Consider the following 57,671-nt stretch of genomic DNA (forward strand, 5'->3'; position numbering starts at 1 on the left):
AGATTATGTTTAGTACACTTATGAAACGCGTTGCACTTAGCTCTTTATTAACTTGTTCAGCTATGGCAGTGGCTGATCAGAGTGACTACAAATTGATGGTAATTGACCAATCTATCACTGCTGATGTTGCACAGAATCGTCAATACGAACAAGCATTTAATGACTGTGCTTTGAGTGTTAAAGAGAAAAAATTCTCTGAAGCTGAAACGCTATGCTCAAAAGCAATTAGCTTACTAAGTACGAGTAAAGTACCTAGCTATAAACGTCGCGAACTAACGTCGTTTACGTTAAGCAACCGCGGTGTTGCACGCATCATGTCTGAAAACGACACTGCGGCATTGTCTGACTTTTACGAAGCAGTACAAATTTCAGGTAACGAGTTAGTTGAGCACAACTTAACTCGTGCGAAAAAGAACTTAGCGTTATAAGTTCTTACAGAATTGTGTTGTCTCAAAACCCAGCTTAGGCTGGGTTTTGTCGTTTAGGGGTTTCGTTTTTTAGTCTTCCGCTTTTATTAATAAATTAAGCTCTTTTAGTAATAAGCTCTCTACTGTCTGTTTATCCATTTTAGCCAATTGCTCTAAGCTGTAATTTTTGCCAATTTCTTTAGCTAAAATAAAACCTAGGTAATAACCTCTTCGGTATGGCAGCTTTGTCTCGTCCTTTGCGAAGTTGAAAAATGAAGAATATATTTCAGGTTTTTTCGAATAAAACTTTTTCTTGAGGTCAGCGAGAGAATCGAGCTGCCTTGAGCGAATCTTTTTTACCAGATTGCTAGGTATGTTTAGCATCAATTCATCATCACTGGCTGACGGAGTTAATTTATGTGAAACGTAAGTAGCTAATCCCTCAGTCCAAATAGAGCACCATAACTCATCCTTACATTGAAATAATTTTTCATGATAAACATGAAATAACTCGTGATGAAAGAATGGCGTATCGTTTTTCCAGGTATGATACTTGGCCATAAGATCTACACCAAACATTAAGTAAGACTTACCATTTAACTCTCGCGTTGCCCCATTGAACCTTCCTAACGAGTGAAGTATGTAAATGGGGGTTTCAGATTTGAAATCAGGGAAAGTAGCAATAAATGATTCCATACTGCTGTTTAAATCTTTAGATAAACGCCTATTTTTTGATAAATAGAGTTCTTCTATTTCACTGAAACCCTCAATAGCTTTAACAAAGCTTTTATCACTATAAAAAGGCGCAAATTGAGAGGTTAAATGTTGAGAAAACTGCTCTGCTCTATTTTCTGCAGTCAACGTCTTGCTTGACTGATATAAAGTATAAAAATCATCAGCCAGATTAATGACTTCGAAATCAGCTGACTGGTTGTTAGCATGCGTATTAAATGAAAGAACTCCAGATATGAGACTGGAGAATAAAAGTAATTTAGATAATTTTTGCATAATTATAGTTAGAATTATTTGTTAGGTGAGTAGTCTATTGTGACAATATCTCAATACTCGAGGAAATATAACCGTTAATAATCTCGATTTGAGAAGGCAGACCATAGATAGGCTCTGAAACAGCCTGAATTGGAAAGTTTAGTTTTGGTAAATCAATTGTATTGGGTGTTGATATGCCAAACCAAAAGCCAACTGGTTCATCATCAACAAACATACATGGTTGCGTATACTCAACCCCAACTAAGCCAATATTAATGTAACCCAAGAATTTATTGCCATAAGCATCAGTAAACTGTGATTTTACAAGTAACTGATTATGTGGGTTTAATGTATCAGCTTCAGATGCTGGTGTTACAATCGTTTCATCAACAGAATCGTCCTTACAGTACTTAAAAAGCCAAACAGCATGTTCATTAATATCTTGAACAGTAATCTCCCAAATAAATTTATCCATGCCTTTCCTTGAGTTGTTTCGCCAACTTAATTAGCTTTAACGGTAGGTTAAAATGAGTGTAAATGAACAGAATTCAAATTTTGTAATCTTATCGTTATGTTAGAGACAAAGTTTTTTATTTAACGTGAATCCAATTTGGTTTATCTCTTGCCATTAAACCAAATTTTTTAGCTATGAAAACAATATCACCTAAACAATTCGACAGAATATTACTTAAAAGACAATTTTTAACAAAGTTACTTACCTTTTGCTACTGTTCTAACAGTACGGCCGCGTCCCTTAAACCCAAATAACATTTGTACATGACGTGACGGCATTAAATTATCAGCACTCGGCTAAGCTAATTTCACTTTCCAATACAGGAATAATACAACTTCACCTCCTCTACACCGCAGTAAAACCCTGAACCCTGAGTAATTACTCTATAGATTAAATTTCTTCATCTATCAGTTTTAATTTAATCGTTTGTTTAGCTTATAGGAATATTTTAAAGTTCACTCGTTGGCAAGAAACTCCAACTTATTCAGAGGAAAACTATCATGTTAAAAACACTTGTAAAAACTATTGCACTTAGCTCTTTCTTAACTTGCTCAGCGATGGCAGTAGCCGATCAAGCTGATTATAAACTGATGGTTATTGAGCAAGCTCAATCTAACGACAATGCAACTAGCCAATACGAAACTGCCTTCAACCGCTGTGCATTAAGCGTTAAAGAAAAGAATTTTTCAGAAGCGGAAAGCCTGTGTACACAAGCAATTTCTCTTCTAAGCACAAGTAAAGTACCAGGTTACAAACGCCGTGAATTAACATCGTTTGCACTTAGTAACCGTGGTGTTGCACGCATCATGTCTGAAAACGATACTGCTGCTCTTTCTGACTTTTATGAAGCAGTGCAAATTTCTAAAAACGAACTTGTTAACCACAACTTAAGCCGCGCAAAACAAAACCTAGCGCTGTAAAAGTTACCCCAACCAAATTGTTGTCGAAAGCCCGGTTCTTGTGTGTTCTGACCGGGCTTTTTTTCGTCTAAAATATCTGCGTTATAGAATACTTTTCTTCACCTTATGGGTGCGATTATATCGTTTGTCAGTTTTCCACCCTGTTTTCTAACTTTATAGAGTAAGCACAACGCTTACGCTAACAAGGAGAAAACAATGTTTAAATTAAATCTAAAACCCTGCCTGTGGTTAATATTATTTGTTTGTTCGAATTTTGTATTCGCCAACAACAACGACTTTAAACTCATGGTTGTTGACGATAACGCAAGCTCAAAAGCAATTATGCAAGGCAACTTTGCTAATTCTTTAGAGACAATGAACGAAGCTAACAACTATATCGTGCCGTTTAACCGCTGTGTTGCGGGTGTAAAACTTAAACAGTTTGCTAAAGCTGAACAAGATTGCTCGCAAGCAATCGCGATGCTAAAAAAGGTCAATGCCCCGCACTATAAACGTAATGAACTGACATCTTATGCATTAAGTAATAGAGGGATTGCTCGACTTATGGCGAAAAATGATACAGCGGCCATTGCTGATTTTTATGAAGCTGTGCAGCTCAATAATAATGAGCTGGTGTCGTTTAACTTAAAAGTCGCGAAACAGGAATTAAAATTGTGGTAATAAGTCATCAGGCTAAAAGAAAACCAGCCATGTCGGCTGGTTTTCTTACATCAGTTACCTTTTAAGATTTATCTCTTGGCACAAAATCAAGCACTGTTGCATTAATGCAGTACCTGTCTTTACCTCTTGGCCCTTCACCAGGGAACAAATGCCCTAAATGAATACCCGAGCTTTTCGATTTAAGCTCAATACGCTGCATGCCATAACTGTTGTCTTCATGCATAGTTACACTGTCTTTCACAGGATGAGTAAAAGAAAGCCAGCCAGTACCTGAGTTAAATCTATCTCGGGTATCAAAAAGCGGCGCTCCACTTAGCTTATCAATAAAAATACCGTCGGGTGTATTTTTAAAGATATCGTACTGCTTACAAAATGGGCTGTCTGTTCTTGCATGAAACGCCACTCTAAAGGCTTCACTGTCACCTAGTTTAAATGCGCCTAAGGCTTTGTAAAACTCACCTTTGCTAACATAGCCTTGGCGACCATAAACCTCTTCGCCATTTTCTATAAATAATAACGTAGGTGTTGCCCAAGTCGGCGTTTTGATCGTTAAGCCATCAAGTTGATCAGCATGACGGAATGTCATAGGTATCGAGCCCATGTACTCATTAGCGACCTCTTTTTTAAACTTTTCACAGTATGGGCAATAACCTTTAGCATCTATCACTACAATTTGCTTACCGGCCAATAAGGCTGTGTTATCAACCTGCTGTTTTTCTACTGGTGTGAATACAACGCCCGTTGAATGATCAGGGCAATAGCCATTGGGGTTTTTCTTTAAATAATCTTGGTGATAATCCTCAGCAGCATAAAACGCATCAAGCGGCTTTATCACAGTCACAATCTTGCCGTAGCCTGCTGCGGTTAATTTGCTTTGGTATTCATCTTTAAGTTTATTCGCAACTTCAAGTTGTTCATTATTACTTACCAAAATCGTTGAGCGGTATTGAATACCAATATCATTACCTTGACGATTTAGCTGAGTTGGATCATGATTTTCAAAATAATGCTTTAACAGTGATTGTGTTGTTAACTCGTTACTGTTGTATGTCACTTTAACAACTTCTGCATAATTATTTTTATCAAATCGTCGTGAGCTACGTGTTATGTTCTTGTAGGTCGCTTTAAACCCATGCCCATCGGCATAGCCAGATACCGCATCCAATACACCATCCAATGCTTCGTATCGTTTTTCTGCTCCCCAAAAGCAACCTGAACCAAGCACAATGGTTTCAATATGCCCTGTCGCATTATCTGGCATTGTTTCAGCTTTAATTGGGCTGGTGGTAAAAATGGCACTGCAAGTGAATAGTGTCAGTAACATCGACTTAATTGTCATACTAATTTCCTCTTAAAAGCCTGTATTTAAGACAGACCGAGCATAGGTATTAATAATTTCAACTTAAACGCATGCAAACAGCGATTCACCGCTAACAATTTAACTCTTAACCTTATTTACGGTAAAACACAGCTTTTTAACATTGGGATATTAAAAAATGAAAATTGCACACAGCTTATCTGCTATTGCATTAGGATTAACACTTGCTACGCAAGTGAATGCCGCAGAGTTCACTTTTGCAAAATCAATCAAACCGAACGACAACACCCTAGTTTTATTTTTAGATACAGATAGCCAAGTTGCTAACTTTAATTATTTAAAGCCAGAAACCCAAACTCACCTAAATAAAGTCATTGAATTTAGTGACTTTAAAGCAGGCTATGGCAAAACGTTAGAAGTTATCGCACCAAATGGTAGCGACCATCAACGCATCTTACTAGTTGGCTTAGGAGAGCAGCCAAAACTAGATGCAGCAAAAATGGCAAAACTAGGTGGTAACGTTCACGCTAAATTACAGTCTGCTAAACAAGCAAATGTTAGCCTTGATTTTTCAGAGCTAAAAGACAGCGCAATCAATGCTAAATATGCAGCAGAATTTGCACACGGCGCAAATTTACGTGACCACCGTTTTGAGCAGTACAAAAAAGAACAAGACAGCCACGTTGTTAACTACACATTAGATGTTGAAAATTTAGACCAAGCGGTCAAAACCCATAAATTACTACAAAGCATCGAACAAGGTGTATTTTTAGCACGTGACTTAACGTCTGAAGTTGCAACAGAAATGACGCCGGTTGATTTTGCTAAAGCGGCAAAAGAGCTTAAAAAGTTAGGTGTTAAAATTACTATTTTAGAGCCTAAGCAACTTAAAAAGCTGGGCATGGGTGCTCTTGAGGCGGTTGGCCGTGGTAGCGAAGAAGGTGCACGTTTAGTTGTTGCTCATTACCAAGGTAATAAAAGCACCCCTATCGCGTTAGTGGGTAAAGGTATTACCTTTGATTCTGGTGGTTACAGCCTTAAAACAGGTGCTTCAATCGCCCGCATGAAATCAGATATGGCAGGTGCAGCAGCCGTACTGGGTACTGTTAAAGCAATGGCACTGGCTAAAGCCGACACAAATGTTGTTGCTGTCATGGGCATGGCAGCTAATATGGTATCGCAATTTGCTGTAGCGCCGGGTGACGTTGTAAGAACCGCAGAAGGTTTAAGCGTTGAGATTGTAAATACAGATGCTGAAGGCCGTTTAGTATTAAGTGATGCAATGTGGTATGCCCGCGACAATTACAAGCCAAGTATTATGGTTGATGTTGCGACCCTAACCGGGTCTAAAATTCGTGCTGTAGGTAATGACTATGCGGCTGTGTTCTCTGATGACGATACGCTTGTTGAGCAACTAACTGTTGCTGGTAAGCAAGTAAACGAAAACCTATGGCGTTTACCTCTAGGTTACGAAGATGCGTTAAAGTCAGACATTGCTGATCTTAAAAACATCGGTTCACATGGCCCAGGTGCTACTACAGCAGCGAGTTTCTTACAAAACTTTGCCGGTGACACACGTTGGGTTCACATTGATATTGCTGGTAACGCGCTAAATTCTAAAGCAAAAGATGAACTAGCTGAAGGCGGTACAGGCTATGGCGTGCGTTTACTGTCTAATTGGTTACTAAATAACGCACAGTAATTAGGCATTGCACTTTATCAAGTGGTTATAAGCCATTATAGCCACTTGATTGTCTTGAGTTTTTCTAATTAACACTAAAGACACATTTACATCATCAACAAACAGCCTATATGCTAATAAGCATTAAGGGATAATAATAAGATTGATACGCAATGACGACGACCAATAGTACACCTAAAATTATGGCGCTCACTACGCATAGCATCTTTTTTGATGCCTATGAAACAGCAAGCGACACACTCACTACGCAAAAGAAAATATGGGCATTAGCCCAATATTGCCAAAGCAGTGATGACTTTGTTGATGTAGTCCCTGCCAATAATAATTTAACGCTTTATCTAAAAGAGCCCGCTCAACTTGCTGGTTGGCTGCCACGATTACTAGAACAATGGCACGAACTTAAAGCTACTGACTTTAACTCACGTCATCATAAACTTGCGACTCGTTATGGTGGTGAATATGGGCCTGATATAGCGCATGTTGCTAAACATCATAATTTGTCTGTTGATGATGTTGCTCAAATGCACAGCAGTGCCAAATACCACGTGCTTTTTTTAGGCTTTAAGCCCGGTTTTGCTTATTTAGATGGTTTAAATCCACAACTTTACACACCTCGTCATGCCGAACCTAGGCTCTCTGTTCCAAAAGGCTCTGTTGCTATCGGCGGCGATCAAACCGGTATTTACCCTGAGAGCTCCCCGGGTGGCTGGCAAATTATTGGTCATACAGATTTTCGTCTATTTGATATCAATGCAGCCTCCCCTTGTGCTATTGAACCTGGTGATACTTTAGAGTTTGTTATTCAGGAGGTGTTAAAATGATCACTATCATCAAACCTGGCATGCAAATGTCTATACAAGATCAAGGCCGCACAGGCTCTCGGCATTTAGGCATTGGCCAATCTGGTTGCATTGACCCTTACGCTCAAGTTATTACAAACCGTTTAGTTGGCAACGCCGATAACAACCCCGTTATTGAGATCACTTTGGGTCTGGCCGAGATTCAGTTCGATAACGATTACTACATTGCTCTGCATGGCACAGATATGAAAGCCACAGTAAATGGCAACCCTGTTGATCCTGGCTGGAGCTTTTACATCAAAAAAGGCGATGTATTAAAGTTTAATGCAGCGCGTCATGGTTTTAGAAGCTACCTTGCTATTGGCGGCGAGTGGCATTTACCTGAGCCTATTTTAGATTCTTACTCAACAGATATATTAGCGGGTTTTGGTGGCTTAACCGGTCAAGCACTACAGGCTGGCGATAGTTTTGATATAACGCCAAGGTACAATACCAAAGTTGGCTTAGGCGCGATGCTACCACCTAAAAGTACACAAATTCGTATTCATGCTGCACCACATGCAGCACTTTTACCAAAAGAAACCATCGTTAACTTTATAAATCATTCTTGGCATGTATCGCCTAATAGTAACCGCATGGGCACAAGACTATTAAGTGATGAGTGTGATATCAGCCATGATGTTTCATTACCCTCTATGGCTGTTGCTCCTGGCTGTATTCAGCTTCCGCCAAACGGTGAACCCATAGTGCTATTAAACGATGCGCAAACAACGGGTGGTTATCCATTGCTCGGCACCGTGATCGAAGCCGATCTTCGTCACTTTGCACAATTAAAACCCGGCGATTTCCTTCACTTTAAGTTTGTTACACTCAACGAAGCCCACGAGGCACAAGAAAAGCTAACTGCGCACTTAAATCAACTTGCGATAGCGCTAAACTATATTAATAAATAGCGTTAATTTATTGGTATTTAAAAAGCGAGCAAAGAAAGTCTTTGCTCGCGTTGCCTTCATGGCTTGTCTATACATTTAAAAAGGTAAAAATCCTACACATTCCTTTGCACCAAGGTTGTGCAGAGAATTTAGTAACAAAAGCCTCTATTCCACACTCATTATCATCCAATTTGCACAAATCAAGCATTTAAACTGCTCACCCTTTAACCACTTACCCCATACTGGTGCAAAGAGGTAAGTGCGGGTGCATATTTTATTCTCAATTAATTAAAAAACCTGTGTGACTTAGGTAATTATTTCTGTTAAAACAAACATTCGCAGTTATATAAATTCTGTTAACTGCGCACATATTTGGAATGAGGAGTCACTATGTGTTCAATTTTTGGGGTATTAGATATTAAATCTGATCCCGCTCAATTGCGTAGCCAAGCAATTGAGATGTCAAAACTATTAAGGCACCGCGGACCAGATTGGTCTGGCGTGTATTCATCAGATAAAGCTATTTTAGTGCACGAGCGTCTAGCTATTGTTGGCGTATCAAGTGGTGCACAGCCTTTGTACAACCCTGAGCGTACAAATATTCTTGCTGTTAACGGTGAAATTTATAACCACAAAGAGCTCGCTGCTAGCTTAGAAACTGATTTTACTTTTCAAACTCAGTCAGACTGTGAAGTTATTTTGGCTTTATATAAACAAAAAGGCCCTGAGTTTTTAGACGATTTAAATGGTATTTTTGCGTTTTGTTTATACGACGAAGAGCAAGATGCCTACTTAATTGGTCGTGACCATATCGGGATTATTCCGCTTTATACGGGTCATGATGAGCATGGTAACTTTTATGTTGCCTCAGAATTAAAAGCATTATCGCCAATTTGTAAACATATTGAAGAGTTCCCTCCGGGTCATTTCTTGTGGAGCAAAGATGGTCAACTTCGTAAGTACTACAGCCGTGATTGGCAAAGCTATGATGCAGTAAAAGACAACGAAGCTAAAGCGAGCGATGTTAAAGAAGGCCTAGAAGCAGCTGTTAAACGTCAATTAATGTGTGACGTTCCATATGGCGTACTTCTATCTGGCGGTTTAGATTCATCTGTTATCTCTGCTATCACACAGCGTTTTGCTGCAAAACGTATCGAAGATAATGACGAGTCTGATGCTTGGTGGCCAAAACTGCATTCATTCTCTGTGGGTCTTGAAGGTTCACCCGATTTAGCAGCTGCACAAAAAGTAGCTGATATGATTGGTACGGTTCACCACCCTATTCATTTTACTATCCAAGAAGGTATTGATGCCCTACGTGAAGTGATTTATCACATCGAAACCTACGATGTAACAACTATTCGTGCCTCAACGCCGATGTATTTAATGGCGCGCCAAATTAAAGCCATGGGTATTAAAATGGTGTTATCAGGCGAAGGTGCTGATGAACTATTTGGTGGTTACCTTTATTTCCACAAAGCACCAAATGCGCAAGAGTTCCATGAAGAGCTTAACCGTAAAGTGTCTAAACTACATATGTTTGATTGCTTGCGTGCGAATAAATCAATGGCAGCATGGGGCGTTGAAGCGCGAGTGCCATTCCTAGATAAAGAATTTGTTGACGTAGCAATGCGTATTAACCCTGAAGCGAAAATGTGTAAAGACGGTAAAATCGAAAAACACATTATTCGTGAAGCGTTCGACGGCTACCTGCCAGACGACGTACTTTGGCGTCAAAAAGAGCAGTTCTCTGATGGCGTAGGCTATAACTGGATTGATACTTTAAAAGAGTATGTGAACGAACAAGTAAGCGATCAAGACCTTGCTAATGCAAAATACAAATACCCGATCAATACGCCTGATTCTAAAGAAGCGTATTTCTATCGTAGTATTTTCGAAGAGCACTTCCCTGGTGATGCCGCTGCGAAATGTGTTCCGCATGGCAAATCAGTTGCTTGTTCTACTCCTGAAGCACTAGCTTGGGATGCATCATTCCAAAACAATGCTGACCCTTCAGGTCGTGCTGCTGGCGTTCATAACGACGCTTACAAAAAGTAGTAACTTTGTGCTGCAAGCCCTGTGTTTGCAGCACTTTCCTCTCAATTGAAATAATTTGCTTTGAAATAATACTGTCATCAAATTATTCCATTCCCGACCCAATTTGTTCACAATTCCAACAAAAAACGTAAAAAACTGCATTTATTCGGCTGTTTAGGGACAAAACCATTTACATTTTTTTTCGAACTCCTACACTAAAGACTATACTTTGGTACAAATTTAGTTCGTCTACAAACTAATTTTAAGTTTTACACGTAAAAAGAGTATTAGTTGAACTTGTGCCATCCGGCCGTTTAGCTTTCTGCTAGATATAACTACAACAAGAGGTATTCATGAGCGAACATCATGATAAGTACAGTATCGACAATACCGACTACACCGTCGGTCAGGACAATGTACAAAAATGGGGTTTTGATGTGCATAACCCTGTATTTGGCATTAGTGCTGGTTTAATTGCCCTATTCTTAGTGGCAACACTTATTTCAGATGCTGAAACAGCAAAAACAACCCTGAATGGTATTAAAAACGACATTATTAATAACTTTGATGGCTTTTTTATGTGGTCAGCAAACTTATTCGTATTGTTTTGCTTAGCGTTGATTGTTTCACCATACGGTAATATCCGCCTTGGTGGTAAAGAAGCGCGTCCAACTCACTCTCGTATTTCTTGGTTAGCAATGTTATTTGCTGCAGGTATGGGTATAGGCTTAATGTTCTGGGGCGTAGCAGAACCTGTTGCCTATTTTACAGGCTGGTACGAAACACCTCTCGGTGTTGAAGCAAACACGCCAGAAGCTGCCAAAATGGCAATGGGTGCAACTATGTTCCATTGGGGTTTACACCCTTGGGCAATTTACGCCGTTGTTTCGCTTTCACTCGCATTCTTTTGCTATAACAAAGGTTTGCCATTATCAATTCGTTCAATTTTTTACCCTATTTTAGGTGACAAAGCATGGGGCTGGCCTGGCCACCTTATTGATATTCTAGCTGTACTTGCCACTCTATTCGGCCTTGCAACGTCTCTTGGTTTAGGCGCGCAACAAGCTGCTGCAGGTATTAACCATGTATTTGGTACTGATAGCGGAATTGGCTTACAAATTGGCGTTATTGTAGGTGTAACGTTACTTGCTGTTATTTCTGTTGTTCGCGGTATCGACGGCGGTGTAAAACTACTTAGTAACGTAAACATGCTTATTGCTTTTGTGTTACTTGTATTTGTTGCACTTGTTGGTTTTTCTGCAGCATTTGGTAACCTTCCTAATACAGTAATGGGTTATGTTGAAAACATTATTCCACTAAGTAACCCACATGGTCGTGAAGATGAAACATGGATGCATGGCTGGACTGTATTCTACTGGGCTTGGTGGATTTCATGGTCACCGTTTGTAGGTATGTTCATTGCTCGCGTATCTGAAGGCCGTACAATTCGTGAGTTCTTAATTGCTGTATTACTAGTTCCTACTGTTGTGACTATCTTCTGGATGTCAATTTATGGTGGTATCGCGATTGAACAAGTTATTGATAAAGTGGGCGTACTAGGTGAAAAAGGCTTAACTGATGTACCACTTGCAATGTTCCAAATGTTTGAAGCCCTGCCAATGTCGCAAGTGCTTTCATTCATTGCAATTGTGTTAGTACTCGTGTTCTTTATTACGTCATCTGACTCAGGGTCATTAGTAATCGACTCTATCACTGCCGGTGGTAAAGTTGATGCACCAGTACCACAACGCATCTTCTGGGCTACAATCGAGGGTGCTATTGCAGCAGCACTTGTTTGGATTGGTGGCACACAAGCAATCGAGGCCTTACAAGCCGGCGCCGTATCTACGGGCTTACCGTTTACCTTTGTATTGCTATTAATGTGTGTAAGTTTAATCCTTGGCTTACGAACAGAACCAAGGCACTAAACCTGCCGTTAAATAATAAAAACGCCGCATTAGCGGCGTTTTTTATTTATAAGCTTTGCTTATTTAATTTAAATTACCCAGCAAAAATCGTTGCTATGAGTGCTATATAAGTAATTCGCATAGCGGCGTATCTGGGCGGTAGTGGTAAGCTATTTGCGCTTGTAGCAGCTCTGCGGTGGCTGTGGCATCGTTAAGTGCATTGTGGTTTTGATACGCTGGTAACGAATAACGAATGCGAGAGTCAGCTAAGCGCACAGAGTCCAGCTTAGAATTAAATAGTCGCCCTAGTAAGCCCTGCTTTGCTTTAAGTGCACGAGTTTCCAGGTCTAGCGTGTCTATAACGGCAAATTCAAGGCCTTCGCCTAAGCGTGCTTGCAACGCTTGATATAAAAAGTGACGTTCAATAGGCGCAAAATGAACCACAATAATTTTGCCTTTTAATGCTGCTAACAAAGGCTCCATTATTGTGGAAAAATCAGGTGCATCGCTCACTTCTGAGTGAGTTATACCATGAATAACGATCGACTCTTCAGCAAGCTTACGCCTTGGTTGAACAATCCAATGTTGGCTATCTTTACAAAAAATACGCTTAGTATTGAATGGAATTAAACCAACACTGACTATATCGTCATTTTGATAATTTAGACCGGTTGTCTCAAAATCAAGTGCTACTAAGGGAACATCGCTAATTGGCGTACTTAAATCACAAATAGCTGATTCATAAAACGCTTTAATCAGTGGCTGTTTGCTCTGAGCTAATAACTGTTGATACCGAGTCGGCCAATCAAGTTTTGCGCCTTGTTTTGCCATTATTTCATCCCTGTGTTGGCAGAATACCTGAATTTAAGGAAGCTCTGCGCTTTATCTAAAATGGCAAACGCTTCTTTAAGGTTTCGCTGCTCAAAAGGAGAAAGTAAATGAGGCTCTAAGTCGTTATCTGGCGCTTCATCAAGCTTTTCTATTTGCCACGCTTGGTGTCTTATTCTGATCATGGCAATGTATTCAAGGGCGTCTCGTAAATCTTGTGCTTTACCTTCAGGAAGTAGTTTAGCTTCGATAATATCTTCTAAACGCTCGAATGAATTTTGTTTACGACTGCCTATCGCTAATGCATGCACGCGTATTACGTCAGATAAAGGCGCAGTACCGCGGCGTTTTAAGTTCATAGATCGCTTGTGTTGGCCATTATGCTCTAACACAAAGTCTTTAAAGAAACCTAAAGGCGGCGTTCTGTTACGTGCGTTAGCGGCGAGGTTAGCTAAGAAACGCTTATTCTTGCGCCCTTCTGTTGCGATAAAGCGTTTGAGCTCATCGGCCCATTTGTTTTTACCGTAAACACCGTCTAAATCAAAAAAGATCGAGCTGTGTAATAAAGCCTGTGGTTTCGGTTCGGCCATCCAACCTGCAAATTGTTCTTTCCACTGCTCGCGTGTTAAACGCCACTTTTTAAATGACGCCATAATTTCGCCTTCACAATATTTGTAGCCACACTCAGCTAATCCATCACAAACAAAATCTGCCAAATTCTGAAAATACTCGTCATGCAATTCCTCGTTAAAACTATTATCAAGGATAATGGCATTATCTTGGTCGGTCACAATTAATTGCTCATCACGCGCCATTGAACCTAGAGCAATGAAGCAATAAGGAACCGGCGGTGGGCCAAACTTTTCTTCAGCTAAATCAAGTAAACGCTGTTTGAAGGTACGCCCTATTACAGCCATTGCGGTACCAATCATGTGTGAGTTAGCGTCTTCGTTAACCATGCGTACAAACACATTAGGCAACTGCCTTGCATAGTGAGCTAAATCTTCAACCGATTGCTGAGCTAATATGCCGCGTACTAACAATAAGCTACTTTGCGACTCGTAGCGTAAAATATCTGATAACGAAATAACGCCAATCGGTTTTTTCTTAACGACTACAGGCAGGTGGTGAATATTATCTCTGAGCATTGCAAGCACGGCTTCAAACACATACGCATTGCTATCAAGAAGTACTAAATCTTTTTGCATTATTTGCGCGGCTGGCGCTTCGTAACTTAACCCTTCAGCAATAACACTGGTTCGTAAGTCACGGTCTGTAATTATGCCAACTACTTGACCGTCATCGTCATCAGGATCATCACTGATTGGTTTATCGGCATCAGTCACTAGTACAGACGATACCGACTCTTGCGTCATCAATTGCGCAACCATTTGCACAGAGGCATCTTTTGCCACAGTGACAACATCACGATGAAGAAGCGACTTAACCTTGGCGGTTGTTAAATCGTTGCTGTCTGCCTGTTCAACAATTGCTTGGTGAAGGCGCACATTACCATCGGCTTCAAAAAAATCAGCAAATGTTTCGTATTCGTCGCAGTATTGATTAAACAACTCAACATTGATGCAATAAACTAAGGTATCTTCAAGCGCCTTTGCCGGGAAACGCACTTTACGGTTCATAAGAAGGCCCATTGAACCAAAGATCCCACCGACAGTTAAACGGTTGTATAAATCACCGTCACGGCGATACATTTCAACGGCACCACTGCGTATGACATATAAATCAGCGATATCTTCGCCATAATTTAATATTTCTGTGCCTGCGCGAAAATAAGCGATTTCGATTTGTGCAGCGAGTTTATTTACCGCCTCTTCAGGAAGATCATCAAAAGGAGCATGATCAGAAAGAAATTGGGCAATATCGACGTGTTCGGCTTGCATACGCGTACCTAGATTAAACCATTTGATTTAATTGTGAGGGTAATTGGCTATTTTTTCAAAGAAAAAATAGCCAATTAAGTAGGATTAAGCCTTTTCTAACTCTTCAGCCAGAAGTTTCGACTCATCTCCCCTCGGTTTAGTAAAGCGGGCTAAACCAAGATAAATAACAGGCGTTAAATAGAGGGTAAATAACACCGCCAGTGCTAAACCGCCAAATACTACCCAACCAATGGCGTTACGAGCCTCTGCCCCTGCACCGGTAGATAAAATAAGTGGTAATGCACCCAATAAAGTTGAAACCAGTGTCATTGCTATTGGGCGAAGGCGCACTAGTGCAGCCTCTTCTACCGCAACTCTAACCGAGCGTCCTTGGTCACGTAACTGGTCAGCAAACTCCACCAGCAATATGGCATTTTTGGCAATTAGACCAATCAGCATCACTAAACCAATTTGCGAGTAAATGTTTAATGATGTACCTGTTAAATACAGCGCTAAAATCGCAGATGTAATACCAAACGGTACAGTAATCATAACAACGATTGCACTATTCACACTTTCAAATTGCGCTGCCAATACCAGAAGAACAATTAAAAAGGCCAGAACATAGGTCACTAATACTTCATTGGCGGTTTCTTCAAAGGTTAATGCCTCACCTTTAAACGCTAAGCTGATGCCAGCAGGCAGAGATTGCTCTGATATATCACGGATTTTTGTAACCAGCTCAGCAATTGTCACGCCCTCTGGCATTTCCATACTCAGTTCAATAGCACGGCGCTGCGCGTGGCGCTCAAGCTCAGCTGCAACACCTTCTTCAGTAATTGTTGCCACACTACTCAGTGGTACTAACTGGCCATTACGACCACCTACATACAAGTTAGCTAAATCGCTCGGGTTTGTGATGGTTTGGTTTTGTGCTTGCAACATAATCGGGATTGATTGGTCACCAATGTTTAAATCGGCAATATCATCACCATTGATTGCAGCACGAAGTGTTACAGAGATATCACTGAGCGATACACCTAGCTCTTCAGCACGACGTCTATCAATATTAACCCGTAATTGTGGCTGTGACGGCTGATATGAAATACGCACAGGTGCCACTTCTGGCACTGCTTTTTCAATTTCAGCAGAAAAATCTTGCGCGGCTTTAAATATCTCGAGGTAGTCTTGGCCCAATAAGGCAAGCTCAATACCACCGCCTTGACCACGCAAGTTCAAACTATTTGAACCACCTGGGTAACCAGCCGCACCAGGAATATTACCTAAAGGTTCACGTATTTTATTGATAATTTCTTGCTGACTAAAATGACGTTCGTCCCAATGTTTTAGCGGCACAGTAATAAATACAATATTTGGATCCCACTGCCCAACCACAGTGTAAATAGACTCAATATCACCACTTTCAACATACGGCAGTAAGATATCTTCCATTTGCACCGCTTGCCTGTCCATAAAGTTCAGGCCAACACCATCAGGACCGCGAGCAAAAATACGAATTTTACCGCGATCTTCTGTTGGTAATAACTCGTTATCTAAATTGAAATACAGTGCACCAGAGCCTGCAGCAACCAACAAACATGCAAAGAAGGTAAGCCATGCATGTTCAAGTACACCATGTATTGTGCGCTTATAAACAGCAGCTAACACATGGCCAATTTTTGCAAATGGATGAAAACCGCCCTGCTTTAATTTCAGTTTTGATGTCAGCGCAGGGACCAAAGACAGCGCTACAAAACTTGAAATGATCACAGCGCCAGCTAATACACCACCAAACTCTCTAAATAGTCGCCCTGCTGTTGATGGTAAAAAAGCGATAGGCACAAACACCGCAGCTAATACGGCGGTTGTTGCAACAACAGCAAAGAATACTTCACGAGTACCAACCACTGCCGCTGCACGGCGACCAAGACCCAAGCCCCGCTGACGTTGGATGTTCTCACTTACCACAATGGCATCATCTACAATTAGGCCAGTAGCTAATACTAGTGCAAGCAAGGTAAGAATATTAATCGAGAAACCAAGCGCCCAAATAAGTGCTAAAGAGCCAATTAATGCAACAGGTATGGCAAATGCAGGAACCAGTGTTGCCCGCCATGAACCAATAAATACCCAAAGTGTGATCACCACTAACAGCACGGTTAGTAACAGTGAGTTAATAACTTCATCAACTGAGCTTCTGATAAACTGCGCATCGTCAGAAGTTAGAGTAAATTCCATTTCAGGAAAGCGCACTCGCATACGTTCGATTAAAGTTAGCACTTCATCAGAAATTTCAATGGTATTAGATTGCGCCTGACGAATAATTTCCATGCCAATCACAGGTGTGCCATTGAGCCTTACGAACGAGCGCGGATCGGCTGGGCCAAAGTAAACAGCCGCTACATCGCCAATACGGGTATCGTCACGAACGATGATATCGGCCACTTGTTCTGCTGATATTGACGTTGCATCAGCACGCACGATCACCTGTTGATCGCTTGATTTTAAACTACCCGCAGGCACATCAAAGGGAGCTTGGCGAAGTACATTGGCAATATCTGGTACGGTAAGGTTAAAGCTGCTTAGCTTAAGTGGGTCTATGCGCACTCTAAGAACCCGTTCGCGGTCGCCATTTAAACGAACATCGGCAACACCAGGAATGGTTAAAAACTGCGGGGCTAAGTCAACATCAACACGCTCTGTCAACGCCTCAAGGGATAAGCTATCACTTGATACCGTTAACGATACAACCGCTTCGGCATCGTTATCGGCTTTAATAATTGATACCCGCTCTACTTCTTCGGGTAGTTCACGCTGCACACGGGCTACCGATTCACGCGTTTCATTTGCTGCATCATCTAAATTAACACCTGGGCGAAACTCAACCACGATACGAGCATTGTTTTCTTCACTTTGCGCACGAATCGACTTTACACCACTTACCCTCGCAACCGCCCCTTCGAGCTTACTAGTTACTTCGGTATCTACGGTCTCCGGTGAACCACCAGGAAAAGACGCTGATACAGTAATACGAGGTCTATCAACATCAGGAAGCTCACGTACTTCAACCCCTGCTATTGCAGCAATACCGGCGATAATAATGAGTAAGTTAAGTACCACAATTAAAACAGGGCGACGTATCGCCATTGATGGTAAGTCTTCCATCATAGGTTGCTGTTTCATCATTACTCCTTGGCTAGCTGCACTTCATTGATGAAATTAAGCTCTTGATTAGGTCTTAGGCGCTGAACTCCTTCTGTAACCAATAAGTCGCCTTCGTTTAAGCCACCAGAGACTAATAAACGCCCTGCTAAACGCTGCTCAATTTTAACATCTACGCGAGTTGCTTTTTTATCAACGCTTTTCCATACATAAGGGCCTGCTGCCCCCCACATCATGGCAGCTTCAGGTACTACGGCAAGCTCTTCACCTAGAATATTTATGTGCACACGAAAGCTCATACCCGGCATAAATTGCTGGGCATTATTATCAAGTTTGGCTTTTGTTCTAAGAGTGCGGGTTTGCGCATTGATACGCGAATCAAGCTCTGCCACCTTAGCCGTGTAAGTTTTATCGCCTAACCAAGGCACCACTTCGACCGAGGATTTTTGCTTAAGCACTGAGATAGCCGCCTCTGGGGCATTAAAATTGATATAAAGCTCAGAAATATCATCGATAGTGGCAATGGCTGTTTGGGTTGTGATCCTATCGCCTACCTCAACGTCAGTTAAACCCATAACACCACTAAAAGGAGCACGAACTTCGCGGTCTTCACGCTCTGTTTTAGCTTGCATTAACTGTACTTTTGCAAGCTCATAAAGCGTTTTTGCATCATCTAAATCACTTTGCGGCACCGCACCACGGGCGTGGCTTTCTTCAAGCCTTTTCATGGTACGCTCAGCATCTTTTAAAGTAATTTCAGCTTCGATCAACGCTGCTTTTTGTCTGCGTGAATCAAGTTCTAATAGTAAGTCACCTTTGGCAACGTTATCGCCTGGTTTAAAGTAAACAGCGGTGACTCTGTCCCCAACGGCTGGGTAAAGAGTGACTGAGTGGATTGCTTCAGCGTTACCCACTGCTTTTATCTGTTGTTTAGACTTTTCAACAGACACTGATTCTACAACTACATTAGCCGCCTCAGCGACGGAAACACAACTAATACAGGCAATTAAAGTCCATGTATGTAATTTGCCAATTGTCAAAATTTCACCTAAATAAGAATCGTTTTAATTGTTACGAAGTGTAACAGCTTTGTGATCAATAAAAAGCTGACTTCGTTTAATAAACAATTAGCCAAGGTGAAATAAACCCATACCTCGCCTGTGTTTTCTAATTAGAAACGACAATGTGATGAATCGACTTCTTTTATGTGTGCTTCGCTTGCAATGGTTACCTCTACACAATCAGATTGATCAGTTATTTGTTCCTTTTGAATTAGTGTAAAGCTACCTTCTTGCTCTGATCTTAATGAATACTCAAAGGCATCATTACTTCCTTCAGATATAGCTGTTACTAGGCCGCCAACAAGTGCCCCTGCAACTGCGCCTGCAATCATCTCTTCGTGGTTGCCATCTAGCTGATCAACAAAACCAATTGTAGAGCCTGCTGCGATACCCGTTTTAACGTTGGATGATAACTTAACTGGCTGAACTGATGTGACTTTTGCATAAAAGCGTTTAATCATCACATTTTGGTCGGCTCTATCGACCCCTTGTGTCGTGCAGCCACCTAAAAATAGTAAACCTAGCAGTAATTTATTCATTCTATTCTCATCCCATCAGTATAAAAGCTCAAGTTAGATAGTATTCCTAACATCAGTTAGAGACTGTTTAAGATGTGTAAAAAACTGTATGTAGCTAAAACGAACAGGCATAAAAAACCCCAGACTATGCTGGGGTTACTATCAATTCATAAAGCTAAAAATTACTGTTGACGCTGCGCTTCTTTTTGCGCTTTTTTAGCTTCTTTACGCTTACGAAGAACTTCTTGCGCTTCGTTACCGATGTGACCTTCACCACGCGCCTGTGCTAATTCGATTTGCTTTTGACGCTCAGCAAAACGTGCGCGTTGCTCTTCTGTTAGGCTGTCGTGACAGTGATGACACGATACACCTTCCATGTATTCTGGCTTTTGCTTTTCTTCTTCAGTGATAGGCATACGACACGCGTGACATTGGTCGTAAGAGCCTTTTTGTAAATCGTGATTTACTGCTACACGGTTATCAAATACAAAACACTCACCTTCCCACATGGTTTCTTCTTTTGGTACTTCTTCTAAGTACTTAAGAATACCGCCTTCAAGGTGGAATACTTCGTCAAAGCCTTGCTCTTTCATGTACGCAGTTGATTTTTCACAGCGAATACCACCGGTACAGAACATAGCAACTTTCTTGTGCTTTTCTGGGTCTAGGTTTTCTTTCGCCCATGCAGGGAATTCACGGAATGTTTTAGTGTTTGGATCAACCGCATTTTGGAAAGTACCGATCTCGATTTCGTAATCGTTACGCGTATCAATAAGAATCACTTCAGGATCAGAAATTAATGCATTCCACTCAGCTGGCTTAACGTATGTACCCACTACTTCACGTGGGTCGATACCTTCAACACCCATAGTTACGATTTCTTTTTTCAGTTTTACCTTAGTACGGTAGAACGGGCATTCGTCATCGTATGACTCTTTAGTCACAATGTTGTCTAGGTTCGGTTGTGCATCTAACCATGCAAGTAGGTTATCGATACCTTCACGTTTAGCAGAAACAGTACCGTTGATACCTTCAGCCGCAAGTAACAAAGTACCGCGTACTTCATTGTCTTCCATTACTTTAAGTAGTGGTTGGCGAATTGCTTCAAAATCAGGAAGGGCTACAAATTTGTAAAGTGCGCAAACAACAAAGTGCTCGCTAGTTACATTGTCTTTATGAACAGCAGTCATGGTTTTACCTTTTGCTTTAAATGCCCATGTGGGGCGTTAACCGAATCGCAAATCCGGCGCATTGAGGGCGCGTATTTTACGCGAATTAGCCATAATTGCAAAAACTGATGTGAAATAGCTGTGTTTTTACTGTCTCCAAGTGAGGCAAGTGCGTTATAATGAACAGGATTTACAAATTTTGCTCATCGGAGATTACGCATTGCATTTTACTGAACTTGGGATTGATACACGCCTCGAAAAACAACTTGCGCATCAAGGCATCACCCAGCCCACTGACATTCAAGCTCACGCGGTACCAACAGCTATCGCAGGCCATGATATTTTTGCACAGTCAAAAACAGGATCGGGCAAAACGCTGGCGTTTTTATTACCTGCTGTACAGCGTGTAATGAAACAAAAAGCACTCAGTAAACGCGACCCTCGCGTTTTAATCGTTGCGCCTACCCGCGAATTAGCAACCCAAGTGTACAGCCAATTAAGGCTATTAATTGCCGGTACAAACATTAGTGCTGTAAAAGTACTGGGTGGTGAAAACTTTAATGACCAAATAAAGGCTCTTCGTAAAGACCCTCATTTTGTAGTTGGTACACCAGGGCGTTTAGCTGACCATTTGAGTCAACGCTCATTACAACTTTCAGGCTTAGAGCTGTTAATTTTTGATGAAGCTGACCGTATCTTAGATTTAGGCTTTACTGATCAAGTTAAAATGATTAACGAGCTTGCTGATCACCGTTTACGCCAAACGTTATTGTTCTCAGCAACCCTTGACCATGCACAAGTTGATGCTGTATCACGTAACCTTTTACGTTCACCAAAACAAATTCTGTTAAGTGCTTCAAACGAGCAACATAGTGACATTACTCAGCAGCTTTATTTAGCTGATCATCTAGATCACAAAGAAGCCCTACTTGAGCACTTTGTAAAACAAGACAATGTTGGCCAATGCATTATTTTCACCGCAACACGTGCCGACACTCAGCGTTTAAGTCAGCTTTTAAATGATAAAGGCTTTAAAGCGCAAGCGCTTGCGGGTGACTTAACACAGGCTAAGCGCCTTGAAATTATGGACGCCTTCAGCCGTGAAAACTTTAAAATATTAATTACCACCGATGTTGCATCACGTGGTCTTGATTTATTAAGCGTGACTCACGTTATTAACTTTGACCTACCAAAACATGCTGAAGAGTATGTGCACCGTATTGGTCGTACTGGTCGCGCGGGCTTTAAAGGTACAGCTATTTCGTTAGTGGGCCCGAAAGATTGGCCTAGCTACAAAGCAATTAAAGCATTTTTAAATGATGAATTAAGCTTTTTCACCGTTGACGGCCTTGTTGGTAAATTTAAAGGTCTGCGTGAGAAAAAACCAAACACAGTTTGGAAAAAAGCAGAGAAAAAAGTGGCTGCAAAACCTGCAAAACCAAAACGCAAAGCAGCCCCTAAAAAGCCAAAAGCCCCTATTCAAGCACCAATTGATGTAGATGGTTTTGCTCCAATGCGCCGTAAGAAAAAGCCAGAACAGGAATAATAATGAGTATTTTAGGAACCACACAAACCCTTTTCGTTAATGAAATGTCTAACGAAGGTGCTTATTTAGATGGCCGTGATTTAGGCGAAGTATTCTTACCAAGCAAAGAAATTGGTTACGAACTAGAGGCTGGCGACAGCGTGCAAGTATTTATTTACTTAGATCACGCAGGTCACCCAACCGGTACCACAAAAAAGCCATTGGCTGAAGTGGGCGAATTTGCCCTACTACGTGTTAAAGCAATTAATAGCACCGGTGCGTTTATGGATTGGGGTCTCGAAAAAGACGTACTAGCGCCATACAACGAACAAAAGCCAAAAATGAAAGACGGCTTTTCGTATCTTGTACGCTTATACCTCGATAACGCCAGCCAGCGTATTTGTGCATCGAGCAACTTTAATAAGTTTTTATCGAAAGATGAACCAACTTACGCAACGATGGAAGAAGTTGACTTAATCGTTGCCGGTAAAACAGACCTTGGCTACAAGGTACTCGTGAACGAAGCCCACATTGGCGTTGTTTACTACAACACGGTATTTAAAAAGCTATTTGTTGGCCAGCGTTTAAAAGGCTTTATTCAAAAAGTACGTGAAGACGGCAAAATCGATGTACTACTTGAAAAGCCAGGCATGGGTAAAGTAAACGACTTAGGCGAAAAAATATTAGCTAAATTAAAAGCAGAAGGCGGCGTACTTCACCTAGGTGATAAGTCAGACCCAGAAGCAATTAAAAAGACTTTCTCAACCAGTAAAGCAAACTACAAAAAAGCCATTGGCGGTTTGTTTAAGCAAGGTTTAATCGAGATTGAAGCAACGTCGATTAGATTGAAGTAAGTTGCGAGTTGCGAGTTGCGAGTTGCGAGTTGCGAGTTGCGAGTTGCGAGTTGCGAGTTGCGAGTTGCGAGTTGCGAGTTGCGAGTTGCGAGTTAACAAGATATTGAATTATCTGAAAGAGTAAAGTGAACGCTTTACTCTTTTTTCTTATTGGTTTTGTTAGCTTAAGCATTTTGATGCCATACATCTCAAACGCTATTTTGAGTATTTTCATTTAGAAGTGAAAGTCAGTTTTGTTCCATAAGCAGCCTTTCCCCCATTAACTCATTTCTGCCCCAAAACGTGTTAAGGCGAATTACTTAAAAGAGTGAACTTCGGCCATTCAAAATTGCTTTTCTATTTCGTCAAAGTATATTACTCGCATAGTCAAGAAAACGACCCAATCGCTCGTTTTTATCCTGAGGTAACAGCGAGAACTCCTAAATTTTAATAACACTGGCAATTAGTTAACAAGTTTGTTAAAAATAATCTAATAAGAAAAACGAGCTACACTGTGGTAGAAAAACGCGCGATTAGCTCGCTATAAACATGTTATATTTTCAGAGGTAGTCCGTTGGAAACTGAATTAAGCATTGAGGTAAGTGTTACTGAATCTAAATCAAGAAAAGAGCTCATTCCTCTATGGATTAAAATATTTGGGTGGCTTTTCTTGGTACTTGGCGTTGTTGCTCCAATTTTATATGTGGCTTCTGCTATTTTCGACTTTGAAGCAACATATGAAATGTTTGGGTTAAGTTACACTGGTAGCGCTTATGCAGCTATGCCTATGCTCATATCATTTATAATTTTAGTTAATGGTTTATGCGCGTATGGGCTTTTATTTCAAAAAGATTGGGGGTTAATGTCTTGTTTAGTTATGGGTTACATCGGCTTGCTTATAACTCTAGTAAGTATATTTATTTACCTGCCAGATTTAACTATCCGTTTAGAACCATTGCTACAAATACCGTATTTAGTAAAGTTGCATAAAATGAAACCTCAGTGGTAATGAAAATATAACAAAGCAATAATGAATGGGACGCAAAACAGCAGGCTTGCGCTCATTCTTCGCTTATTTTAGCCTGCTATTTTCCGCCGTTTATTAAGGCGTTAGAGCTACAAGGAAGCATCTGTGACTGGAACGTATGAGTGGAATCCAATGCCACATAAAGTTGATGTTCGCTGTAAAAAGTGCAACGGGCTTGCAGTTTTCGAATTTGCTGAAGTAGTAAAAATTGCTCTAAAAAAAGACATTCCTTTCTTTCAACAGAACAAATTGTTTGAGTACCAACTTCTAATCGATAACTGTGGTCATAAATGGCATGGGGCTTTCTTTTTTGAGGGACTTCATGGTTCAGTAACGTCTATTACAGATTTGCCTGAAGGTTATTCTCCAAATAATTGGGCTCATTCAAAATACTTAACAAGAAGCCACGGGTTCGATTTAGGATCGGTTAGGTGTAATTGTTGTGGTACTAATCAAGTCCATGCACTCGATTGGCCTAATGAAGCATACTACTCTATTGAACATAAAGGGCATCAGTTATGGGCATTCAATAGGGAGTCGGCAACTGATTTACATAGCTTCATTAGTGGAAATGAGCGAAAAGTTTCAGACTATAAATGGCGTGGCTTTCTTCTGCATATTCCAACAGTGTTTAAAACTAAAAAAGCTAGAGAGCCTGTTGTTAAAAAGCTAAATAGGTTACTCACGTGCTGAGTAGCTCTAACAATTTACTCAAAAGGACGCAAAACGCTTGGCTGCGCTCCTTCGTCGCTAATTTTAGCCAAGCATTTATGCGCCCATTAGTAAGGCGTTATGCTTCAGCGGCCACCTAAGGATAATAATGAATAATCAAAAAGTTGATCCACAAAAAGTGACCAAACCTATTCAGTTATTAGCAGCGTGGTTAGTCGGCTTAATCGTGGTGAATGGTAGTTTTTTAAGTTCAGCAATCGCTCTAGGATTTGAGGCATGGGAAAGCTCCGTTTTAGTTATCGCAGCTGTTTTCAACGTACCTATGTTTCTTGGTGCGATCTTCTTGCTACAGACTAGATTTAGGCCAGAACTGCAAGAAGATGCTTTCTATTCTCAGTACCTCGATAAAAAATCAAATCAGATTGTTACGATTAAAAAAGATGAGTATCAAGATTCAAACGCGTTAAAGGATGAAATCAAAAGACTAGAAAATTTGCTGAAAATGTCTGCTCAGAGTGAGTCTATCAGTTGGGGACGTTGGGCTGTTGCACTTAATAAACTCATGCCCGATTACTCTGAAATTAGAAAAGCATTGAGAGCGGGCGGCATAAAGTTAGAGTCGATTTTTGGCACAACTGATGATGCTGAGCTTCCCGAAATTACGGTAGTTGCCTTAAATGAACATATGGACGCTCATTCAGTTCTCAAAATCCTAGGGCTATTAGTTAATTTTAAAATAAACGGTTATGCTTACTTTGAACCAGTTCCAGAGGTTGACACTGAAGATGTGTATATTGGGGCGTATGGGTACAATAAATCAAGCACTAGAGTGTATCCAATCAACGATGAGTTGAAACAGTTGTTATCAGATGCTTGTGAAGAGGCTGATCTTCGAGAGTTTGAAAGGTTAAACAAGTAAAGCCTAACAAACAATTTAAGAGTGATTCAGCACGCTTGGCATTTTCGGTTTGGGTCTGGTTTTGTGTTTACGGTGGTCTAATCAAATATTGTGATCGCATGCTTCACACGTTAATTGGGCGTTACCAACGCCTTTCTTTTATACAATGCCGTCCTTCGGCTCTAACTAATTTATGTCCAAAAACGTGTTTGTTCGAGCATCTGGTTCTCGCTTGTAGATAAACTAGAGTATTTTTCAAATTGCCAACAAACAAAAAGTGCATTGTATATAGCGTGATATAAATCACGCTTACAATGCTCTTTAGAGACTATTTGAAAATAACGAGGGTTATTTTAGTGAGTCGTTAATTTCTTTTAATGTCGCAACTGGGTCTGCCGATTGAGTGATTGGGCGGCCTACAACTAAATAGTCGCTGCCATCTTCAACGGCTTGTTTTGGTGTCATGATGCGTTTTTGGTCGCCTGCATCACTGCCTGCTGGGCGAATGCCAGGGGTAACTAGTTTAAAGTCTGCGCCTAGTTCTGCTTTTAGCTTTTTCGCTTCTTGTGCTGAGCACACTACCCCGTCAAGGCCTGACTCTTTGGCAAGGTTTGCTAGGTAAATTACTTGCTCTTCTGGCGTTTTATCTACACCTAAACGACTAAGTTCTGCGGCATCCATACTAGTAAGTACAGTTACTGCAATCAGTAATGGAGCATCATCACCAAACTGTTCTAAAGCTTGCTTTGCTTTAGTCATCATTTCAACGCCACCAGAGGCATGTACGTTAACCATCCATACACCCATTTTTGCAGCTGCAGTTACAGCTTTAGCCACTGTGTTTGGAATATCGTGAAATTTTAGGTCTAAGAATACATCAAAACCTAAGTCGATTAGTTCCTTAACAAAGCTAGGACCAAAATACGTGAACATTTCTTTGCCCACTTTAAGGCGACACGTATCAGGCGATAATTGCTTTACAAACGCAAGAGCTGTTTGTTGATCATCATAATCAAGGGCAATTAATACTTTTTTTGAATCTTCGACAGACATAACTTTCCTAAAAACTAATGGACTAATATGAATTAAAAACCGTCTATGCCACGGCTTGGAACAATTGTTTCCCAGTGCTTACAAGATGGACATACCCAATAAATGGTATGACTGGTAAAGCCACAGTGTTGGCACTGAAAATCAGGTTTGGTTGCGATATAAGATGTTACTAGCTTATCAATTTGATCGAGTACATCTTTAATATCGTTGTTTTGTTTGGCAAGTAGCTGTAATAAAAAGCTAAAGCCACGAATAGTCGGATGACGCTTTAAACTATCCGTTAAAAATTTAATTGCTTGCTCGATGTGACCTTGCTCAAGTAAAGCTTGGCAGTGTTTTATTTTTATTAATACGCCACCTTTATCGAGCAGTTCATTGAGTAATTCGTAAAACTGATGCGTTAAGTTAAGCTTTTGATAGCTCAGTGCTAATTCTTCAATAAATACCGGCGCAAAAAACGTGAATTGGCTAATCAGCTCGCGCCAATAGTAAATTGCTTTTACATAATCTTCTTTAGTGAAAGCACTGTGGCCAAGCTCATACAGTGGGCGAATGGCTTTATGGTTTAAGCTAATGGCTTTACGCATAATTTGCGTATCATTGTCTTGTAAGGCAGCTTCACAATAAAAATTAGCAATGGCTTTTACATGCTGAGGTTTAGTGAACAACTCACTGTGAGCCTCGTACATATTAATGCCCTTTTCCCATTCACGGGTTTGTGAATAAAGATTAATAATTGGCTCTAAGGCTTCTTTATAGCCTGCCTTAACAAGCCATACTAAATGCTCTTCTGCACCATCTAACAAGCCTGCCATAATGTAATCTTCAGCAAGTTCTAAGCGGCTGGTTGCAGCTTGTTGCTCATCAAGGCTTGGGTGTTTTAATAGCAGCTCATGAATTTTAATGGCGCGGTCAAGTTCGCCACGGCGGCGGAACATAGTTGCAAGCGTTGAATAGTGTTCAACTGAATCAGCGGCAACTTCAAGTAGATTAATAAGGTGTTCTAAGCCTTGGTCTTCTTCTCTGTCTAAGAGAAATTTAAGGCCTTTAGAATATTCAGAGGTTATTTGGCGATTAAGCTGATGAGCTTGGTTTTTAGCGCTGTTTTTACCCATTATCCAACCGTAACCGGCTGCAACGGGTAAAAGTAAAAACAGAAGCTCAATCATGATTAGGTGTCTTTATTAGCAACAAGCTTTTTATTGTTTTTTTCAGGCGCTAATTTTTTCTTTAAGCGATAATTTTGCCACTTTAACTGAGAAAACAGTGTAAAGCTTATAAAACAACCAATTGCGACACCTAAAATAAAGCAGATACTTATTACAACAGCTAAGGGCAAAGTATTACTGGCGATTAAATAATTGATTTGCACCAATTGTGGATTCTGTGAACCAAGTACAAACGCAATAAATAAACACAGCGCAATTAATACAATTTTTAATACCCTAAACAAGTAACTACTCCTGTATAAAACTAGGCAATACTCGCATTTACGCGGTCACGTAATTCTTTACCTGGTTTAAAATGTGGTACGTGCTTACCGTCTAACTCAACTGTTTCGCCAGTCTTTGGATTACGACCTGTGCGAGGAGAACGATAATGCAATGAGAAACTTCCAAAGCCACGGATCTCGATGCGATCTGAGCTAGATAATGAGCCGGCCATTTGTTCAAGAATTTCTTTAACGGCATTTTCAACATCTTTCACAGGGATGTGTGCGTGTTGCTCGGCAAGTTGTTCTATCAATTCTGACTTAGTCATAGCGTTTCCTTAAAGAGTGGTAAAGGAAGGGCAAAACTGCCCTTCCAATTTTAAAAGACTAGATATTAGTCTTTTTGAGCATTTTTGAATGCTGCAGCCATAGCGTTTTCGAACGCTGGCTCTTCTTTCTTAAGCTTCTCTAGTACTTCTTTCTCTTCTGCTTCGAAAAGAGCTTTAACAGATAAGCTTAAAGTGCGGTTCTTACGATCAACACCAACGTATTTCGCTTCGATTTCGTCGCCTGCAGAAACTACAGTAGTAGCATCTTCAACACGCTCTTGAGCGATATCAGCTACACGGATGTAACCTTCAACGCCTTCGATTAGCTCAACAGTTGCGCCTTTCGCATCAACTTCAGTCACTTTACCTTTAACAATAGCACCTTTTTTGTTTGCGTCCAGGTAGTTATTGAATGGGTCAGCTTCGATTTGTTTAACGCCTAGAGAGATACGCTCACGCTCTGGGTCAACTTGTAATACGATAGCAGTGATTTCGTCGCCTTTCTTGAATTCACGTACAGCTTCTTCGCCTGGCGTGTTCCAAGAAATGTCTGAAAGGTGAACAAGACCGTCAATACCGCCTTCAAGACCGATGAAGATACCGAAGTCAGTGATTGATTTGATCTTACCAGTAACTTGGTCGCCTTTGTTTTGTAGACGAGCAAATTCTTGCCATGGGTTAGCAATACATTGCTTAAGACCAAGAGAAATACGACGACGCTCTTCGTCGATTTCAAGAACCATAACTTCAACAGTGTCACCTAGTGAAACAACTTTTGAAGGGTGGATGTTCTTGTTAGTCCAATCCATTTCAGAAACGTGTACTAGACCTTCTACGCCTTCTTCGATTTCAACGAAACAACCGTAGTCAGTAAGGTTAGTTACACGACCAGAAAGCTTAGAACCTTCTGGGTAACGACCAGCGATAGCTGCCCATGGATCTTCGCCAAGCTGTTTAAGGCCTAGAGATACACGAGTCTTTTCTTTGTCGAATTTAAGAACTTTAACTGCGATTTCGTCGCCAACATTAACGATTTCTGAAGGGTGCTTAACACGCTTCCACGCCATGTCTGTGATGTGTAGTAGACCGTCAACACCACCAAGGTCAACGAACGCACCGTAGTCAGTAAGGTTCTTAACGATACCTTTAACTTCTTGACCTTCAACAAGGTTAGCAAGAAGCTCTTCACGCTCTTGTGAGTTCTCTGATTCGATAACTGCACGGCGAGAAACAACAACGTTGTTACGTTTTTGGTCAAGCTTGATTACTTTGAACTCAAGCTCTTTACCTTCAAGGTGAGTTGTGTCACGTACTGGACGAACATCAACAAGTGAACCAGGTAGGAAGGCACGGATTGAATCAACTTCAACAGTGAAACCGCCTTTAACTTTACCGTTGATAACACCAGTAACAGTCTCTTGCTCTTCACATGCTTTTTCTAAGCGGATCCACGCTTCGTGACGCTTCGCTTTCTCACGAGAAAGGATAGTTTCACCGAAACCGTCTTCGATTGCGTCTAAAGCAACATCTACTTCGTCGCCAACAGCAACTTCTAGTTCACCAGCAGCATTTTTGAATTGCTCAGCAGGGATTGCACTTTCAGATTTAAGACCAGCATCAACAAGTACGATGTTGTTCTCGATTGAGATAACAGTACCTTTAACGATAGAGCCTTGCTCTGCTTCAAAACCCTTAAGGCTTTCTTCAAATAACTGCGCAAAATTTTCTGACATTATACGTCTCTAAATAATTAAATAACCAATTAGCAACCATGCTGCATGGGGTTGTTAAAATAGCACTAGCTTCCTGCCGGCACCTTAATAAATTACTTTTAAGCTTTTGGAAGCTTTCCTGCAAGTACTGCTTCGTCGAGTAAAGTTACAACTTTATCAAACACTTGCATTGCATTAAGCTCGCTAGTATCGAGCTCAATGGCGTCTTCTGCAGGAACAAGCGGCGCAACTTCACGCGTCATATCACGGTGATCGCGAGCTTTTATGTCCTCAAGTAGACCACTTAGTGTAACATCAAGACCGCGTTCGTTCAACTCAGCAAAGCGACGACGAGCGCGCTCTTCAGCTGATGCGGTTAAATAAATCTTCAATGGTGCATCTGGGAACACAACTGTGCCCATGTCACGACCATCGGCAATTAAGCCGCTCTCAGTACGAAACGCACGTTGACGACGTAATAATGCTTCTCTCACCCGTGGTAATGCAGCAATTTTTGATGCCGCAGCACCCACTTCTTCGTTACGAATTGTGGTTGTGACGTCTTCGCCTTCCAAGACAATTTTAGAAGTATGCGTTTGGCTATCGACCAAAAACTGTACATCTAAGTTTGCAGCTAGCGGAACTAGCGCATCTTCATTATCTAGTTCAATTTGATGATGAAGTGCTGCAAGTGACAGCACACGGTAAATCGCTCCACTGTCTAATACATCCCAACCTAATTTCTCGGCTAACAAGCGACAAACAGTTCCTTTACCTGAACCACTTGGGCCATCGATGGTGATTACGGGCATTGATAACGCCTGCATTTATAACCTCCTGCAATGCACACCAAAATAAAACCGCGATATTATACGCCAGTTCTAGAAATAGATCCGCATTTAGAATGTAACTTTTTATATTTTCTTCTGTTTTATTGACTTGAGACAGACTCTAGTACTTTGAAAAACGTTGGAAAAGTTTTGTATGTACACTTAGGATCGTTAATGGTTATCGGCTTTCCGCCAACGGCAACCATTGCAAAACACATGGCAATACGGTGATCGTTATAGGTATCAATCGCTACATCGTTAAATGTTTCTGGTGGTGTAATTTCGATGAAATCTTCACCTTCAACCACTTCTGCACCAACTTTACGAAGCTCAGTCGCCATGGCATATAAGCGATCTGTTTCTTTTACACGCCAGTTATAGATATTACGAATAGCTGTTTTACCTTTAGCAAAAAGCGCAACAGTGGCGAGTGTCATTGCCGCATCAGGGATTGCATTGGCATCAATATCAACCGCGTTTAGCTCGCCTTTACGAACCACCAGCTTTTCATCATACCAATCGATTTTGGCGCCTACTTGCTCCATGACTTTGGCAAAACCAATATCACCTTGAACAGATGCCGCACCTACCCCGTTAATTTCAATTTCGCCGCCTGCTATTGCAGCCGCCGCAACAAAATAAGAGGCGCTTGATGCATCACCTTCAACCATAATACGCTCAAGTGCTTGATACTGCTGACAGCCTTTAACGTAAAACGTTTCGTAGTTGTCATGGCTTACTGTAACACCAAAGCGCTTCATTACATCTAGGGTAATATCGATGTAAGGCTTTGATACCAGTGTGCCTTTAATGGTGATTTCTGTATCGCCATTAAATAATGGTGCAGCCATTAGTAACGCTGTTAAGAACTGGCTAGAAATACTGCCATCTATTTCAACTTTGCCACCGTTGATTTTGCCGCCTTTAATGGCCAGTGGTGGATAATCTTTATGCTTAAGGTATTCAACATCACCACCGAGTGCTTGCAGTGCATCAACCAAATGGCCGATTGGGCGCTCTTCCATACGAGGCTCGCCCACCAGCTGGTACTCGCCTTCTACAGCAGCTAAAACGGCTGTCAGTGGACGATAAGCAGTACCGGCATTACCTAAAAATAAAGGCTCGCTTGGAGTTTTAAATTTACCTGAAACACCTTCTACGGTAGCCACTGTTTTATCTTCATTAAGCGATACATTTACGCCTAAAAGATTTAATGCACCTAGCATGTGACGAATGTCATCACTGTCTAGTAGGTTTTCAACAACCGTTGTGCCCTCAGCAAGAGCAGCTAATAACAAAATACGGTTTGATAAGCTTTTTGAGCCTGGCAGTGTCACACTACCATTTACCTTTGTAATCGGTTCAAGACGAAGCTGTTCCATAATTAGCTGTTCTCCTTGGCGAATTTTTCCATAAAATTAACCAAGGCTTGAACACCTTCCAGTGGCATCGCATTATAAATGCTTGCGCGCATACCACCGACAATACGGTGACCTTCAAGGGCTAATAAGCCTGCTTCTTTTGATTCACTAATGAATTTATCATTCAGTGATTCGTCGTTTAACCAAAACGGAACGTTCATGCGCGAACGGCAATGCTTAGCAACTTTGTTGCTGTAAAAATCTGAGCTATCAATGTAGTTGTAAAGAAGTTCTGCTTTTGCGATGTTTTGTTCTTCCATCGCTTTAACGCCGCCGTTTGCTTCAAGCCATTCAAATACTTCAGCAGCTAAGTACCACGCAAATGTCGGTGGTGTGTTATACATGCTGCCTTGTTTGGCTTCTAATGCGTAATCAAGAATACCTGGCTTTGCAAGACCTTCACGCTCAAGAAGGGTTTTGCGAACAATAACAATCGATAAACCAGACGGGCCAATATTCTTTTGTGCGCCAGCGTAAATAAGATCAAACTGATTTACGTCAAACTCGCGCGATAAAATAGTCGATGACATATCAGCCACAATCGGTGCTGATGGGTGTGATGGTACATCAAAAATTTCAATGCCATCTACGGTTTCATTCGGACAATAGTGAATGTATGACGCATCAGCTGGTAATTCCCAGCTGCTTGCTGGTTTTATAGAGAACTGGCCATTTTGCTGCTCATCATCACGTACATTGATGCTTTCAACTGCAGTGAATTTTGCCGCTTCTGAAGTAGCCCCTTTAGACCACACACCGTTTTCACAGTACACGGCTGGCTTATCATCAAGGTGAAGATTCAGTGGCACAGCACTGAATTGACCACGGCCACCGCCGTGCATAAATAAAACTTCAAACTCATCGCTAATATTCATTAAACGACGCAGGCTTGCTTCACATTTAGTGGTAAGCGCTAAAAAGTCGCTGCTGCGATGGCTAATTTCCATCACAGAGACACCTAAACCTTGCCAATCTATAAATTCTTTTTGTGCTTTTTGCATAACTGCCGGCGGTAGCATTGCCGGTCCTGCACAAAAATTATACTTAGTCATTACTTTGCCTCATTCCAGTAATTATAGTGCGGATAAAAAAAGCGGCCGAAGCCGCTTTTTAAATCAATGTTATTCTGAAGGTGGGTTATCACCCGTTTCTTCAGTATTGGTATCGACTACTTCAACGGCCTCGCCTTCGATGGCTTCAAGCTCATCAACTTCGATTTCTTCGATACGTTGTAAACCAACTACTTGCTCTTCGTCAATAGTTCGTATCAAAATAACGCCTTGAGTATTACGACCAACCGTAGAAACCTCGTTTACACGGGTACGTACTAAGGTACCGCGATTCGAGATAATCATGATTTCGTCGTTATCATCAACTTGTACTGCACCAACCACAGCGCCATTACGCTCGCTTACTTTGATTGATACAACACCTTGTGTTGCACGGCTCTTCGATGGGTAATCTTCAAGTGATGTACGCTTACCGTAACCGTTTTCTGTCACAGTTAGGATTGCACCATCTGACTTAGGTACGATTAACGACACAACGCGTTGGTCGTCAGCCATCTTAATACCACGAACACCTGTTGCTGTACGACCCATTGGACGTACACCTTTGAAGCGGATTTCTGGGTTACCGTTTTCGTCTAGAACTGGGTTACCGTTTTCATCAACAACTGCTGATTCTTCTGCTTCTTTAAAGCGAACAACTTTACCAGCATCAGTGAATAGCATGATTTCATTCGTGCCATCAGTGATATCAACACCAATTAGGCTATCGCCTTCATTTAGGTTAACAGCGATGATACCGCTCGCACGTTGACGGCTGTATGCTGTAAGTGGTGTTTTCTTAACTGTACCAAACGCAGTTGCCATGAAGATGTATTTATCTTCTTCGTACTCACGTACTGGTAAGATAGCAGTAATACGTTCATCAGCTTCAAGTGGTAATAAGTTAACAATTGGCTTACCACGGGCTGCACGGCTTGCTAATGGTAACTGATATACTTTCAACCAGTATAAGCGACCTGCTGTTGAGAAACATAAGATTGTATCGTGCGTGTTAGCAACTAATAGACGTTCGATGAAGTCTTCATCTTTCATCTTCGTTGCTGATTTACCTTTACCACCACGACGCTGTGCTTCGTAATCCGATAATGGTTGATACTTAACGTAACCTTCGTGAGAAAGCGTTACAACAACGTCTTCTTCATTGATTAGGTCTTCAAGGCTAATATCGTGAGCAGCTGCACTGATTTCAGTACGACGTTCGTCACCATATTGCTCTTTGATTTCTACTAGCTCGTCGCGGATAACTTCCATTAGACGCTCTGGGCTTGAAAGAATATGTAAAAGCTCAGCAATTAGATCTAGTAAGTTTTGGTACTCGTCTAAGATCTTCTCATGCTCAAGACCTGTTAGTTTGTGTAAACGTAGGTCTAGAATTGCTTGTGCTTGTTGCTCAGATAAATAGTATTGACCGTCACGGATACCTAAATCAGCCGCTAACCAATCAGGACGTGCTACGTTATCTTCACCCGCTTTTTCAAGCATTGCTTTAACAGTGCCTAGTTCCCAAGGACGTGCTGTTAGTGCAGCTTTTGCTTCTGCTGGTGTTGGTGACTTACGAATAAGTTCGATAATTGGATCGATATTCGCAAGGGCAATCGCTAAGCCTTCAAGCGTGTGAGCACGGTCACGGGCTTTACGTAAATCGAATACAGTACGACGTGTAACAACTTCACGACGGTGCACGATAAACGCTTCAAGCATTTCTTTTAAGTTGAAACACTTAGGTTGGTTGTTATCAAGTGCAACCATGTTCATACCAAACACAGTTTGTAACTGAGTTTGTGCATATAGGTTGTTTAAGATTACTTCACCAACATCACCACGTTTGATTTCGATAACGATACGCATACCGTCTTTATCTGACTCGTCACGTAGTGCGCTAATACCTTCAATCTTCTTATCTTTAACAAGCTCTGCGATCTTTTCGATAAGGCGTGCTTTGTTAACTTGATAAGGGATTTCGTGAACGATGATTGTTTCACGACCGGTTTTTTCGTCAACTTCGATTTCAGCGCGAGCACGGATATATACTTTACCACGGCCGGTTAAGTACGCTTGCTCAATGCCTTTTTTACCATTGATAATCGCCGCAGTAGGGAAATCTGGACCTGGGATATATTCAATAAGGTCAGCAATTGACATATCAGGGTTTTGAATAAGCGCTAAACAACCATTGATAACTTCTGTTAAGTTATGAGGTGGAATGTTAGTTGCCATACCAACCGCGATACCCGAAGAACCATTTACTAATAAGTTAGGTACTTTAGTAGGTAATACGTCAGGAATTTGCTCAGTACCGTCGTAGTTCGGTACGTAATCAACCGTTTCTTTTTCTAAATCAGCTAATAATTCATGTGACATTTTCGCCATACGGACTTCCGTATAACGCATTGCTGCCGCAGAGTCACCGTCAACAGAACCAAAGTTACCTTGGCCGTCAACAAGCATGTAGCGTAATGAGAAAGGCTGCGCCATACGAACGATGGTGTCATATACCGCGCTGTCGCCATGTGGGTGGTACTTACCGATTACATCACCAACAACACGTGCTGATTTCTTGTAAGGTTTATTCCAATCATTATTGAGTTCGTTCATTGCAAATAGAACGCGGCGGTGAACAGGCTTTAAGCCGTCACGTACGTCTGGCAATGCACGTCCTACGATTACACTCATCGCGTAATCAAGGTAGGAATTTTTTAATTCATCTTCAATATTGACTGGCAGAATTTCATTGGCGAGATCAGTCATTTGATTTCACATTCCTTCAGTATTGACTCATTAAGAGGCAAACCGCCGTCTTAAGAGCTTTAGTTATTATTTCCAGACCATGCTATCACAATTTATTTAGATTTACAGGCGCTAAATCTTTGCGATTTATTAATTTCCCCCTATATAATGGCCTCAGATTAACGAGGAAGTTTTTTATGACCGAGCATCAAAATGTAGATAATGCAGAAATTGCAAAGTTTGAAGCCATCGCAGAACGTTGGTGGGACCGCGATGGAGAGTTCAAACCCCTTCATGAAATAAATCCTCTACGTTTGGATTTTGTCGCTGATAAAGTAGGCGGCTTATTTGATAAGGAAACCTTAGATGTTGGCTGTGGTGGCGGCATCTTAAGTGAAAGTATGGCGCGTATGGGCGCTAAAGTAACCGGCATCGATATGGGCCAAGAGCCACTTACCGTTGCTAAGTTACATAGTTTAGAAACAGGCGTACCTGTTGATTATATAAAAGTACCTGCAGAGCAATTCGCTGCTGAGCACCCTGCTCGCTTTGATGTAGTGACTTGTATGGAAATGCTTGAGCATGTTCCAGATCCTGCTTCTATTATTCGTGCTGTAGCAGAACTTGCTAAACCGGGCGCCGATGTCTTCTTTTCAACATTAAATAAAACACCAAAAGCTTATTTGTTTGCTATTGTCGGTGCTGAAAAGCTTTTAAAAATGGTCCCTGAAGGTACGCATGATCATAAAAAGTTTATCAAACCTGCACAGCTTATTGCATGGGCAGAAGAAGCGGGATTAAAAGTACGCGCCAGTACTGGCCTTCACTATAACCCGTTTTCTAAGCAGTACAGCTTAAATGATGATGTAAGTGTTAATTACATCCTGCACTTTGAGAAACTAGCCTGATGAGTGGTGTGCAAGCACCCTCTATCGATTTTGATGCTTTTATCTTTGATTTAGATGGCACACTACTCGATACCGCGGATGACTTAGGTGGTGCATTAAACCGAGTGTTAGCAGACGCCAATGTGGCGCCTGTTGCTGAGCATGTTTATCGCCCTGCTGCTTCTAACGGTGCAAATGCATTATTAGAAGTGGGCTTTGGTGATAAATGGCCTGAACTTGAACAACTCGCCTTGCGCCAGCAGCTTCTTGACTACTACGCCGAAGATATTGCTGTACACAGTAAATGTTTCAGCGGCATAGAACAGCTTTTAATTGCACTTGAGCAAAACAATATTAAGTGGGGCATTATGACTAATAAGCCCGGCTTTTTAACTGAGCCCTTAGTGCAAGCTATTCCCTCTTTGCGTGATGCAAAAGCGGTTGTGAGTGGCGATACATTAGCTGTGTCAAAACCATCACCGGATCCACTATTACACACCGCTGAGATCTTAGACGTTGATCCGTGCCGCTGTTTGTATATCGGTGATGCTGAACGTGATATTCAAGCAGCGAAAGCTGCCAATATGTACAGCGCAACAGCGTTATGGGGTTATATACCCAGTATAGACGCTGCACTTGGCTGGCAAGCGGATTTCAATTGGCAAACGCCAATAGATGGTTTTAACCATATATAGTGTTATTTGATAACTTAAACACCATATATTGTGATTTGATTTACTTTTGAGCATTCATTGATGATAAAAAAATCAGTCAAAATTTATTTTTAAAAACGGTAAATTTTCTGGATCTTTTGTTGATTTCTACAAATTTCGTCGTCTATGAATGTTCAAAGGTTAATGGTCACTAACACAATGCGTTTATCCAATAGTTATCCACAAAATGGGGCAATTCTATCCCTTGCAAAACAGCGCAGACCACACTATCTTGTGATCTGCAATTTAAACAACACCAGATATTGTGGCTAAATGTTATTCAATTAGTTCACCCTGGCGTTTAATAATAATAATTACATAAAGAATACCTTTGTCTTTACAACTATAATTTCCCAAGGAATACAGGCAAAACTATGAACCAACAGCTATCTGTAAGCAAACGTGACGGCCGTAAAGAGTCACTTGATCTAGATAAGATCCATCGCGTGATCGCTTGGGCCGCAGAAGGTCTAGAGAATGTGTCTGTCTCACAAGTTGAATTAAAATCACATATTCAATTTTATGACGGCATTCGTACCGATGACATTCATGAAACAATCATCAAAGCTGCAGCTGATCAGATCTCTAAAGATACGCCTGATTACCAATACTTAGCTGCTCGCTTAGCTGTATTCCATTTACGTAAAAAAGCGTACGGTCAATTTGAGCCACCACGCTTATACGATCACATCACGAAATTAGTTGAAGACAAGCGTTATGATCAACACCTACTTGTTGATTATACCGAGCAAGAAATTGACGAGTTAGATGCTTACATCGATCACAACCGTGACTTAAACTTTAGCTACGCTGCTGTAAAGCAACTTGAAGGTAAGTATTTAGTTCAAAACCGTGTTACTGGTGAAATCTACGAAAGTGCACAGTTTTTATATATCTTAGTTGCTGCAAGCTTATTCTCTGATTATCCAAAAGAGACACGCCTTGATTACATCAAGCGTTTTTATGATGCAGTATCTACATTCAAAATTTCATTACCTACACCTATCATGGCAGGTGTACGTACCCCTACACGTCAGTTCAGCTCATGTGTACTTATTGAATGTGGTGATAGCCTAGATTCTATTAATGCAACATCGTCTGCGATTGTTAAATACGTTTCACAACGTGCAGGTATTGGTATTAATGCCGGTCGCATCCGTGCGCTTGGTAGCCCTATTCGTAACGGCGAAGCGTACCACACAGGTTGTATTCCTTTTTATAAACACTTTCAAACAGCAGTTAAGAGCTGTTCACAAGGTGGGGTTCGTGGTGGCGCAGCAACGCTGTTCTACCCACTTTGGCACTTAGAAGTTGAAAACCTACTTGTTCTTAAGAACAACCGTGGTGTTGATGATAACCGTGTACGTCACCTTGACTACGGTGTGCAGTTCAACAAATTAATGTATAGCCGTTTAATCAAAGACGATTACATCACATTATTTAGCCCTTCAGATGTACCGGGTCTATACGATGCGTTCTTTGAAGATCAAGCAAAGTTTGATGAGCTATACATCAAATATGAGCAAGACGAGTCAATTCGTAAAAAACGTATTAAGGCGATTGAGTTATTCTCAATGTTTGCACAAGAGCGTGCGAGCACAGGTCGTATCTACTTACAAAACGTTGACCACTGTAATACGCACAGCCCGTTCATCTCGACTGTGGCACCAATTCGTCAATCTAACTTATGTTTAGAAATTGCATTACCAACTAAGCCACTTAGCAATGTAATGGATGAAGAAGGTGAAATTGCACTTTGTACGCTGTCGGCGTTTAACTTAGGTGCAATTGAATCACTTGACGAATTAGAAGAGCTTGCTGAACTTGCAGTACGTGCCCTTGATAACTTACTTGATTTCCAAGACTACCCTGTTCCTGCGGCTAAAAACGCAACTATGGGTCGTCGTACGCTAGGTATTGGTGTTATTAACTACGCATACTACTTAGCGAAAAATGGTAAGCGTTACTCAGATGGCAGCGCAAATGCCCTAACTCACAAAACATTTGAAGCAATTCAATATTACCTAATGAAAGCATCAAATGAGTTAGCGAAAGAACGTGGTGCGTGTCCTAAATTTAACGAGACAACGTATTCTCAAGGCATTATGCCAACAGATACTTACAAGCGTGACCTAGATCAGTTTTGTGAAGAGCCACTTCACTTAGATTGGGATTCATTACGCGAAAGCATTAAAGAGCACGGTATGCGTAACTCTACGCTATCTGCCCTTATGCCTTCAGAGACATCATCGCAAATCTCTAACGCGACAAATGGTATCGAGCCACCACGTGGTCATATCAGCGTTAAAGCAAGTAAAGATGGTATCTTAAAGCAAGTAGTGCCAGATTATGAAAATCTGAAAAATAACTACGAGCTACTGTGGGATATTCCTTCAAACGATGGTTACCTACAACTTGTTGGTATTATGCAAAAATTCGTTGACCAAACGATCTCTGCAAACACTAACTATGATCCATCTAAGTACGAAGGCGGTAAAGTACCTATGAAGGTGCTATTAAAAGACCTACTGACTGCGTATAAACTTGGTGTTAAAACTCTGTACTATCACAACACACGTGATGGTGCATCAGACTCTCAAGATGAGTTAACACCAGAGGTAGAAGATGACGGTTGTGCAGGCGGCGCTTGTAAAATCTAATTAAATTAATAACATAACAAAAGCGGGCTCATTAGCCCGCTTTGTCCTGACTGTTTTTTGAGAAATCACTATGTCATATACAACTTTTAGCCGAAATCATAATAACCAATTACAAGAACCGATGTTTTTCGGCCAAACGGTAAACGTGTCACGTTACGACCAACAAAAGTACCCTATCTTCGAAAAGCTAATTGAAAAGCAACTTTCGTTCTTTTGGCGTCCTGAAGAAGTTGATGTAAGTAAAGACCGTCTTGACTTTCAAGCGTTACCAGAGCACGAAAAGCACATCTTTTTAAGCAACTTAAAATATCAAACGCTACTTGATAGTGTGCAAGGTCGTTCTCCTAACGTTGCGCTACTACCTATTGTGTCTATTCCTGAGCTAGAAACTTGGATTGAAACATGGGCGTTTAGTGAAACTATTCACAGCCGCTCATACACGCACATTATTCGTAACGTTACGCAATCTCCTGAACTTATCTTTGACGATATCGTAAGCAACGAGAAAATCAGTGAGCGTGCTGATGCGGTAACTAAGTACTACGATGATTTAATCAGCATGATTTCTGTTTACAACCTATACGGTGAAGGTAAACATGTGATCAACGGTGAAGAAGTTAAAATCAGCTTATTTGACCTTAAAAAGCAACTTTACCTAGCAATGATGTCGGTTAACATCCTAGAAGCAATTCGCTTCTATGTAAGCTTTGCTTGTTCATTTGCTTTCGCTGAGCGTGAATTAATGGAAGGTAATGCAAAAATCATCAAGCTAATCGCCCGTGATGAAGCGTTACACCTATCTGGTACACAGCACATCTTGAACATTATGCAAGAAGGTAAAGACGACCCAGAAATGGCAATCGTTGCAGCACAATGTCGTGAAGAAGCAATTCAGATGTTTGTTGAAGCTGCAGAGCAAGAAAAAGATTGGGCAGAATACCTATTCAAAGATGGTTCTATGATTGGTCTTAACAAAGATATCTTATGCCAATACGTTGAATACATCACTAATGCACGTATGACTGCAGTAGGTCTACCTGCACAGTTCGAAAGTAAGAGTAACCCTATTCCGTGGATCAACTCTTGGTTAGTATCAGACAACGTTCAAGTTGCTCCACAAGAAGCTGAAATCAGCTCTTACCTTGTTGGTCAAATTGACTCTCAAGTTGATGCATCTGACTTTGGTGACTTCGACCTGTAATGAGCTCAAACAACACTGCAGAGGTTATCCTTGCAGGAACAGACAGCCAGAATCTTGAATTTGATTCTGGCTGTTCATCTCTCCTTGAATGCCTAGAACAAAATAAAATAGATGTCCCCTACCAATGCCGTGAAGGTTATTGTGGCGCATGCCGTGCAAAATTAGTCGAAGGTGATGTGAGCTACAATCAAGAGCCACTTGCGTTCGTAAGAGCTGGCGAAGTATTGCTGTGTTGTAGTAAACCCAATGGGAAGATAAAAATTGAGCTTTAATGCCAAATAAGCTCACTCGTTTGGTAGAAATTTTCTTTATCTGACACACTCACCATTTGCTGATCAATCGTAACATCCCACTGTAAGTTTTTAGTTAGATGACTCGCTAACTGCTCAATGAAATTGTTATCAAACGCAATTAAATGACCATTATTGATAAGTTCTAACTGGTGTTCATTTTCTTTGAGCCAGTCGTTATTTAAGGTTGTCACGACCCATAGTTCATCAACCCGCTTCGCAATTTTGTTGAGCTGTAAAATATCCGGTTGGTCAACAGCAAGCCATGTTTGATAATGGTCATCAAGCGCTTTTATTGACACATCTGGTTCAGCATGACTGAACCTTGCATTCAATATGGCTGTTTCGTTGTGTGAAAATAAGCAATAACTTAAAAGCTTAAGTACAAAGTGTTGATAGCTTTCACGACGGTCACAAGCAGTGGTAAACACCTCTTTGTGATTGCGGTGCTCTCTTAAATCAGCAATGGTAAAATTTGCTTTAAATACCCTATTTTTATCAGACATAAGATTTGGCCATCTCAGTGTAACAGTCTAAGTATAGTGTATGGTGTTAAAATCGCGACTTAAGGTAAAGTTATAGTATAACGTTATTGCAGTTAAAAAATCGCGGTGTTATATTATAACGCAACACTCAACAACAAACTTAGAAGTAGTAATGATGAAACAAGTTTCAATTCTTTCTAGTGCTGTTGCCGCTGCGCTGTTTTCTCAATCAACAATGGCTGCTGTGATCACAGGTCAAGTATTAGATAAAAACCAACAACCAATCAGCAATGCTGAAATACATGTACACGGCAAATCACAAAGCGTTGTCACTGACAAACAAGGTCAGTTTAAAATTGATGTAGACAATAAAGGTCAGCTTCACATCAGTAAAAACAATTTCATTGATAAGCGTATTGCTATTAATGGTGAAGACCAAAATGTTGTGGTTACACTTACACCAACATCAGTTGAAACTGTTGTTGTTTATGCATCAGCACTTCATAAAAATAGTCTTGAAATGATTTCGCCTGTGAATGTTTTAGCCGGTGATGAGTTAAAAGACAAAGCAAAACCGACATTAGGCGAAACACTAAAAGGTTTACCGGGCGTTAATGCAAGCTACTTTGGCCCAGTTTCATCAAGCCCTATTATTCGTGGTTTAGATGGTCCGCGTGTGAAGATCACCCAAAATGGCCTTGATAGCAGTGATGCATCTCGTATCGGCCCTGACCACGCAACATCAAATGACAGCCTAGCAGCAGAGCAAATCGAAGTACTTCGCGGCCCTGCTACCCTACTTTATGGCTCTGGTGCTATCGGTGGTGTGGTGAACGTTGTTGATAACCGTATTCCTACCGATAACATTGAGTCTTTAACCGGTGCTGCACAATACACACACGATACAGTATCAAATACCAACACCTATGCTGCAAAACTTGAAACCGGTAATGATGGTTTCAACTTCCATTTCGATGGTACAAAGCGCAAAGGTCACGATTATGACACGCCAAACTTCGAGCTTCCTGAGGAACATGAAGAGCACGAGGAGCATGAAGGTGAAGAACATGAAGAACACGAAACAGCTAACAGCGTAGAAAACACCTTTATCGATAGCCAAACAGTTAACTTTGGTACTAGTTACGTAGGCGATCACCTAACGCTAGGTGTGTCATTCGGTCGCATCGAAACAGATTACGGTATTCCTGCTCATGAGCATCATCATCATGAAGAAGAAGAGGAAGATCATGATGAGCATGAAGGTGAAGAAGAGCACGAAGAATCAGTATTTGCACAGCTAGAGCAAGACCGCTGGCAAGGTTACATGAGCTATGCACTTCATGATAACTGGATTGAAAATATCTCACTACGCGTTGGCTATACAGACTACAAACACGCTGAAATTGAAGATGGTGCAGTAGGCACCGTGTTTTCAAACAAAACAACCGAAGCACGTGCAACCGTTGAGCACAAGTTAGGCCTTTGGCACGGTATGGCTGGTTATCACTACACTGAGTCTGACTATGATGCAGATGGTGAAGAAGCCTTTACGCCAGCAAGTGTCACTAAGACAAACGCGTTATTCGTTCTTGAAGAGCGCCAGTTTGGTGATGTGACCATTGAACTAGGTGCACGCCTTGAAGATTATCAAATCGATTCTGCTGTAAGCATGGCTGAGCATCATCATGATCACGATCATGAAGAGGAAGAAGAACACCATGACGAAGAAGAAGCTGAAATCATTAACTACAGTGAAGATTTCACAAACCTGAGCTTATCTGCAGGTGCAATTTGGCAATATCAAGAAGGCCAAAGTGTTGCTTTAAGTGTATCTCGTTCAGAACGTGCGCCGCTAAGTGCTGAATTACTTTCAAACGGTATTCATATCGCAACAGGTACTTACGAGCTAGGCCTTGGTTATCATATTGAAGATGGCGAAGTTCATTTTGAGCCAGAAGATATCGAGCAAGAAACTGCAACGAACTTTGATTTAAGTTTCCGCCGCTTTATTGGTGACTTTGGTTACACAGTTAACTTCTTCTATAACGACATTGAAAACTATTACTACCAGCAAAACACCGGTTTAGTTTTTGATGAAGAGCATGGCTTAGAATCAGCAGCTGATGCAGATGAAGATGCAATGGCGGTTTACCAATTCACAAGTAAAGATGCGAAATTATACGGTATTGAATTTGACGTACATTATCAAGTGACGCCAAGTGCGTTAGTTAAAGTGTTTGGTGATTCAACAACGGCTAAGCTAAAAGATGATGAAGGTTACTTACCGCGTATTCCGGCTAATAAACTGGGTTCTGAATTACAGTACACAGTGTCTGATTGGAAGTTTAGCCTAACCGGTACTCATTATTTTGAGCAATCTGATATTACTGCTTACGAGACAAAAACTGACGGTTATACCCTGTTTGATGCATCAGCTAACTACCAACTTGACTTAGGTCCTGTTGATACACAACTTTACATTAATGTTGACAACTTAACCGATGAACTTGGTTTCGTACACAGCTCATTCATTAAAGAAAAAGCACCACTACCTGGTCGTAACTTCAGCTTGGGTATTCGCGGTTATTTCTAATCGCTTTTAATGGTTATAAAAAAACCCTTTCACTTTTAAAGTGAAAGGGTTTTTTATTAAGCATAGAAACTAAATAGGTTAGCTATTAGCCCTTTTGTTCAATCTTCGCCCATGAATCACGAAGACCTACAGTTTGATTGAATACTAATGTTTCTGCTTTGCTATCACGACAGAAGTAACCTGTACGCTCAAACTGGAAGCCCTGCTCTGCTTGTGCATTTGCAAGTGATGGCTCAACTTTCGCATTTTCAAGAACCACTAGTGATTCAGGGTTTAGTGTTGCGTTAAAGTCTTCTGCTGCCGCTGGGTTTGGCACGTTAAATAAACGGTCGTATAAACGAACCTCAGCTGTGATAGATTCACTCGCTGATACCCAGTGAATTACACCTTTAACCTTACGGCCATCACTTGGGTTTTTACCCAGAGTTTCAGGATCGTAAGAGCAGAAGATAGTTGTAATTTCGCCGTTTTCGTCTTTTTCAACGCGCTCAGCTTTAATTACATAAGCACCACGTAAACGTACTTCTTTATCAAGTACTAAACGCTTAAACTTGTTGTTTGCTTCTTCACGGAAGTCTTCACGCTCGATATAAAGCTCACGAGTGAAAGGTACGTCACGGCGACCCATCTCTTCTTTATTCGGGTGATTAGCAACAGATAACGTCTCTACTTTATCTGCGTCATAGTTTTCGATAACAACCTTCACTGGATCAAGAACAGCCATTGCACGAGGAGCATGTTCATTTAGGTCTTCACGGATACAGGCTTCTAGCATGCCCATTTCAACCATGTTCTCTTGTTTAGTGATACCGATACGAGAACAGAACTCACGTACTGATGCAGGTGTATAACCACGACGACGTAGACCAGCAATCGTTGGCATACGTGGATCGTCCCAGCCTTCAACATGACCATTAACCACTAAGTCGTTTAATTTACGCTTAGACATAATGGTGTACTCAAGATTTAATCGTGAGAACTCGATTTGTTGCGGATGACACTCAAGGCTGATGTTATCTAATACCCAATCGTATAAGCGACGGTTATCTTGGAACTCAAGCGTACATAATGAATGTGTAATGCCTTCTAGCGCATCTGAAATACAGTGCGTGAAGTCGTACATTGGGTAAATGCACCACTTGTCACCTGTTTGGTGGTGATGAGCAAAACGTACACGGTAAATAATCGGATCACGTAATACCATGAATGAGCTTGCCATATCGATTTTAGCACGCAGTACACACTCACCTTCTTTATATTCGCCATTTCGCATTTTTTCAAATAGCGCTAGGTTCTCTTCAACTGATGTATCACGATACGGGCTGTTTTTACCTGGCTCTTTTAAAGTACCACGGTATTCACGTGCTTGATCTGGCGATAAGAAACATACATATGCTAGGCCTTTTTCGATAAGCTCAACAGCATAACCGTATAACGCATCGAAATAGTTAGATGAATATTTAATTTCACCATCCCACTGGAAACCTAACCACTGCACATCTTCTTTAATCGAATTTACGTAGTTGATGTCTTCTTTTTCTGGATTCGTATCATCAAAACGCAAGTTACAAAGACCTTGATAATCTTGGGCGATACCAAAATTCAAACAAATAGACTTTGCATGACCAATGTGTAAAAAACCGTTTGGTTCTGGTGGAAAACGCGTGTGTGTAGTCGCATGCTTACCGCTTGCGAGATCTTCGTCGATACGCGTTCTAATAAAGTTACTTGGGCGATTCTCAATTTCCGCCATAGGAGCATAATCCTCTGAATATTGCATGGTGACAAAACTAATGCATTATTACAAAAACAAACCCTAACATACAGTGGTTGCATCATGTTTATTGAAGATATTACGTCGATTGTTGAATACATAGTTCACAGACTCGACAAAATCGGTAAAAAAATTGTTCTAACGCAATAAAATGATCATTGACTAGCGATATAGTGCCGTCAGTTTCACTACCAATAAGGAAAAAAGATGGCTTCGCTCAATCAACATCGAGTCTATATTCCAAGCTCAGCACGTGCAAACCAGTATGTGTTAGTTGAATTTAAACCTACTGATGAGTTTTTTGCCCAGTTTACCAATGTGAGCTGTGCTTATAAGCGTCTTGCAAGGGAGTTATTTGCACTATGTGATGAGTATGAATTACATAATGTACACCTCATCGCCAACGATAAACTGCCAGTGGTTCGTTACCATGATGAGGCATATAGCTTAGAAACCGCTAAGCAAATTTTGTTTTTCTATAACCCACAATACCATGAAGCACATAATGTATTTGCTGATGGTGAGCAAAAATGCAAAAAAATTCGTTTATTATTCTTAGCGACCGGTGAAGATATTCGCGCTAACGCGGCAAGTTTTCATCATAATGTGCAAAGAGTGATCAACTCACTACAAGAAAAACTACTAAGCGGCCAACCACCTCTTAAAATTCGTGACCACCAACATCTAACTTATGATTTATTTGCTAAAGCAAAAGGTCACAAAGAAAGCTATGGCTATAAATTACGTAGCTTATATCCACGTTACCAGTCTCGCCAATGTCATTTACCAAACGAACACAGTGAGATGACATACGCTGGGTTTTCGATTCCAGTAACCCGAGCCATTAAAACGCAATTTCAGCATATGTTGAACGAAGAGAATTATACGCAGTTTTATCAATACATCTTTGATGCATTCAAACGTGCATGTGATAAACGTGGGTTAACTCTCGGTGCTTTCATCGCTAACGGTACCCGCCCTATTGTTCGTAATAGCAATATTGATAACGCACAAAGTAACAGCGAACTGCAAAAGCTAACCTTTGATTGCAGCTCTGAGCAGGTGCAATTACAACAGTATTGGGATGCAGATCAACTTGTAGATTCGCTACATTTTGTGATTGCCGCTGCCGATAAAGACAAGCATGACATTGGTTATGGTAAGTTTATGAATCAAGTGCAAAGTGCGATAAATGAAGTTACTGACGAGCTAGCATTTAATCCAACTCGCCAAGATTTACGCGTGCGCTTTTATCAGCACATTAACTACCAATATTAAGAGTATACCCAAGCCCCCTCAAGATGCAGAAAGTCGCACCGTGAGGATGTTTGGGTATATAAGAGGTGGTGCATGCGTCACCTCTTATTTCCTAGCTTAGTTAAATCTAGACGCAATACTTTAGAGCGGCGTTCATGGTTATAAAGCGCTTTTTTCTTCGCAGGTAGTTCATCAACTGTCACTATTTCAAAGCTTTGCTCTAAAAACCAGTGAATGCTGCGTGTAGTGAGTGCAAATAAATGCGAATAACCTGCACGTTTAGCCTTATTAATAATAAACCTCAGTAGATAACTGCCGCGATCGGCATCTCGGTACTGAGGGTGAACAGCCAAACTTGCAAACTCCCCTACTTGTTCATCAGCAAACGGATACAAAGCTGCACAAGCAATGATTAGCCCATCACGCTCAATAACCGTAAATTGTTCAATTTCGATTTCTAGCTGTTCACGAGAACGGCGCACCAAATAGCCTTGCTGTTCAAGGGGTCTAATAAGGTTAATGATACCGGTAATATCAGCAATACTTGCACTTCGTAATTGCTCAGAACTTTGCGGTGCGATTTGTGTACCAATACCATCTAATGAGAACAATTCTTGTAATAGTGCACCATCTTCTTTGTAACTAACAAGATGGCAACGATGTACGCCACCTCGACATGCATCAATTGCAGCTTGTAAGAATACGGTTGCGCTTACACATGAGTCAGGTTGCTTGCGATAGTTTACTAGTAGCTGCTCAGCTTCATTTGGCATTAGCTCTGCAATCGCCTCACCATTTTCATCTAAAATACCGGCTTCTTTACAAAAGCCAAGCATTTTATCGGCGCGTAGTTTGAGAGCTACTTGCGTAGCAATTTCTTCAGCAGTTAAGTTAAAGCTTTCACCTGTAACAGACGCCGCTATTGGCCCAAGCAGAACAATTCCGTTGTTATCTAACTGGTGGCGAATACCCGCAACATCGATACGTCTCACTCTACCTGAATGATGATAGTCAACACCTTCATCAACACCTAAAGGCTGAGCAATAACAAAGTTGCCACTCACAACATTTAAAAATGAGCCAGACATAGGTGTACTACTTAAAGACGTAGATAAACGCGCAGTTATATCGAACTGCATTGCACCCGCAACTTTTTTAATTACATCAAATGTTGCGTTATCAGTTACCCGTATCTCATTATGAAACTGACTAGTTATGCCAACTTGCTCAAGCGCTGCGTTAAACTGTGGGCGAGCACCAAACACTAAAACAATCTTAATACCAAGACTAGTTAATAGCGCGACATCGTTGATGATGCTGCGACAACCAGACTGATCGATCGCCTCTCCGCCAAGCATAACAACGAATGTTTTACCGCGGTGAGCATTAACGTATGGGGTTGACTGGCGAAATCCATCTACCAATTCTGTGGTACGCACGTAATATTTACCTTATTAAAGTCGAATGTTTTAATAAAAACAGATATACAAGCCACAAGTGTAGAGAATTTATATTCACAAATAAAGCATTATTATTCTTAATTTATGGTTGGAATTTTCGTGCATGCTTTAAGATAGTGTTAGATACAAAAAAGGCCCGCATAAGCGAGCCTTTTTAAGAGATTAGAACTGATTACCAGCCTGTTTTCTCTTTAAGTGCATTACCGATATCAGCTAATGAACGTACAGTTTTTACGCCAGCAGCTTCTAATGCAGCAAATTTCTCATCAGCAGTACCTTTACCGCCTGCGATGATTGCACCAGCGTGACCCATACGCTTACCTGGAGGTGCAGTAACACCCGCAATGTAAGAAACAACTGGTTTAGTCACGTTGTGCTTGATGTATTCTGCAGCTTCTTCTTCTGCAGTACCACCGATTTCACCGATCATAACGATAGCTTCAGTTTGCTCGTCTTTTTCGAACATTTCTAAAACGTCGATGAAGTTAGTGCCAGGGATTGGGTCACCACCGATACCAACACATGTTGATTGGCCGAAACCAGCGTCAGTAGTTTGCTTAACCGCTTCGTAAGTTAAAGTACCAGAACGTGATACGATACCTACTTTACCAGGCTTGTGGATGTGACCAGGCATGATACCGATCTTAGTTTCACCCGGAGTGATAACACCTGGGCAGTTAGGACCGATCATACGAACACCAGTTTCATCAAGCTTAACTTTAACGTCAACCATGTCTAGTGTTGGGATACCTTCAGTGATACAAACGATTAGCTCGATGCCAGCATCGATAGCTTCTAAGATTGCATCTTTACAGAAAGGTGCTGGTACGTAGATAACTGATGCAGTTGCGCCAGTTGCTTCAACAGCGTCACGTACAGTGTTGAATACTGGAAGACCAAGGTGCGTTTGACCGCCTTTACCTGGGCTTACACCACCAACCATTTGTGTACCGTACTCAAGCGCTTGCTCAGAGTGGAAAGTACCTTGGCCACCTGTGAAACCTTGACAGATAACTTTTGTATCTTTATTGATTAATACAGACATTATTTGCCCTCCGCAGCAGCAACAACTTTTTCAGCTGCGTCTGTTAGTGATTCAGCAGCGATGATGTTTAGGTCAGAACTAGCTAGTACTTCACGACCAAGTTCAGCGTTAGTACCTTCTAAACGTACTACTACAGGAACGTTAACACCTACTTCTTTAACTGCGCCGATGATACCTTCTGCGATCATGTCACAACGTACGATACCACCAAAGATGTTAACTAAAACAGCTTTAACGTTGTCGTCAGATAAGATGATCTTGAATGCTTCAGATACACGCTCTTTAGTTGCACCGCCACCAACATCTAGGAAGTTAGCTGGCTTGCCACCGTGTAGGTTTACGATGTCCATAGTACCCATTGCTAGGCCTGCACCGTTAACCATACAACCAACGTTACCGTCTAGTGCAACGTAGTTAAGCTCGAAGCTTGCAGCGTGAGCTTCACGCGCATCTTCTTGTGAAGGATCGTGCATTTCACGGATTTTAGGTTGACGGTAAAGCGCGTTACCATCTACACCGATTTTACCGTCTAGACAGTGAAGGTTACCTTCGTCTGTGATTACTAGCGGGTTGATTTCTAATAGAGCGAAATCGAAATCGTTGAACATGTTAGCAAGACCCATGAAGATCTTAACGAACTGTTTCATTTGAGTAGGGTTTAAACCTAGTTTGAAGCCTAACTCACGAGCTTGGTAAGCTTGAGGACCAACTAGTGGATCGATCTCAGCTTTGTGAATTAGTTCTGGAGTTTCTTCTGCAACTTGCTCGATTTCAACACCACCTTCAGTAGATGCCATGAAAACAACTTTACGAGAAGCACGATCTACTACAGCGCCAAGGTATAATTCGTTAGCGATGTCAGTGCAGCTTTCAACAAGAATTTTTGATACTGGCTGACCATTTTCGTCTGTTTGGTAAGTAACTAAGTTTTTACCTAACCAGTTCGCAGCGAACTCTTTAACTTCGTCAGTTGTTTTAACTAGCTTAACACCGCCAGCTTTACCACGGCCACCTGCGTGAACCTGTGTTTTAACAACCCACATATCACCGCCGATTTTCTCAGCAGCTGCTGCAGCTTCTTCAGGTGTATCGCAAGCGAAACCTTGAGAAACTGGTAAACCATATTCGGCAAAAAGTTGTTTTGCCTGATACTCATGCAAATTCATGATGCTTTATCCAATTTTTTATACTAAAAGAGCTGAATATTTATGCAAAATAAACAGCTATCCCAAATTGCGCACTTAGTATAAATCCCAAGGCTCCACATGAAAACCCCAGTTAGACCAAAGGCGCAAAAAAAAAGCTGTGAACGAGGTTCACAGCTTAGTTTTCATACAACCAGATTAAACATCTAGTAGTAAACGAGTCGGATCTTCAAGTAACTCTTTAATTGTTACTAAGAAACCTACTGATTCTTTACCATCGATTTGGCGGTGATCATAAGATAACGCTAAGTACATCATTGGTAAGATTTCAACTTTACCATTTACAGCCATAGGACGCTCTTGGATTTTGTGCATACCTAAGATTGAAGACTGTGGTAAGTTGATGATTGGTGTAGATAGTAATGAACCGAATACACCACCGTTAGTGATAGTGAAGTTACCACCTGTCATATCATCAAGTGATAATTTACCGTCACGACCTTTAAGCGCTAGCTCACGGATACCTTTTTCGATTTCAGCAACTGATAGCTTGTCACAGTCTTTAAGAACTGGAGTAACAAGACCACGTGGTGTAGAAACCGCGATGCTGATGTCGAAGTAGTTGTGATAAACAATATCATCACCGTCAATAGACGCATTTACTTCAGGGAAACGCTTAAGTGCTTCAGTAACTGCTTTCACGTAGAAAGACATGAAACCTAAACGGATACCGTGACGCTTTTCGAATACTTCTTGGTACTGCTTACGAAGGTCCATGATTGGCTTCATGTTAACTTCGTTGAAAGTCGTTAACATTGCAGTTGAGTTTTTCGCTTCAAGAAGACGATTAGCGATTGTTTTACGTAAACGAGTCATAGGAACACGTTTTTGTGTACGGTCACCCATAGGTGCTGCTGGCGCTGCTGCTTCTGCTTTAGGAGCTGCTGCCGGTGCTTTTAAGAATGTATCAACATCTTCTTTAGTTACACGGCCGTTTTTGCCAGTACCTTTGATTTTTGATGCATCAAGACCTTTCTCAGCGATTAAACGACGAACTGACGGCGTTAATACGTCAGAGCTGTCATTTGATTCGCTTGCTGGTGCTGCTTCAGCTTTAGGAGCTGCTGCTGCCGGTGCTGCACCCGCTTTAACTGTACCAATTACTTGCTCACCAAGTACTGTTTCGCCTTCAGCGTGAATGTGCTCACCCATGATACCGTCTTCTTGAGCAACAACTTCAAGAACAACTTTATCAGTTTCGATGTCAACAAGGTTTTGGTCGCGAGTTACCGCTTCACCTGGTTGAACGTGCCAAGTAGCAATTGTCGCGTCTGCGACTGATTCTGGAAGTACAGGTACTTTAATGTCCACTTCTTTACCTTCTGATGCTGGTGCTGATTGCGCCGCTGGCGCGTCTTCTGATTTAGCTGGTGCAGAGTCGTCACTTGCTGGTGCAGCATCTGCATCACCAAGTAATGCAATTACTTGTTCGCCAAGTACCGTTGCACCTTCTTCTTGTGAAATTTCAGTGATTACACCGTCATTTGGTGCAACAACTTCTAAAACAACTTTATCTGTTTCGATATCTACTAAGTTTTGGTCACGGCTTACTTTGTCGCCAACACTTACGTGCCAAGTTGCAACTGTAGCATCAGCAACCGACTCAGGAAGTACAGGAACTTTAATTTCTGTGCTCATTGCTTATCCTTTCTTTTCAATAGTAAGCGCATCTGCAATTAGCGCTTGTTGTTCTTTATTATGCACTGACATGTAACCACACGCTGGTGATGCTGATGCTTTACGACCTGCGTAAGTTAATTTAGCACCGGCTGGGATTGCGTCAACAAAGTGGTGTTGAGAACAATACCATGCACCTTGGTTTTGTGGCTCTTCTTGACACCAAACAAAATCTTTAACGTGTTGGTAACGCTGCATGATTGTATCCATCTCAGCGTGTGGGAATGGATATAATTGTTCTACACGAACAATAGCAATGTTATTTAATTCTTGCTTACGACGCTCTTGTAGAAGTTCGTAGTAAACTTTACCGCTACAGAATACAACGCGTTCTACTTTATCTGCTGCAATATCATCGATTTCATCGATCATATTGTGGAACACACCTTCAGATAACTCTTCAAGTGAAGATGTTGCCAACGGGTGACGAAGTAGCGACTTAGGCGTCATAACAATCAATGGACGACGAAGTGGGCGTACAGATTGACGACGAAGCATTGCATAAACTTGCGCAGGTGTTGAAGGAACACATACTTGCATGTTGTGATCAGCACACAACTGTAAGAAACGCTCTAAACGTGCCGAGCTATGCTCAGGACCTTGACCTTCATAACCATGTGGAAGTAAACATGTAAGACCACATAAACGGCCCCACTTCTGCTCACCTGAACTTAAGAATTGGTCAAATACAACTTGTGCACCGTTAGCGAAGTCACCAAATTGTGCTTCCCACATTACAAGTGACGTAGGTTCAGCTGTTGCGTAACCATATTCAAACGCAAGTACTGCTTCTTCAGACAGAACTGAGTCATACACTTCAAATGCACCTTGCTTTTCGCTGATATTTTGCAGCGGCAAGTATGTTGATGCGTCAGTTTGGTTATGAACAACAGCATGGCGGTGGAAGAATGTACCACGACCTGAATCTTGACCTGTTAAACGGATATCAGTACCCGCATCAACAAGAGTTGCATAAGCAAGTGTTTCAGCCATACCCCAATCAAGTGGTTTTTCACCTGTTGCCATTAGCTTACGGTCGTCGTAGATTTTCTTAACGCGCGACTGTGCTTTGTGGCTTTCTGGGAAGCTTGCTACTTTTTCGCCAAGCTCTTTTAACTTCTCAACCGATACTGTTGCATCGTACTCAACATCCCAATCATGACCAACAAACTTAGCCCAATCAGAAGAGTGCGATGTTTCTAGTTGAATTTCTTCAACAACACAGTTGCCTTTGTCTAAACCGTTACGGTAATCATCAGCAAGAGCTTTTACTTCATTTTCTGAGAATGAACCTTCAGCAACTAATTGATCTGCATAAATTAGACGAGGTACTGGATGCTTTTTGATTTTTTGGTACATAAGTGGTTGAGTCGCGTTCGGCTCATCCGCTTCGTTATGACCATGACGGCGATAACATACTAAATCAATCACTACATCACGTTTAAACTGGTTTCTGAAATCAAGTGCGATTTGAGTAACAAATGCAACCGCTTCAGGATCGTCAGAGTTAACGTGGAAAATTGGTGCCTGAACCATTTTCGCAATATCAGTACAGTATGGTGTAGAACGTACATCAGACTGTTTAGACGTTGTGAAACCAACTTGGTTATTTACAACGATACGGATACTACCACCACAACTAAATGCATTAGTTTGCGATAAGTTAAATGTTTCTTGTACAACACCTTGACCTGCGATTGCAGAGTCACCGTGAATAGTAATTGGTAATGCTTTAATACCTGACTTATCACCTAGACGGTCTAAACGAGCACGTACCGAACCCATAACCACTGGGTTAACGATTTCTAAGTGAGACGGGTTAAATGCAAGTGCCATGTGCACGTTGCCACCGTTAGTTGCAAAGTCAGATGAATAACCCATGTGATATTTAACATCACCTGAGCCTAATGTGTCTTTGTGTTTACCAGCGAACTCATCGAATAATTCTGATGGGTTTTTACCTAAGACGTTCACTAGTACGTTCAAGCGACCGCGGTGAGCCATACCAATAACAGCTTCTTTTTGTCCGCTTTCACCTGCACGATGAATTAGTTCTTTAAGCATTGGTACTAACGCATCACCACCTTCAAGTGAGAAACGTTTTGCACCAGGGAACTTAGCCCCTAAATATTTTTCAAGGCCATCTGCAGCTGTTAATCCTTTAAGGATACGTAGCTTTTCTTCTTTAGAGAACGTTGGACGTGATTGCACTGATTCTAAACGTTGTTGTAACCAACGTTTTTCTTCAGTTGAAGTGATGTGCATATACTCAGCACCTACCGACCCACAATAAGTCGTTTTGAGTGCTTGATATAGCTCACCTAATGGCATGGTTTCGCGACCGACAGCAAACGAACCCACATTGAATTCACGGTCAAAATCAGCTTCAGATAAATCGTGGTACTCTAATTCTAGATCACGAACACGTTCGCGTTGCCAAATACCTAATGGATCTAGGTTGGCATTTTGGTGACCACGGAAACGGAAAGCATTAATAAGTTGTAGCACCTTGACCTGTTTAGGATCGCCAGAGCCACCCTCTGCTACCACTACTTCTCTATGCTTGTTTTTAGCAAGCTGTGCAAATTGTGAACGAACTTCTGAATGTTTAACGTCAACATCCACACCATCAACTTTTGGTAATTGTTCGAACACTTCTCGCCATTCTTCTGGCACAGAAGTCGCATCATCTAAGTACGCTTCATAAAGCTCTTCTACGTAAGCAACGTTACCGCCGTTTAAGTGAGAAGATTCTAGCCATGCCTTCATCACACCTTCGTGCATTTATAAGCCCTTTTCTTTAGCGCAGAAATTAATTGTTGTAAAAACAAGGTGGTTAATCACTTAACCACCTTACATATTCAAGCTTTAAACAGCGCGGTTTAAAAGCATTGATTTGATTTGTCCAATTGCTTTGGTCGGGTTAAGACCTTTTGGACACACGCTAACACAGTTCATGATACTGTGACAACGGAACACGCTGAACGCATCGTCAAGGTCAGCAAGACGCTCTTCAGTAGCTGTATCGCGGCTATCAGCCAAGAAACGATACGCATGAAGAAGACCCGCAGGACCGATGAACTTGTCTGGATTCCACCAGAACGAAGGACACGATGTTGAACAACATGCACATAAGATACACTCATATAAGCCATCTAACTTATCACGTTCTTCGATTGACTGAAGACGCTCACCCGCCGCAGGCGTGTCGTTGATTAGGTAAGGCTTAACTTTTTCGTATTGAGTGTAGAACTGACTCATGTCAATAACAAGGTCACGTACCACAGGTAAACCTGGTAAAGGACGAATTACGATTTTACCTTTGCCACCTTTAAGTAGCGTTGATAAAGGAGTAATACACGCTAAACCGTTTTTACCATTCATGTTGATACCGTCTGAACCACACACACCTTCACGGCATGAACGACGGAATGATAATGTTGGATCTTGCTCTTTTAATTGCATAAGCGCATCCAATACCATCATATCTTGGCCTTCTTGCGTCTCTAGCGTGAAGTCCTGCATACGTGGTGCATTATCAACATCTGGATTGTAACGATAAACCGATAATTGTACTTGTGCCATCGTCTCGCTCCTAATATGTACGTGCTTTAGGTGGGAAAGCTTCACGCAGTTTCGGCGCGTAGTTTACTTCACGTTTTGTCATTTCATCTGTAACTGGGTTATAGATAGAGTGACATAGCCAGTTATCGTCATCACGATCTGGGAAGTCAAAACGAGAGTGTGCACCACGGCTTTCTGTACGGAAGTTTGCAGCTACTGCTGTTGAGTATGCTGTTTCCATCAAGTTATCAAGCTCTAGACATTCGATACGTGCAGTGTTGAATTCAGTTGACTTGTCGTCAAGACGAGCGTACTGAAGACGTTCACGAATTTCTTTAAGCTCTTTAAGACCGGTTGCCATTGCATCACCTTCACGGAATACCGAGAAGTTAAGTTGCATACACATTTGAAGGTCTTTCTTGATTTGTACTGGGTCTTCACCTTGGCCAGCTTTAGAGCTTTCCCAACGGTTAAAGCGTGCAAGTGATGCTTCAAGGTCTGATTCAGACGCATCTTTACCTGCTTCAAC

General features: G+C 41.3%; 47 protein-coding genes (1 of these 47 running past the window's edge). 20 read left to right on the top strand and 27 right to left on the bottom strand.

Annotated features, from left to right (window positions below):
• The first annotated feature begins 5 nt into the window (after nucleotides 1-5).
• Nucleotides 6-428, top strand: a complete 423-nt coding sequence (locus AUR67_RS09295; protein ID WP_058585058.1) for a hypothetical protein — start codon at nucleotides 6-8, stop codon at nucleotides 426-428.
• Between the two features lie 69 nt (nucleotides 429-497).
• Here AUR67_RS09295 and AUR67_RS09300 read toward each other — a convergent pair whose 3' ends face one another.
• Nucleotides 498-1,415: a DUF5700 domain-containing putative Zn-dependent protease gene (locus AUR67_RS09300; RefSeq protein ID WP_058585059.1), complete on the bottom strand. Its 918-nt coding sequence runs from the start codon at nucleotides 1,413-1,415 to the stop codon at nucleotides 498-500.
• Nucleotides 1,416-1,449: 34 nt separating this feature from the next.
• Entirely contained in the window at nucleotides 1,450-1,869 is a 420-nt protein-coding gene (locus tag AUR67_RS09305) for a hypothetical protein (RefSeq protein ID WP_058585060.1), read from the bottom strand.
• A gap of 539 nt (nucleotides 1,870-2,408) precedes the next feature.
• Here AUR67_RS09305 and AUR67_RS09310 point away from each other — a divergent pair.
• Both AUR67_RS09310 and AUR67_RS09315 read left to right on the top strand, forming a co-directional pair.
• Nucleotides 2,409-2,828 (top strand): hypothetical protein, encoded by a 420-nt coding sequence (locus AUR67_RS09310; protein WP_058585061.1) that lies wholly within the window; start codon nucleotides 2,409-2,411, stop codon nucleotides 2,826-2,828.
• Between the two features lie 195 nt (nucleotides 2,829-3,023).
• A complete protein-coding gene (locus tag AUR67_RS09315; protein WP_058585062.1) occupies nucleotides 3,024-3,488 on the top strand; it encodes a hypothetical protein in 465 nt (154 codons plus the stop codon).
• Between the two features lie 61 nt (nucleotides 3,489-3,549).
• On the opposite strand, the gene msrA is transcribed toward AUR67_RS09315, so the two are convergent.
• Nucleotides 3,550-4,827 (bottom strand): peptide-methionine (S)-S-oxide reductase MsrA, encoded by a 1,278-nt coding sequence (gene msrA, locus AUR67_RS09320; protein ID WP_058585063.1) that lies wholly within the window; start codon nucleotides 4,825-4,827, stop codon nucleotides 3,550-3,552.
• Nucleotides 4,828-4,984: 157 nt separating this feature from the next.
• Between msrA and AUR67_RS09325 the strand changes: the two genes are divergently transcribed.
• The 5 genes from AUR67_RS09325 (at nucleotide 4,985) to AUR67_RS09345 (ending at nucleotide 12,205) form a co-directional block, all read left to right on the top strand.
• Entirely contained in the window at nucleotides 4,985-6,508 is a 1,524-nt protein-coding gene (locus AUR67_RS09325) for a leucyl aminopeptidase (RefSeq protein ID WP_058585064.1), read from the top strand.
• A gap of 152 nt (nucleotides 6,509-6,660) precedes the next feature.
• Nucleotides 6,661-7,329 (top strand): 5-oxoprolinase subunit PxpB, encoded by a 669-nt coding sequence (pxpB, locus tag AUR67_RS09330; protein ID WP_058585065.1) that lies wholly within the window; start codon nucleotides 6,661-6,663, stop codon nucleotides 7,327-7,329.
• Nucleotides 7,326-8,261, top strand: a complete 936-nt coding sequence (locus tag AUR67_RS09335) for a biotin-dependent carboxyltransferase family protein (RefSeq protein ID WP_058585066.1) — start codon at nucleotides 7,326-7,328, stop codon at nucleotides 8,259-8,261. The genes pxpB and AUR67_RS09335 overlap by 4 nt, the downstream gene beginning before the upstream one ends.
• 369 nt (nucleotides 8,262-8,630) lie before the next feature.
• Complete coding sequence (gene asnB, locus AUR67_RS09340) at nucleotides 8,631-10,298, top strand: asparagine synthase B (protein WP_058585067.1); 1,668 nt, start codon at nucleotides 8,631-8,633, stop codon at nucleotides 10,296-10,298.
• Between the two features lie 332 nt (nucleotides 10,299-10,630).
• Nucleotides 10,631-12,205 carry a BCCT family transporter gene (locus tag AUR67_RS09345; protein ID WP_054561539.1) on the top strand — a complete coding sequence of 525 codons (1,575 nt, stop codon included), beginning with the start codon at nucleotides 10,631-10,633 and terminating at the stop codon, nucleotides 12,203-12,205.
• 102 nt (nucleotides 12,206-12,307) lie between these two features.
• On the opposite strand, the gene AUR67_RS09350 is transcribed toward AUR67_RS09345, so the two are convergent.
• From AUR67_RS09350 to AUR67_RS09375, 6 genes are all read right to left on the bottom strand, one after another.
• Nucleotides 12,308-13,015 carry a 3'-5' exonuclease gene (locus tag AUR67_RS09350; RefSeq protein WP_058585068.1) on the bottom strand — a complete coding sequence of 236 codons (708 nt, stop codon included), beginning with the start codon at nucleotides 13,013-13,015 and terminating at the stop codon, nucleotides 12,308-12,310.
• Nucleotides 13,015-14,913, bottom strand: a complete 1,899-nt coding sequence (locus AUR67_RS09355; protein ID WP_058585069.1) for a DUF294 nucleotidyltransferase-like domain-containing protein — start codon at nucleotides 14,911-14,913, stop codon at nucleotides 13,015-13,017. The genes AUR67_RS09350 and AUR67_RS09355 overlap by 1 nt, the downstream gene beginning before the upstream one ends.
• Nucleotides 14,914-14,997: 84 nt before the next feature.
• Nucleotides 14,998-18,075: an efflux RND transporter permease subunit gene (locus AUR67_RS09360; RefSeq protein WP_082665608.1), complete on the bottom strand. Its 3,078-nt coding sequence runs from the start codon at nucleotides 18,073-18,075 to the stop codon at nucleotides 14,998-15,000.
• A 2-nt stretch (nucleotides 18,076-18,077) separates the two neighbouring features.
• Complete coding sequence (locus AUR67_RS09365) at nucleotides 18,078-19,094, bottom strand: efflux RND transporter periplasmic adaptor subunit (RefSeq protein ID WP_082665609.1); 1,017 nt, start codon at nucleotides 19,092-19,094, stop codon at nucleotides 18,078-18,080.
• 131 nt (nucleotides 19,095-19,225) lie between these two features.
• A complete protein-coding gene (locus tag AUR67_RS09370) occupies nucleotides 19,226-19,654 on the bottom strand; it encodes a hypothetical protein (RefSeq protein WP_058585071.1) in 429 nt (142 codons plus the stop codon).
• A gap of 161 nt (nucleotides 19,655-19,815) precedes the next feature.
• Nucleotides 19,816-20,823, bottom strand: coding sequence for a rhodanese-related sulfurtransferase (locus AUR67_RS09375; protein ID WP_058585072.1), 1,008 nt, complete (start codon nucleotides 20,821-20,823; stop codon nucleotides 19,816-19,818).
• A 199-nt stretch (nucleotides 20,824-21,022) separates the two neighbouring features.
• Between AUR67_RS09375 and AUR67_RS09380 the strand changes: the two genes are divergently transcribed.
• From AUR67_RS09380 to AUR67_RS09405, 5 genes are all read left to right on the top strand, one after another.
• On the top strand, nucleotides 21,023-22,348 hold the full coding sequence (locus tag AUR67_RS09380) for a DEAD/DEAH box helicase (RefSeq protein ID WP_058585131.1): 1,326 nt from the start codon (nucleotides 21,023-21,025) through the stop codon (nucleotides 22,346-22,348).
• Between the two features lie 2 nt (nucleotides 22,349-22,350).
• The gene (locus tag AUR67_RS09385; RefSeq protein ID WP_058585073.1) at nucleotides 22,351-23,181 is read left to right on the top strand and encodes a S1 RNA-binding domain-containing protein; all 831 of its coding nucleotides are present in this window, start codon (nucleotides 22,351-22,353) and stop codon (nucleotides 23,179-23,181) included.
• Between the two features lie 553 nt (nucleotides 23,182-23,734).
• The gene (locus tag AUR67_RS09395) at nucleotides 23,735-24,169 is read left to right on the top strand and encodes a hypothetical protein (RefSeq protein ID WP_058585075.1); all 435 of its coding nucleotides are present in this window, start codon (nucleotides 23,735-23,737) and stop codon (nucleotides 24,167-24,169) included.
• A gap of 123 nt (nucleotides 24,170-24,292) precedes the next feature.
• The gene (locus AUR67_RS09400; RefSeq protein WP_201024584.1) at nucleotides 24,293-24,880 is read left to right on the top strand and encodes a hypothetical protein; all 588 of its coding nucleotides are present in this window, start codon (nucleotides 24,293-24,295) and stop codon (nucleotides 24,878-24,880) included.
• 127 nt (nucleotides 24,881-25,007) lie between these two features.
• Nucleotides 25,008-25,778, top strand: a complete 771-nt coding sequence (locus AUR67_RS09405) for a hypothetical protein (RefSeq protein ID WP_058585076.1) — start codon at nucleotides 25,008-25,010, stop codon at nucleotides 25,776-25,778.
• A gap of 327 nt (nucleotides 25,779-26,105) precedes the next feature.
• Here AUR67_RS09405 and pyrF read toward each other — a convergent pair whose 3' ends face one another.
• The 9 genes from pyrF to gyrA form a co-directional block, all read right to left on the bottom strand.
• Nucleotides 26,106-26,810 (bottom strand): orotidine-5'-phosphate decarboxylase, encoded by a 705-nt coding sequence (gene pyrF, locus AUR67_RS09410; protein WP_058585077.1) that lies wholly within the window; start codon nucleotides 26,808-26,810, stop codon nucleotides 26,106-26,108.
• A 32-nt stretch (nucleotides 26,811-26,842) separates the two neighbouring features.
• Nucleotides 26,843-27,979, bottom strand: coding sequence for a lipopolysaccharide assembly protein LapB (gene lapB / locus AUR67_RS09415; protein WP_058585078.1), 1,137 nt, complete (start codon nucleotides 27,977-27,979; stop codon nucleotides 26,843-26,845).
• Nucleotides 27,980-27,981: 2 nt separating this feature from the next.
• Complete coding sequence (locus AUR67_RS09420) at nucleotides 27,982-28,263, bottom strand: lipopolysaccharide assembly protein LapA domain-containing protein (protein ID WP_054551349.1); 282 nt, start codon at nucleotides 28,261-28,263, stop codon at nucleotides 27,982-27,984.
• 20 nt (nucleotides 28,264-28,283) lie between these two features.
• Nucleotides 28,284-28,571, bottom strand: a complete 288-nt coding sequence (gene ihfB, locus AUR67_RS09425; protein WP_036968575.1) for an integration host factor subunit beta — start codon at nucleotides 28,569-28,571, stop codon at nucleotides 28,284-28,286.
• Between the two features lie 65 nt (nucleotides 28,572-28,636).
• Nucleotides 28,637-30,304, bottom strand: a complete 1,668-nt coding sequence (gene rpsA, locus AUR67_RS09430) for a 30S ribosomal protein S1 (RefSeq protein ID WP_054551350.1) — start codon at nucleotides 30,302-30,304, stop codon at nucleotides 28,637-28,639.
• A 98-nt stretch (nucleotides 30,305-30,402) separates the two neighbouring features.
• On the bottom strand, nucleotides 30,403-31,110 hold the full coding sequence (gene cmk, locus AUR67_RS09435; RefSeq protein ID WP_058585079.1) for a (d)CMP kinase: 708 nt from the start codon (nucleotides 31,108-31,110) through the stop codon (nucleotides 30,403-30,405).
• A gap of 104 nt (nucleotides 31,111-31,214) precedes the next feature.
• Complete coding sequence (aroA, locus tag AUR67_RS09440; protein WP_058585080.1) at nucleotides 31,215-32,495, bottom strand: 3-phosphoshikimate 1-carboxyvinyltransferase; 1,281 nt, start codon at nucleotides 32,493-32,495, stop codon at nucleotides 31,215-31,217.
• Nucleotides 32,496-32,497: 2 nt separating this feature from the next.
• Nucleotides 32,498-33,586 (bottom strand): 3-phosphoserine/phosphohydroxythreonine transaminase, encoded by a 1,089-nt coding sequence (serC, locus tag AUR67_RS09445; protein ID WP_058585081.1) that lies wholly within the window; start codon nucleotides 33,584-33,586, stop codon nucleotides 32,498-32,500.
• A gap of 69 nt (nucleotides 33,587-33,655) precedes the next feature.
• Complete coding sequence (gyrA, locus tag AUR67_RS09450; protein WP_058585082.1) at nucleotides 33,656-36,352, bottom strand: DNA topoisomerase (ATP-hydrolyzing) subunit A; 2,697 nt, start codon at nucleotides 36,350-36,352, stop codon at nucleotides 33,656-33,658.
• Between the two features lie 176 nt (nucleotides 36,353-36,528).
• Here gyrA and ubiG point away from each other — a divergent pair, with 176 nt between their 5' ends.
• The 5 genes from ubiG (at nucleotide 36,529) to yfaE (ending at nucleotide 42,064) form a co-directional block, all read left to right on the top strand.
• Nucleotides 36,529-37,239, top strand: a complete 711-nt coding sequence (gene ubiG, locus AUR67_RS09455) for a bifunctional 2-polyprenyl-6-hydroxyphenol methylase/3-demethylubiquinol 3-O-methyltransferase UbiG (protein ID WP_058585083.1) — start codon at nucleotides 36,529-36,531, stop codon at nucleotides 37,237-37,239.
• Nucleotides 37,239-37,913 (top strand): HAD family hydrolase, encoded by a 675-nt coding sequence (locus AUR67_RS09460; RefSeq protein WP_058585084.1) that lies wholly within the window; start codon nucleotides 37,239-37,241, stop codon nucleotides 37,911-37,913. The genes ubiG and AUR67_RS09460 overlap by 1 nt, the downstream gene beginning before the upstream one ends.
• A 392-nt stretch (nucleotides 37,914-38,305) precedes the next feature.
• A complete protein-coding gene (gene nrdA, locus AUR67_RS09465) occupies nucleotides 38,306-40,591 on the top strand; it encodes a class 1a ribonucleoside-diphosphate reductase subunit alpha (RefSeq protein ID WP_058585085.1) in 2,286 nt (761 codons plus the stop codon).
• Nucleotides 40,592-40,661: 70 nt separating this feature from the next.
• Nucleotides 40,662-41,792 (top strand): class Ia ribonucleoside-diphosphate reductase subunit beta, encoded by a 1,131-nt coding sequence (gene nrdB / locus AUR67_RS09470; RefSeq protein ID WP_054561558.1) that lies wholly within the window; start codon nucleotides 40,662-40,664, stop codon nucleotides 41,790-41,792.
• Entirely contained in the window at nucleotides 41,792-42,064 is a 273-nt protein-coding gene (gene yfaE, locus AUR67_RS09475) for a class I ribonucleotide reductase maintenance protein YfaE (RefSeq protein WP_058585086.1), read from the top strand. The genes nrdB and yfaE overlap by 1 nt, the downstream gene beginning before the upstream one ends.
• Here the strand turns inward: yfaE and AUR67_RS09480 are convergent.
• Entirely contained in the window at nucleotides 42,061-42,588 is a 528-nt protein-coding gene (locus tag AUR67_RS09480) for a YaeQ family protein (RefSeq protein ID WP_058585087.1), read from the bottom strand. The two genes, yfaE and AUR67_RS09480, sit on opposite strands and share 4 nt — an antisense overlap.
• 154 nt (nucleotides 42,589-42,742) lie before the next feature.
• Between AUR67_RS09480 and AUR67_RS09485 the strand changes: the two genes are divergently transcribed.
• A complete protein-coding gene (locus AUR67_RS09485) occupies nucleotides 42,743-45,160 on the top strand; it encodes a TonB-dependent receptor (RefSeq protein WP_058585088.1) in 2,418 nt (805 codons plus the stop codon).
• Nucleotides 45,161-45,245: 85 nt separating this feature from the next.
• On the opposite strand, the gene glnS is transcribed toward AUR67_RS09485, so the two are convergent.
• Entirely contained in the window at nucleotides 45,246-46,913 is a 1,668-nt protein-coding gene (gene glnS, locus AUR67_RS09490) for a glutamine--tRNA ligase (protein WP_058585089.1), read from the bottom strand.
• Between the two features lie 228 nt (nucleotides 46,914-47,141).
• On the opposite strand from glnS, the gene AUR67_RS09495 reads away from it, so the two are divergent.
• Nucleotides 47,142-48,212 (top strand): DUF3083 family protein, encoded by a 1,071-nt coding sequence (locus AUR67_RS09495; protein WP_058585090.1) that lies wholly within the window; start codon nucleotides 47,142-47,144, stop codon nucleotides 48,210-48,212.
• Between the two features lie 77 nt (nucleotides 48,213-48,289).
• Here the strand turns inward: AUR67_RS09495 and argA are convergent, their stop codons facing one another.
• The 7 genes from argA to sdhA form a co-directional block, all read right to left on the bottom strand.
• A complete protein-coding gene (gene argA, locus AUR67_RS09500) occupies nucleotides 48,290-49,630 on the bottom strand; it encodes an amino-acid N-acetyltransferase (RefSeq protein ID WP_054561564.1) in 1,341 nt (446 codons plus the stop codon).
• 193 nt (nucleotides 49,631-49,823) lie between these two features.
• Nucleotides 49,824-50,696, bottom strand: coding sequence for a succinate--CoA ligase subunit alpha (gene sucD, locus AUR67_RS09505; protein ID WP_054561565.1), 873 nt, complete (start codon nucleotides 50,694-50,696; stop codon nucleotides 49,824-49,826).
• Nucleotides 50,696-51,862 (bottom strand): ADP-forming succinate--CoA ligase subunit beta, encoded by a 1,167-nt coding sequence (gene sucC / locus AUR67_RS09510; protein WP_054561566.1) that lies wholly within the window; start codon nucleotides 51,860-51,862, stop codon nucleotides 50,696-50,698. The genes sucD and sucC overlap by 1 nt, the downstream gene beginning before the upstream one ends.
• A gap of 177 nt (nucleotides 51,863-52,039) precedes the next feature.
• A complete protein-coding gene (odhB, locus tag AUR67_RS09515) occupies nucleotides 52,040-53,539 on the bottom strand; it encodes a 2-oxoglutarate dehydrogenase complex dihydrolipoyllysine-residue succinyltransferase (protein WP_055021955.1) in 1,500 nt (499 codons plus the stop codon).
• A 3-nt stretch (nucleotides 53,540-53,542) separates the two neighbouring features.
• Nucleotides 53,543-56,362: a 2-oxoglutarate dehydrogenase E1 component gene (locus tag AUR67_RS09520; protein WP_055021956.1), complete on the bottom strand. Its 2,820-nt coding sequence runs from the start codon at nucleotides 56,360-56,362 to the stop codon at nucleotides 53,543-53,545.
• Between the two features lie 84 nt (nucleotides 56,363-56,446).
• Entirely contained in the window at nucleotides 56,447-57,163 is a 717-nt protein-coding gene (locus AUR67_RS09525) for a succinate dehydrogenase iron-sulfur subunit (RefSeq protein ID WP_058585091.1), read from the bottom strand.
• A gap of 10 nt (nucleotides 57,164-57,173) precedes the next feature.
• A protein-coding gene (gene sdhA / locus AUR67_RS09530; protein WP_058585092.1) for a succinate dehydrogenase flavoprotein subunit crosses the window boundary here: on the bottom strand, nucleotides 57,174-57,671 show its 3' portion. 1,275 nt of this gene lie beyond the right edge of the window; the window shows 498 of its 1,773 coding nt (coding positions 1,276-1,773); its start codon lies beyond the right edge, outside the window; it ends in the stop codon at nucleotides 57,174-57,176.

This window comes from Pseudoalteromonas sp. XI10 (assembly GCF_001469895.1).
In the GTDB taxonomy this organism is placed as follows: domain Bacteria; phylum Pseudomonadota; class Gammaproteobacteria; order Enterobacterales; family Alteromonadaceae; genus Pseudoalteromonas.

Coding starts and splice junctions, on each gene's coding strand:
- AUR67_RS09525 (WP_058585091.1), bottom strand. CDS start 57,163: ATGGCACAAGTACAATTATCGGTTTATCGTTACAATCCAGATGTTGAT.
- nrdB (WP_054561558.1), top strand. CDS start 40,662: ATGTCATATACAACTTTTAGCCGAAATCATAATAACCAATTACAAGAA.
- AUR67_RS09460 (WP_058585084.1), top strand. CDS start 37,239: ATGAGTGGTGTGCAAGCACCCTCTATCGATTTTGATGCTTTTATCTTT.
- AUR67_RS09325 (WP_058585064.1), top strand. CDS start 4,985: ATGAAAATTGCACACAGCTTATCTGCTATTGCATTAGGATTAACACTT.
- lapB (WP_058585078.1), bottom strand. CDS start 27,979: ATGATTGAGCTTCTGTTTTTACTTTTACCCGTTGCAGCCGGTTACGGT.
- glnS (WP_058585089.1), bottom strand. CDS start 46,913: ATGGCGGAAATTGAGAATCGCCCAAGTAACTTTATTAGAACGCGTATC.
- AUR67_RS09355 (WP_058585069.1), bottom strand. CDS start 14,913: ATGCAAGCCGAACACGTCGATATTGCCCAATTTCTTTCTGATCATGCT.
- AUR67_RS09315 (WP_058585062.1), top strand. CDS start 3,024: ATGTTTAAATTAAATCTAAAACCCTGCCTGTGGTTAATATTATTTGTT.
- sucC (WP_054561566.1), bottom strand. CDS start 51,862: ATGAATTTGCATGAGTATCAGGCAAAACAACTTTTTGCCGAATATGGT.
- AUR67_RS09350 (WP_058585068.1), bottom strand. CDS start 13,015: ATGGCAAAACAAGGCGCAAAACTTGATTGGCCGACTCGGTATCAACAG.
- AUR67_RS09520 (WP_055021956.1), bottom strand. CDS start 56,362: ATGCACGAAGGTGTGATGAAGGCATGGCTAGAATCTTCTCACTTAAAC.
- AUR67_RS09305 (WP_058585060.1), bottom strand. CDS start 1,869: ATGGATAAATTTATTTGGGAGATTACTGTTCAAGATATTAATGAACAT.
- asnB (WP_058585067.1), top strand. CDS start 8,631: ATGTGTTCAATTTTTGGGGTATTAGATATTAAATCTGATCCCGCTCAA.
- pyrF (WP_058585077.1), bottom strand. CDS start 26,810: ATGTCTGTCGAAGATTCAAAAAAAGTATTAATTGCCCTTGATTATGAT.
- pxpB (WP_058585065.1), top strand. CDS start 6,661: ATGACGACGACCAATAGTACACCTAAAATTATGGCGCTCACTACGCAT.
- serC (WP_058585081.1), bottom strand. CDS start 33,586: ATGACTAAGTATAATTTTTGTGCAGGACCGGCAATGCTACCGCCGGCA.
- rpsA (WP_054551350.1), bottom strand. CDS start 30,304: ATGTCAGAAAATTTTGCGCAGTTATTTGAAGAAAGCCTTAAGGGTTTT.
- ihfB (WP_036968575.1), bottom strand. CDS start 28,571: ATGACTAAGTCAGAATTGATAGAACAACTTGCCGAGCAACACGCACAC.
- gyrA (WP_058585082.1), bottom strand. CDS start 36,352: ATGACTGATCTCGCCAATGAAATTCTGCCAGTCAATATTGAAGATGAA.
- AUR67_RS09335 (WP_058585066.1), top strand. CDS start 7,326: ATGATCACTATCATCAAACCTGGCATGCAAATGTCTATACAAGATCAA.
- cmk (WP_058585079.1), bottom strand. CDS start 31,110: ATGCAGGCGTTATCAATGCCCGTAATCACCATCGATGGCCCAAGTGGT.
- AUR67_RS09300 (WP_058585059.1), bottom strand. CDS start 1,415: ATGCAAAAATTATCTAAATTACTTTTATTCTCCAGTCTCATATCTGGA.
- AUR67_RS09375 (WP_058585072.1), bottom strand. CDS start 20,823: ATGACTGCTGTTCATAAAGACAATGTAACTAGCGAGCACTTTGTTGTT.
- AUR67_RS09310 (WP_058585061.1), top strand. CDS start 2,409: ATGTTAAAAACACTTGTAAAAACTATTGCACTTAGCTCTTTCTTAACT.
- sucD (WP_054561565.1), bottom strand. CDS start 50,696: ATGTCTGTATTAATCAATAAAGATACAAAAGTTATCTGTCAAGGTTTC.
- AUR67_RS09370 (WP_058585071.1), bottom strand. CDS start 19,654: ATGAATAAATTACTGCTAGGTTTACTATTTTTAGGTGGCTGCACGACA.
- msrA (WP_058585063.1), bottom strand. CDS start 4,827: ATGACAATTAAGTCGATGTTACTGACACTATTCACTTGCAGTGCCATT.
- nrdA (WP_058585085.1), top strand. CDS start 38,306: ATGAACCAACAGCTATCTGTAAGCAAACGTGACGGCCGTAAAGAGTCA.
- AUR67_RS09485 (WP_058585088.1), top strand. CDS start 42,743: ATGAAACAAGTTTCAATTCTTTCTAGTGCTGTTGCCGCTGCGCTGTTT.
- AUR67_RS09360 (WP_082665608.1), bottom strand. CDS start 18,075: ATGAAACAGCAACCTATGATGGAAGACTTACCATCAATGGCGATACGT.
- aroA (WP_058585080.1), bottom strand. CDS start 32,495: ATGGAACAGCTTCGTCTTGAACCGATTACAAAGGTAAATGGTAGTGTG.
- AUR67_RS09405 (WP_058585076.1), top strand. CDS start 25,008: ATGAATAATCAAAAAGTTGATCCACAAAAAGTGACCAAACCTATTCAG.
- ubiG (WP_058585083.1), top strand. CDS start 36,529: ATGACCGAGCATCAAAATGTAGATAATGCAGAAATTGCAAAGTTTGAA.
- AUR67_RS09480 (WP_058585087.1), bottom strand. CDS start 42,588: ATGTCTGATAAAAATAGGGTATTTAAAGCAAATTTTACCATTGCTGAT.
- AUR67_RS09385 (WP_058585073.1), top strand. CDS start 22,351: ATGAGTATTTTAGGAACCACACAAACCCTTTTCGTTAATGAAATGTCT.
- odhB (WP_055021955.1), bottom strand. CDS start 53,539: ATGAGCACAGAAATTAAAGTTCCTGTACTTCCTGAGTCGGTTGCTGAT.
- AUR67_RS09295 (WP_058585058.1), top strand. CDS start 6: ATGTTTAGTACACTTATGAAACGCGTTGCACTTAGCTCTTTATTAACT.
- AUR67_RS09495 (WP_058585090.1), top strand. CDS start 47,142: ATGGCTTCGCTCAATCAACATCGAGTCTATATTCCAAGCTCAGCACGT.
- yfaE (WP_058585086.1), top strand. CDS start 41,792: ATGAGCTCAAACAACACTGCAGAGGTTATCCTTGCAGGAACAGACAGC.
- AUR67_RS09345 (WP_054561539.1), top strand. CDS start 10,631: ATGAGCGAACATCATGATAAGTACAGTATCGACAATACCGACTACACC.